Source organism: Novosphingobium organovorum (assembly GCF_022832435.1).
In the GTDB taxonomy this organism is placed as follows: Bacteria; Pseudomonadota; Alphaproteobacteria; order Sphingomonadales; family Sphingomonadaceae; genus Novosphingobium; species Novosphingobium organovorum.
On sequence record NZ_JALHLF010000020.1, the window covers coordinates 1 to 50773 of the forward strand.

The 50773-nt window shown below is 67.3% G+C and carries 41 protein-coding genes and 2 pseudogenes; 22 read left to right on the top strand and 21 right to left on the bottom strand.

The genetic code is table 11. The features are described from left to right. Positions 1-15: 15 nt before the first annotated feature. The gene (locus MTR62_RS07590) at positions 16-3447 is read right to left on the bottom strand and encodes a S41 family peptidase (protein ID WP_244018601.1); all 3432 of its coding nucleotides are present in this window, start codon (positions 3445-3447) and stop codon (positions 16-18) included. Between the two features lie 226 nt (positions 3448-3673). Here MTR62_RS07590 and MTR62_RS07595 point away from each other — a divergent pair, with 226 nt between their 5' ends. The 4 genes from MTR62_RS07595 (at position 3674) to MTR62_RS07610 (ending at position 10771) form a co-directional block, all read left to right on the top strand. Further along, positions 3674-4177, top strand: a complete 504-nt coding sequence (locus tag MTR62_RS07595; protein ID WP_244018603.1) for an RNA polymerase sigma factor — start codon at positions 3674-3676, stop codon at positions 4175-4177. Positions 4178-4182: 5 nt separating this feature from the next. Further along, on the top strand, positions 4183-5265 hold the full coding sequence (locus MTR62_RS07600) for a FecR family protein (RefSeq protein WP_244018604.1): 1083 nt from the start codon (positions 4183-4185) through the stop codon (positions 5263-5265). 121 nt (positions 5266-5386) lie between these two features. After that, a complete protein-coding gene (locus tag MTR62_RS07605) occupies positions 5387-8518 on the top strand; it encodes a TonB-dependent receptor (RefSeq protein WP_244018606.1) in 3132 nt (1043 codons plus the stop codon). A 234-nt stretch (positions 8519-8752) separates the two neighbouring features. Continuing rightward, entirely contained in the window at positions 8753-10771 is a 2019-nt protein-coding gene (locus MTR62_RS07610) for a S9 family peptidase (RefSeq protein WP_244018608.1), read from the top strand. Positions 10772-10801: 30 nt separating this feature from the next. On the opposite strand, the gene MTR62_RS07615 is transcribed toward MTR62_RS07610, so the two are convergent. The 10 genes and pseudogenes from MTR62_RS07615 to MTR62_RS07655 all read right to left on the bottom strand — a co-directional run bounded on the left by MTR62_RS07615 (position 10802) and on the right by MTR62_RS07655 (position 19468). After that, the gene (locus MTR62_RS07615) at positions 10802-12217 is read right to left on the bottom strand and encodes a L,D-transpeptidase family protein (RefSeq protein ID WP_244018611.1); all 1416 of its coding nucleotides are present in this window, start codon (positions 12215-12217) and stop codon (positions 10802-10804) included. 118 nt (positions 12218-12335) lie between these two features. Continuing rightward, positions 12336-13049, bottom strand: coding sequence for a murein L,D-transpeptidase catalytic domain family protein (locus MTR62_RS07620; protein WP_244018612.1), 714 nt, complete (start codon positions 13047-13049; stop codon positions 12336-12338). 155 nt (positions 13050-13204) lie between these two features. Next, positions 13205-13654, bottom strand: coding sequence for a hypothetical protein (locus tag MTR62_RS07625; RefSeq protein WP_244018614.1), 450 nt, complete (start codon positions 13652-13654; stop codon positions 13205-13207). After that, a complete protein-coding gene (locus MTR62_RS07630) occupies positions 13651-14088 on the bottom strand; it encodes an energy transducer TonB family protein (RefSeq protein ID WP_244018616.1) in 438 nt (145 codons plus the stop codon). Before MTR62_RS07630 ends, MTR62_RS07625 begins: the two co-directional genes overlap by 4 nt. Before the next feature lie 217 nt (positions 14089-14305). After that, positions 14306-14578 (bottom strand): annotated as a pseudogene (locus MTR62_RS21595) (FecR/PupR family sigma factor regulator); the annotation flags it as partial. Positions 14579-14588: 10 nt separating this feature from the next. Then, the gene (locus tag MTR62_RS07635) at positions 14589-15092 is read right to left on the bottom strand and encodes a sigma-70 family RNA polymerase sigma factor (protein WP_244018619.1); all 504 of its coding nucleotides are present in this window, start codon (positions 15090-15092) and stop codon (positions 14589-14591) included. A gap of 14 nt (positions 15093-15106) precedes the next feature. Next, the gene (locus MTR62_RS07640) at positions 15107-15379 is read right to left on the bottom strand and encodes a DUF3325 domain-containing protein (RefSeq protein WP_244018621.1); all 273 of its coding nucleotides are present in this window, start codon (positions 15377-15379) and stop codon (positions 15107-15109) included. After that, positions 15376-16953 carry a PepSY-associated TM helix domain-containing protein gene (locus MTR62_RS07645; protein WP_244018623.1) on the bottom strand — a complete coding sequence of 526 codons (1578 nt, stop codon included), beginning with the start codon at positions 16951-16953 and terminating at the stop codon, positions 15376-15378. The genes MTR62_RS07640 and MTR62_RS07645 overlap by 4 nt, the downstream gene beginning before the upstream one ends. Further along, positions 16950-17282, bottom strand: a complete 333-nt coding sequence (locus tag MTR62_RS07650; RefSeq protein ID WP_244018625.1) for a hypothetical protein — start codon at positions 17280-17282, stop codon at positions 16950-16952. The genes MTR62_RS07645 and MTR62_RS07650 overlap by 4 nt, the downstream gene beginning before the upstream one ends. Before the next feature lie 5 nt (positions 17283-17287). Then, complete coding sequence (locus tag MTR62_RS07655) at positions 17288-19468, bottom strand: TonB-dependent siderophore receptor (RefSeq protein ID WP_244018627.1); 2181 nt, start codon at positions 19466-19468, stop codon at positions 17288-17290. A 399-nt stretch (positions 19469-19867) separates the two neighbouring features. On the opposite strand from MTR62_RS07655, the gene MTR62_RS21450 reads away from it, so the two are divergent. From MTR62_RS21450 to MTR62_RS21455, 6 genes are all read left to right on the top strand, one after another. Beyond that, positions 19868-21493: an ATP-binding protein gene (locus MTR62_RS21450; RefSeq protein ID WP_244018629.1), complete on the top strand. Its 1626-nt coding sequence runs from the start codon at positions 19868-19870 to the stop codon at positions 21491-21493. Next, positions 21490-22092, top strand: a complete 603-nt coding sequence (locus MTR62_RS07665) for a response regulator transcription factor (protein ID WP_244018631.1) — start codon at positions 21490-21492, stop codon at positions 22090-22092. The genes MTR62_RS21450 and MTR62_RS07665 overlap by 4 nt, the downstream gene beginning before the upstream one ends. Positions 22093-22370: 278 nt before the next feature. Next, positions 22371-23042 carry a PilZ domain-containing protein gene (locus tag MTR62_RS07670; RefSeq protein ID WP_244018633.1) on the top strand — a complete coding sequence of 224 codons (672 nt, stop codon included), beginning with the start codon at positions 22371-22373 and terminating at the stop codon, positions 23040-23042. Positions 23043-23217: 175 nt separating this feature from the next. Further along, positions 23218-24675 (top strand): Wadjet anti-phage system protein JetA family protein, encoded by a 1458-nt coding sequence (locus MTR62_RS07675; protein WP_244018635.1) that lies wholly within the window; start codon positions 23218-23220, stop codon positions 24673-24675. Then, the gene (locus MTR62_RS07680; RefSeq protein WP_244018637.1) at positions 24672-25379 is read left to right on the top strand and encodes a DUF4194 domain-containing protein; all 708 of its coding nucleotides are present in this window, start codon (positions 24672-24674) and stop codon (positions 25377-25379) included. The genes MTR62_RS07675 and MTR62_RS07680 overlap by 4 nt, the downstream gene beginning before the upstream one ends. Next, entirely contained in the window at positions 25376-28783 is a 3408-nt protein-coding gene (locus MTR62_RS21455) for an SbcC/MukB-like Walker B domain-containing protein (RefSeq protein ID WP_244018639.1), read from the top strand. The genes MTR62_RS07680 and MTR62_RS21455 overlap by 4 nt, the downstream gene beginning before the upstream one ends. Positions 28784-28797: 14 nt before the next feature. On the opposite strand, the gene MTR62_RS07690 is transcribed toward MTR62_RS21455, so the two are convergent. The 3 genes and pseudogenes from MTR62_RS07690 to MTR62_RS21325 all read right to left on the bottom strand — a co-directional run bounded on the left by MTR62_RS07690 (position 28798) and on the right by MTR62_RS21325 (position 29254). Next, positions 28798-28971 (bottom strand): hypothetical protein, encoded by a 174-nt coding sequence (locus tag MTR62_RS07690; RefSeq protein WP_407672639.1) that lies wholly within the window; start codon positions 28969-28971, stop codon positions 28798-28800. Between the two features lie 6 nt (positions 28972-28977). After that, positions 28978-29061 (bottom strand): annotated as a pseudogene (locus tag MTR62_RS21600) (hypothetical protein); the annotation flags it as partial. Between the two features lie 67 nt (positions 29062-29128). Then, the gene (locus MTR62_RS21325) at positions 29129-29254 is read right to left on the bottom strand and encodes a hypothetical protein (RefSeq protein WP_268739717.1); all 126 of its coding nucleotides are present in this window, start codon (positions 29252-29254) and stop codon (positions 29129-29131) included. A 584-nt stretch (positions 29255-29838) separates the two neighbouring features. Here MTR62_RS21325 and MTR62_RS07695 point away from each other — a divergent pair. Together MTR62_RS07695 and MTR62_RS07700 are read left to right on the top strand one after the other, a co-directional pair. Then, positions 29839-30741 carry a sensor histidine kinase gene (locus MTR62_RS07695; protein WP_244018642.1) on the top strand — a complete coding sequence of 301 codons (903 nt, stop codon included), beginning with the start codon at positions 29839-29841 and terminating at the stop codon, positions 30739-30741. A gap of 117 nt (positions 30742-30858) precedes the next feature. Next, positions 30859-31461: a hypothetical protein gene (locus tag MTR62_RS07700; RefSeq protein ID WP_244018644.1), complete on the top strand. Its 603-nt coding sequence runs from the start codon at positions 30859-30861 to the stop codon at positions 31459-31461. Here MTR62_RS07700 and MTR62_RS07705 read toward each other — a convergent pair. Genes MTR62_RS07705 through MTR62_RS07715 form a run of 3 tightly spaced genes read right to left on the bottom strand, consistent with a single transcriptional unit; the run spans position 31440 to position 35716 of the window. Beyond that, entirely contained in the window at positions 31440-33689 is a 2250-nt protein-coding gene (locus tag MTR62_RS07705; RefSeq protein WP_244018646.1) for a CHASE2 and HATPase_c domain-containing protein, read from the bottom strand. The two genes, MTR62_RS07700 and MTR62_RS07705, sit on opposite strands and share 22 nt — an antisense overlap. Before the next feature lie 3 nt (positions 33690-33692). Beyond that, the gene (locus tag MTR62_RS07710) at positions 33693-35018 is read right to left on the bottom strand and encodes a FecR domain-containing protein (RefSeq protein ID WP_244018648.1); all 1326 of its coding nucleotides are present in this window, start codon (positions 35016-35018) and stop codon (positions 33693-33695) included. Then, positions 35015-35716: a response regulator transcription factor gene (locus tag MTR62_RS07715; protein WP_244018650.1), complete on the bottom strand. Its 702-nt coding sequence runs from the start codon at positions 35714-35716 to the stop codon at positions 35015-35017. Before MTR62_RS07715 ends, MTR62_RS07710 begins: the two co-directional genes overlap by 4 nt. A gap of 932 nt (positions 35717-36648) precedes the next feature. On the opposite strand from MTR62_RS07715, the gene MTR62_RS07720 reads away from it, so the two are divergent. Then, positions 36649-36915 carry a hypothetical protein gene (locus tag MTR62_RS07720; protein WP_244018652.1) on the top strand — a complete coding sequence of 89 codons (267 nt, stop codon included), beginning with the start codon at positions 36649-36651 and terminating at the stop codon, positions 36913-36915. Between the two features lie 29 nt (positions 36916-36944). On the opposite strand, the gene MTR62_RS07725 is transcribed toward MTR62_RS07720, so the two are convergent. Then, a complete protein-coding gene (locus MTR62_RS07725; RefSeq protein ID WP_407672640.1) occupies positions 36945-37874 on the bottom strand; it encodes a LysR family transcriptional regulator in 930 nt (309 codons plus the stop codon). Between the two features lie 62 nt (positions 37875-37936). Between MTR62_RS07725 and MTR62_RS07730 the strand changes: the two genes are divergently transcribed. From MTR62_RS07730 to MTR62_RS07745, 4 genes are all read left to right on the top strand, one after another. After that, positions 37937-39001, top strand: coding sequence for an aldo/keto reductase (locus tag MTR62_RS07730; protein ID WP_244018656.1), 1065 nt, complete (start codon positions 37937-37939; stop codon positions 38999-39001). Further along, on the top strand, positions 38998-40167 hold the full coding sequence (locus MTR62_RS07735; RefSeq protein WP_244018658.1) for an MFS transporter: 1170 nt from the start codon (positions 38998-39000) through the stop codon (positions 40165-40167). Before MTR62_RS07730 ends, MTR62_RS07735 begins: the two co-directional genes overlap by 4 nt. Before the next feature lie 157 nt (positions 40168-40324). Continuing rightward, positions 40325-41098, top strand: coding sequence for an enoyl-CoA hydratase/isomerase family protein (locus tag MTR62_RS07740; RefSeq protein WP_244018660.1), 774 nt, complete (start codon positions 40325-40327; stop codon positions 41096-41098). Positions 41099-41328: 230 nt separating this feature from the next. Further along, entirely contained in the window at positions 41329-42489 is a 1161-nt protein-coding gene (locus MTR62_RS07745) for an isovaleryl-CoA dehydrogenase (RefSeq protein WP_244018662.1), read from the top strand. A gap of 369 nt (positions 42490-42858) precedes the next feature. On the opposite strand, the gene MTR62_RS07750 is transcribed toward MTR62_RS07745, so the two are convergent. Beyond that, the gene (locus tag MTR62_RS07750) at positions 42859-43737 is read right to left on the bottom strand and encodes a LysR family transcriptional regulator (protein WP_244018664.1); all 879 of its coding nucleotides are present in this window, start codon (positions 43735-43737) and stop codon (positions 42859-42861) included. A gap of 111 nt (positions 43738-43848) precedes the next feature. Between MTR62_RS07750 and MTR62_RS07755 the strand changes: the two genes are divergently transcribed. From MTR62_RS07755 to MTR62_RS07770, 4 genes are all read left to right on the top strand, one after another. Then, on the top strand, positions 43849-44961 hold the full coding sequence (locus tag MTR62_RS07755; RefSeq protein WP_244018666.1) for an S-(hydroxymethyl)glutathione dehydrogenase/class III alcohol dehydrogenase: 1113 nt from the start codon (positions 43849-43851) through the stop codon (positions 44959-44961). A 14-nt stretch (positions 44962-44975) separates the two neighbouring features. Then, complete coding sequence (locus MTR62_RS07760; RefSeq protein ID WP_244018668.1) at positions 44976-45356, top strand: VOC family protein; 381 nt, start codon at positions 44976-44978, stop codon at positions 45354-45356. Between the two features lie 10 nt (positions 45357-45366). Beyond that, the gene (fghA, locus tag MTR62_RS07765) at positions 45367-46203 is read left to right on the top strand and encodes an S-formylglutathione hydrolase (RefSeq protein ID WP_244018670.1); all 837 of its coding nucleotides are present in this window, start codon (positions 45367-45369) and stop codon (positions 46201-46203) included. A gap of 1086 nt (positions 46204-47289) precedes the next feature. Then, the gene (locus MTR62_RS07770; RefSeq protein WP_244018672.1) at positions 47290-47460 is read left to right on the top strand and encodes a hypothetical protein; all 171 of its coding nucleotides are present in this window, start codon (positions 47290-47292) and stop codon (positions 47458-47460) included. Positions 47461-48073: 613 nt separating this feature from the next. Here the strand turns inward: MTR62_RS07770 and MTR62_RS07775 are convergent. Next, positions 48074-48949 (bottom strand): alpha/beta fold hydrolase, encoded by an 876-nt coding sequence (locus MTR62_RS07775; RefSeq protein ID WP_244018674.1) that lies wholly within the window; start codon positions 48947-48949, stop codon positions 48074-48076. A 213-nt stretch (positions 48950-49162) separates the two neighbouring features. Here MTR62_RS07775 and trxB point away from each other — a divergent pair, with 213 nt between their 5' ends. Beyond that, on the top strand, positions 49163-50134 hold the full coding sequence (gene trxB, locus MTR62_RS07780) for a thioredoxin-disulfide reductase (protein WP_244018676.1): 972 nt from the start codon (positions 49163-49165) through the stop codon (positions 50132-50134). A gap of 21 nt (positions 50135-50155) precedes the next feature. On the opposite strand, the gene MTR62_RS07785 is transcribed toward trxB, so the two are convergent. After that, the coding region (locus MTR62_RS07785; protein WP_244018678.1) for an alpha/beta fold hydrolase at positions 50156-50773 on the bottom strand (618 nt) is incomplete at its 5' end.

Below are 50773 nucleotides of genomic sequence, written 5' to 3' on the forward strand. Positions count from 1 at the left end.
CGGCTGCCGGGGCGCTCAGGCGCCCTGGCGCGCGGGGAGCGGGTGAACGTCCGAGGCCGGGGTGCCCAGCGGGTGGAGCGGCTGCGGCTCGAGCGGGGCGGCGGGCTCCTGCGCGATCTGCTTGTCGAGCAGGTCGATCGCGGTCTGCAACTGCGCGTCGTGCCCTTCGAACGCGGCGTGGGGCGGATTTTCGACCGCGATGTCGGGCGCGATGCCGCGCCCTTCGACGATCCAGGTCCCGTCGATCGCGTACTGGGCGTTTTCCGCCACGCGCGCCTGCCCACTGTCGGTCAGCCGGTTACGGTCCGACAGCCAGACGCCCGCGCCCGCCGTGCGCTCGCCCACCAGCGGGGCGAGGCCGAGCGACTTGATCCCGGCGGCGAACGTCTCGCCATCGGAATAAGTGCGCTCGTCGATCAGCACCGCGACGTGGCCGCGATAGGCGTTCTGCATGTTGGTGGTGGGTACGCCCGATCCGTCCGGGCGGCTCCAGAAGGCCCAGGCGCGGCGCATCAGCGTGGCGATCACGAGGCTGTCGATATTGCCCCCGTTGTTGTTGCGCACGTCGATGATGAGGCCGTCCTTGTCGAGCTGGGCAAAGTAGTCGCGCGCGAACGTGGCGATGTCGTCGGGGCCCATCGCCTTGAGGTGGATGTAGCCGATGCGCCCCTTGGAGAGCGTCTGCGTCGCGAGCCGCTTGCCTTCCACGAAGTCGTGGTAGCTTGCGGTCTGTTCGCCTTCGAGGGTCATCGGCTCGACCACGGTGGAGACCGGCTTGGTCCCGCGCAGGAGATCGAGCCGCACTTCCTGCCCGGCCTTGGAGGCGAGCGCGAGGCGCAGCTCGCCCAGCGTTGCCACCGGCCGCCCATCGACCCGTTGGATCACGTCGCCCGCGCGCGCGTCCACGCCGGGGCGGCGCAGCGGCGGGAGCCAGGCGACCAGATCGGCCTCGGCCTTGAAGATGCTGTCGATGCGCAAGCCTCCCGCGACCGGGGAATAGCGCGCGCCGAGGAAGGCCATGGCGCTGTTCTCGCTGTCCTTGGGCACGTCGCCCGGACGGATCTGGCTGTGCAGGATGCCCAGCTGCGAGGACATCTGCCCCAGGATCGCGTTGAGTTCGGCGCGGTGGCCGATCCGCGCGAGGAACGGTTCGAGCCTGGCGCGCACCGCGTTCCAGTCCACCCCGCGCATCGTCGGGTCGTAGGCGAAGTCGCGGTGCATGCGCCAGGCGTCGATGAACATCTGGCGCCACTCGGCGCGCGGGTCGATCGTCAGGTGCCAGTCGTCGAGGCGGACCTTGTCCTGCGCCAGTTCGTCGTCATCGTCGGGCATCTTGGCCTTGGCCGGGACCAGCGTGAGGGTGGGCTTGTCCTCGCTCCCGGCGACGACCAGCGCGGTCTTGCCGTCGGCCGACAGCGCAAAGCCCTGGGCCTTGGCGGCGAACGTTTCGACCTTGGCTTTGGCGCGGTCGGGGGCGATGGCGATCGAGACGATGTCGTCGCCCTTGCGGGCGTAGAGGAAGTCCTTGGAGGCGACCAGGGTGTCGCTCAGCCCCGGATCGACGGGAACCTTGTAGAGCCGCCCTTGCAGGCCTTCGAACACGATCGGTGCGGGCTTGGGCGTGGCGTCTTTCCTGTCGCCATTCTTGTCCTTGCCCTTTGTGCCATCCTTACCGCTGTCCGCCGGATCGGTCTTGTCGGCCGGATCGCTCTCCTCGCCGTCCTTGGCCTCGCGGGTCAGCTCGTTGTCCTCGCGGAAGCGGAACCGGGCCGAAGGGTCGAGCTGGAGCGCGTAGAGCTCGCCCCGGTCGGGAAAGGCAACGCCCATGTTGCGATCGCCCCAGGGGTTGCCGGGGGAGGGGGCGAAGTTGCGGTCCGACAGGAAGTAGAGCCAGGCCCCGTCGGGCGCGAAGGCGGGGGCATAGTCGTTGTACTTGCCCGAGGTGGCCTGCACCCGCGCCCCCGTCGAAAGGTTCTGGACGAAGATGTCGGAGGTGTTGGCGTTGTTGGCCCGGCCGGTCTGGGCATAGGCGATGTAGTCCCCAGCGGGCGAGAACACGATGTTCTGGAAGGCGGCGTCATCGCCGTTGTCGGCCCTGGCGAGGAGCGTGACGCGGCCCGTCGCAAGGTCGAGCTTCTGCAGTCGGAACTGCTTGTCCCACAGCACGATGGTCTTTTCGTCGGGCGCGACCGCGAAGGACCAGATATAGGCGTCGTAGCCGTGGGTGAGGGGCTGTGGCGTGCCCGAACCATCGGCGTTCATGGCCACGATCTCGCCGCGATCGCCTTGATCGAGGATCATGTAGACCTTGTCGCCCTTGGCCCCGGCCACCGCCTGGCGCGCGCGCGCATCGAGCGGGACGGCGAATTCGACACGGCGCATCTGCGCAGGGAAGGCGAGCGCAACCCGTCCGCGCGCGGTCACCGCAACGCTCTTGCCCGAGGGCGAGAGGCGCGCGGCTTCCATTTCGCGCAAGGGGTTGGCGATCGTGCGCGGCCGGGTCTGCTGGCGGTCGGTCACGATCGATATGGCGAGCTTGTGCACGGTGGCCTGACGGATCGAGAAGGCATAGATGTCCGCCCCGTTCTGGAGGTAGACGGTGTCGCCGTCGAGGCTCGCCTGGAGGACCGGGAAGGCCATTTCGGGGGAGACCTGGCGCACGTCGCTGCCATCTTCGGCGACCGACCAGACCGCATCCGCGCCGCTCTTGTCCGAGATGAAGTAGATCCGCCCACCCGAGGCCATCGGAAAGCGGATCGGGGCACCGAAATCGGCCAGCATCTGCACCGCCTCGTCGGCCGAGCCCATGCGCCAGCGCCACAGTTGGGCCATCCCGCCACCGCGATAGAGCACCGCGTTGTCGCGCGCGCGCGCGGTCAGGCCGCGTCGGCTGAAGAACAGCGTCTGCCCGTCCGCGCCGAAGGTCGCATCGTTCGCGCGCCAAAGCGGGATCGCCGTCGCCGCGCCGCTGCCGGTTTCCCCCGTCGGGCCTGCTGCGGGATCGACGGTGTAGAGGATTTCGCCCTGGTCCGCTCCGGTCAGGCTGGAGGAAAAGATGACCTTGCCGTCCGGGGTCCAGCCCACGGTGCGCACCGCCGCGCCCTCGAACGTGAGCCGGCGCGGCGCGCCGCCCGCCACGGGCATGACGTAGATGTCGCGGTCGCTGTCATAGCTCGCGGTGAAGGCGACCATGGTGCCGTCGGGTGAGACCTTGGGGTCGGTTTCCTCGGCCGGGTCGCTGGTGAGGCGGATGGCCGTGCCGCCGTCGCGCCCGGTTCGCCACAAGTCCCCCTCGCTGGCGATGACCAGCACGTCGCCGTGCGCGCTGGGGTACTGGTAATAGCCCTCGTCGGCGAGCGCGGGCGTGGCGAGGAACGCGATCAGGCTGGTCGCGATCGAGGTGCCCACGGCCAGTCTGGCCGCGATCGTGTGTGCGGGTTTCATCATGGATTGTGCCCCAGGCCTTGTGTCAGGTCCCCTGCATGACCAAGACCGGCCGCCGCTGCAAGCCTCCAGGTCGCGGGCGGGCTGGCGCAATGTCCTTGACGGATCGCGGGGCACGCCGCCAGGGGCGCGACCAGCAGGAGCGCGAGGGGCTGAAATTAATTTTGTTTTTTGCCCTGTCCCTTTTGCCCGCTGGTGCGTCTCACATTGCGCGGATCAGGAGAATGCCGTGCAGGTTGAACACAAAGTCGAGACGCAAGGCTTCGATCGCCGCTGGCGACCGGCGCTGCTGGCCTTCTTCGCGCGGCGTATCGGCGATCGCGCCGAGGCCGAGGATCTGACGCAGGAAGTGTTCGAGCGGCTGTGGCGCAGCGACGTCGAGGTCGAGCGACCCGAGGCCTACGTCTTCCAGATCGCGACCAACCTGTTGAGCGATCGCCAGCGCCGCCTTCGGGTGCGCGACCGGCATCGCCAGTACGTCGAGGCCGAGGAGCGGCGGGACATCGAGTTTCTCGATCCCTACACCGTCGTCTCCGACCGGCAGCGGGTGGAGCGGCTGGTGCAGTGCCTCGAGGCGCTGCCCGATCGCACCCGGACGATCTTCATCCTCTTTAAATTCGAACAGTTGAGCCAGGACACGATTGCCGAGCGCTATGGAATTTCGAAAAGTGCGGTCAAGAAGCAGATCGCCAGGGCTCTGGCCTTGCTCGCTGCCGGCATGGGGGAAGGGTGATGGCCGTGGCTGATTCTGGCGCCGACACTCCGGACATGGCCCGCCGCGTGCAGGCGGCCGAATGGTTGCAGCGGCTCGACGAGGGGGCGTTCACCGCGCACGAGCAGGATGCGTTCGACGCCTGGCTGGCGCTGCCCGCCAACGCCGACGCGCTGGTCGCGATGCAAGGGCTGCTCCAGGCGCTCGGTGCGATCGGCGAGGAGCGCGACGTCATCACCATGCGCAAGGAGGCGCTGTGCGATTTCGAGGAACCCGGCCGCCAGCGGCGGCGCGGGGTCCGCGGGGTCTGGCGGGGGCGCGCTGTTCCGCTGGCGATCGCGGCATCGCTGGTGCTGGCCGTGCTGGGGGCGATGACGATGGTCTCGTGGAGCGCCCCATGGGGGCCCTTGTGGGGGGATACCCGCTACGCGACGCAAGTGGGCGAACGGCGCGCCTTTGCGCTCGACGACGGCTCGCAGATCACGCTGGATGGAAATTCGGCCGTTCAGGTTGCGTTCGACCGGCACGCCCGCTCGATCGTGCTCGAGCGCGGGCGGGCGCGCTTCACCGTGGCCAAGGATGCCGCGCGGCCGTTTACGGTGACCGCGGGCAACCGCACGGTGCTGGCCATCGGCACCTCTTTCTCGGTCGAGATGCTGGGCTCGCAGGTCCATGTGCGCCTGTTCGAGGGCAAGGTTTCGGTGCTGACCGGTCGGCAGCCGGACAAGGCGGCGCTGCTCCTTGCCAGGCCCGGCCACTTCCCGCTCGCAGGCGTGCCGGACATGGTGCCGGGCGAGGAACTGGTCGCTCCCGCCGGACAGCCGGTAGCACCGACCATCACCCACTTTCGCGTCGCGACCGGGGATACCTGGGAGAGCGGCGAGCTGGTGTTCGAGGATACCCCGCTCGCCCAAGCGGTCGAGCGGGTCAACCGCTACGCCAGTCAGCCGGTGCGGCTGGGGAGCGGTGACGTGGCGGGGATCCGGGTCAATGGCGTGTTCCAGGCAGGCGACACACGCGCCTTTACCGATGGTCTCACCGCGCTCTATCCGCTCCTCGTCGAACACACCGACCAGGGGTTGCGCATCGTGCGGCGTCCCGCGCCCTGATCGCGGCGTCATGCGATTGTCAAAAAAAATCGCACCGCGTGCTGTCTCTCGGCGCTCCTGGTCCGTCTAACTCCATAGCAAGTGGGCAACTTGCGTGAGGTTAAACAGGGGCATAACGCAAATGAGGAAATTCAGGGGATCGCCGTATCTGGCATCGGGCAGCGCCATGCTGGCCGCGGCAATGGCGTGCGCCGCGCCGGCCTATGCGCAGGAGCAGACCTTCCATCTCGACATTCCGGCGCAGGGCATGGCCGGAGCGCTTCGCTCGGTGGCCTCGGCTTCGCACCAGCAGGTGATCTTCGACGGGGCCTCGGTCGCCGGGCTCAAGGCACCCGCGCTCAAGGGGCGCTACACCGCGCAGGCCGCGCTGTCGCGGCTGGTGAGTGGCAGCGGGCTCAAGGTCGAGCGTGGGTCCTCGGGCATCTACATCGTCAAGGCCAGCCTGAGTGCGGACCCAAATGAAACGCGCCGGCCCGCTTCCCTAGCGGCGTCGGCGCCGGCGCCTGCCCCTGCCCCTGCCCCCGAACCCGACATCATCGTCACCGGAACGCGCCTCAAGCGCACCGAGTTCGATTCCCCGATCCCGGTCGTCGCGCTGCAGAAGGATGATATTTCCGAAACCGGCTACCGTGACCTTGGCGAAGCGCTGGTCGACATGCCCGGTGTCGACCAGGGCATCAGCCTGTCGAACGGCCAGACCTCGACCCAGACCAACGGCCTTTCCACGGTCAGCCTGCGCGGGCTGGGCACCAACCGCACGCTGACGCTGATCGATGGCCACCGCACGGTCTCCAACGTGGGCAACGCCAACGCCGTCAGCATGAGCACGATCCCGACCTTCTTCGTCGATCGCATCGACGTGAGCACGGGCGGGGCCTCGGCGGTCTATGGCTCGGACGCGATCGCGGGGGTCATCAACATCATCACCGAAAACGGCTTCGAGGGGGTCAAGGCGCGCGCGGTGGGTTCGGCCACCAACGATGGCGGCGGCGATGGCACCGAATATTCGATCGCGGTGGGCAACCATTTCCTCGACGACCGGCTCTACGTCATGGCGACGGTCACCTACGAAAAGCAGAACCGCCTTGCCGCGAGCGATCGGGACTGGGCCACGGGTTCGTACAGCTACGATGCCGACACCAACGAACTGAGCTCGCCTTCGCTCAGCAGCTACACGCCGGGCGGCCGCTTCCTGAGCACGCGCGGGGCCTACTACTACACCGAAGAGGGGCTCCAGTCGGGCTTCACGACCGAGGACAACGGCTACGAGACGCGCACCACCGGCACGCTCATCACGCCGCGTGAAAGCATCAGTGCCGGGCTCAAGCTGGGCTACGATTTCAGCAACGATCTCAGGCTCAACGCGAGCGTTCTCTATTCGAATATCTCGACCCATTCGGTGCGGGCGCCCTACTACATCTCGAACACCTCGACGTATGGCGTGAACGACGAGTACACGCTGGGGCGCATCTCGCGCGACAGCCCGCTGGTGCCCGACGAGATCGCCGCTGCATCGAGCAGTTCGGGCGTCGATTTCCGCCGCCGCCTGACCGAGCTGGGCAATCTGGAAATCAACAACAAGCGCGAGACCTGGCGCTCGTGGGTGGGGCTCGAGGGCAAGGCCTTCGGGGACTGGGACTGGGACCTGACCTACGGTTTCGGCCGGTTCGAGCAGAACCAGACCCGCGCCAATGGCGTCAATTACGAACATGTCGCCAATGCGCTCGACGTCGTCGCGCTCGACGACGGGACGCTGGCCTGCGCCAGCGAGGCTGCGCGGGCGGACGGCTGCGTGCCGCTCAACATCTTCGGCCTCAACTCGATCAGCGAGGAAGCGGCCGACTATATCCGCGGCAGCCTGTGGTATCAGGCGATCAACAGCCAGCACACCTTGAGCGGCAATCTTTCGGGCACGCTGTTCGACATGCCCGCCGGGCCTTTCCAGCTCGCCACCGGGTTCGAGCTGCGCCGCGATCACACCGAGACCCACACCGACGAGCTGACCGCGAGCGGCTACAGCAACCTGGCCTATATCCCCGAGTATTCGGGCACGGTCAAAGTCGCCGAGGCCTATGCCGAAGCGAACATGCCGTTGCTGCGCGACACACCGTTCTTCTATCGCCTGAGTGTCGACGGGGCGCTGCGCGTGGCGCGCTACAACCTTGCGGGCGTGGGCACCACGATGAGCTATCGTCTCGGCGCCCAGTGGGAGCCGGTGCGCGGGCTCAACTTGCGCACGACCTTCAGCCGCGCGCAGCGTGCGCCGGACACCACCGAGCTCTACTCGCCCGCGCGCGACGACTATGACGACGTGATCGACATTTGCAGCGGGGTGACCGCCTCGACCACGGGCACGGTGGCCGACAACTGCCGCTCCAACGCCGGGATCGCGGCGGCCATCGCGGCCAACGGCGTGTTCACGCAGGAAGAAACCAACATCAACGCGCCCAACGCGGGCAACGCGGATCTCAAGGAAGAAACGGCCTATACCTGGACTGCGGGCGTGGTGCTGGCCCCGGCCTTCCTGCCCGGCTTCCAGGCCAGCGTCGACTATTACGACATCCGGGTGAAGGATGCGATTTCGGCGCTGTCCAACACCAACCAGCAGCTGGAATGCTATTCCGATCCCGACGGGACCGACAACCGCTTCTGCGAGGCGATCACCCGCGACGAGGAAGGCCAGCTGACCCGCATCATCAATCAGCAGGAAAACCTCGACGAACTGCGCGCGCGCGGTATCGACGTGGCGCTGGCTTACCGTTTCGCGCCGGCGATCATTCCCGGCTCGCTGACACTGCGGCTCAACTACAACCGTCGTCTCGAGCTGGGCACGACCTACCAGGGCATCGCCAGCCAGTCCTCGGACAACTGGCTGGGCGAGGTGGGGACCTCGAAGAACACCGCCAAGGGCTCGATCCAGTGGAGTTCGAAGCGCGCGATGATCGGGTGGACCACGGTCTACATCGGCAAGGCGCTCGACAGCAACGATGCCGCGGCGGCCTTCGCGGCGGCGGGCATTACCGATCCGCTGTTCCTGCACGTGCCCGCCTACTGGCGCCACGACCTCAACTTCCGCCTGACGCCGCCGCTGGCGAACCCGAACCTGCGCATCTTCGGCACCGTGCGCAACGTGTTCAACAAATACGGCCCGTTCCTGCCGAGCGGAACCGAGAGCGGCAACAGCTACAACTACAGCTCGGTCTACGGCGTGACCGGCCGTGTGTTCACGCTGGGCGTGCAGTTCGAGTTCTGACCGTGATCGGGGGCGGGCGGATGGACTCTCGCTCGCCCCCGGCGCCGCATCACGATACCCCCCGCCGGCACCCGTTGACCCGCACGGTGCCGGCCTTACTGCGCCGGGTCATGCTCCGCCCGTTCTCACGCGGCGGGGCATGACCCGGCCTTTTGCAAACCCCCTTTCGGGAGATCCGTCTTGTCCTTGTTCCGCCTTCGTCTTTCCCTGCGCGTGGCATCGCGCGCGGCTTCCGTGCTGGCCCTGGGAGCGCTGACCAGTGTCGGGGCCACTATCGCCGCGGCCGAGGAGGGGCCAAGGGTGATGACGGCGGTCGATCTTCTCAACCTGGCGCGGGCCAGCAGTCCAATGCCTTCGCCGGACGGTTCGGCCATCCTCTACCGCGTAAGCCACGCCGACTGGGACAAGAACAAGGCGGTGAGCGAGCTGTGGCGCCTCGATGCGGCGGGCGGTGCCCCGCGCCGGATGCTGGCCGATGCCGGTTCGCACGCCAGCTGGTCGCCCGATGGTCGCGCGATCGCCTTCGTCGACACGCGCGAGGGAGACAAGACTGCGCAGATCTATCTCCTCGCCGCTGACGGGGGCGAGGCGCGGCGTCTTTCCGCGCTCGACACCGCGCCTTCGGACCTCGTCTGGTCGGACGATGGCAAGGCGCTGTTCTTCCTCGCCAATGTGCCCCAGAGCAAGGAACGCACGGCGCGCCTGAAGGCCAAGGACGACATGGTGCCGTTCGAAGAGCCGCTCGACCACAAGGCGCTTTGGCGGCTCGACCTTGCCGATGGCGCTGCCCCCGCCAAGGCGCAGCGCGTGGTCGAGGGCGGTTTCGACGTGCGTGCCTTCGATCGGGTGGGCGGCGCGCACGGGGGACGGATCGTCTACCGCCGTGCGGCCTCAGGCCTGCTCGACGACCAGTCGGCTTCCGAGCTCTACCTCCATGTGGACGGTGCGCCCGACCGGCGCCTCACCGACAACGACTACAACGAGACGGAGCTCAGGCTCGCCCCCGATGGCCGCTCGGCGCTGTTCATCGCGACCGCGAAGGGGGGGCGTTACGGCACTTTCAATCCCAATCTTTTCGTCCTCGATCTGGCCTCGGGGGCGGTGCGCGAAATGGCTGCGGGACCGGACTGGGCGGTCAAGGAGGCAATCTGGTCCGCCGATGGCCGCACGATCTACTTTACCGCGCAAGACGGCGTGCGCACCACGCTCCAGGCGGTGGACCTTGCCCATGACCGGGTGACGAGGCTTGTCGGCGGCGACGCGGTGATCGGTGGCATTGCGCTCTCACGCGACGGCCATACGCTGGGCTTTGCGCAGCGCACCTCTGCGCGCCCCGAGGAAATCGTCACGTTCGACCCGGCGCGGCCGCGGCCGATCCAGCGCACCCATCTGCACGACGATCTGGCCAGCCGCTTCCGCCTGCCGCGTCAGGAGGCGATCCACTGGACCACACGCGATGGGCAGAAGCTGGAAGGGCTGCTGACCTATCCGCTCGATTACCAGCCGGGCAAACGCTACCCGCTGATCGTGCAGAGCCACGGGGGGCCGCGCTCGGCCGATCAGTTCAACCTCTTTGCCTATTCGCGCTTCCTGCCGCTGCTCACCGCGCGCGGGGCCATGGTGCTGAGCGTCAATTATCGCGGCGGCACGGGTTATGGCGACACTTTCCTTCAGGGCATGAACGCGGGCTATTTCCGCCTGGCCGACAAGGATGTGCTGTCGGGCGTGGACGAACTCGTCGCGCGCGGGCTGGCCGATCCCGATCGTCTGGGCATGATGGGCTGGAGCGCAGGCGGGCACATGACCGCGCGGCTCGAAACCGTGACCGACCGTTTCAAGGCTGCCGTGGTCGGCGCAGGCGCGGTCGACTGGCCTTCGATGTACCTCACCTCGGACACGCGCTGGCAGCGCAAGGAGTGGTTCGTCACCCCGCCTTACGGGACTACCGCGCGGCGCGATCTCTATCAGGACTATTCGCCGCTTGCCGCGGTCGACAAGGTGACAACCCCCACGCTGATCCTGGCCGGCGCCGAGGATGAGCGCGTGCCTTCCAGCCAGTCGGTCATGTACTACCGCGCGCTCAAGGCGCTGGGTGTGGAAAGCCGGCTCTATCTCGCCCCGCGTGAACCGCACAATTTCCGCGAACTGCGCCACCGCCTGTTCCAGATCAACGCGCAGGTCGAATGGTTCTCGCGGCTCGTGCTCGGGTTGGACTTCACGCCCGAAGAGGCTCCCGAACCCGCTGACAGCTGAGCGCTTCGGGGGCCAGAGGACGCGCGGACCTTACGGGCCGATGTCACCCGAGCCGCCCTTGAGGACATGGCCCGTGCGCGTGCCGAAGCCGAGCTTGCGCGCGACCCGCTCGTCCCAGTCGTAAGGGTCGGCGTGGATCACCGGCTCGCCGTGATCGTCAAGGTAGACGGTCTGGTAGAGCAGGCGCACCGGGATGGCGTGGGGAAGCGACACGAAGCTTTCCTTGCCGCTCTGGCGCGCCTTGTCCCAATCTTCGCGAACGCCTTCGTCGCTGGCGATCCGCGCGGCAAATCCGGTCGCGTCGTCCACCCGCACGCAGCCGTGGCTGCGCTGGCGCTGGACTTCGCCGAACAGCGCCTTGGCGGGGGTGTCGTGCAGGTAGATGGCGTGCTCGTTCTGCATGTCGAACTTGACGAGGCCGAGAGAATTGTCTGGGCCGGATTGCTGCACGATCCAGCCGTCCTTCATCGCCATGTCGTGCGCCTTGAGATAGCCTGCGCCCTTGCCGGCGAACTCGCTCTCCTGGATCGAGCGCGGCACGGTCCAGGTCGGGTTGGCGACGAGGCGGAAGATCGGGGAACCAAGCTGCGGGGTTTCCTTGCCCGGTTCGCCCACCACCGCCTTGCGGCTGTCGACCAGCTTGCCGTCCCGCCAGTAGGCGAGCCGGGCGATCGCGGTGTTGACGTCGATGCGGGTCTTGGGCGGATCGCGCTCGAGCCAGCGCAGCCGCTCCATCGCGACGGCGAGCGCACGGGCGCGATCCTGGTCGGAAAGATTGAGAATGCCCAGCGCGTCGGCGCCGATCACGCCATCGGGCTTGATGCCGTAATCGGCCTGCATTCGCTTGACCGCGGCGACCATGGCATCGCTGTAGCGATCGCCTTGTGGCGGCGGGGCGGAGAGATAGTCCGAGGCGATCAGCTGGCGCGCGATCGCGGGGATGCGTGGGTCGCTGGCGCCGGGCCGCAGCGCCTCGGGCGCGGCGGGAATGGCGGGTGAGGGTCTTGCGTCGGGTGCGCGCAGCGCCAGATAGGCGTGCGAAAGCGCGGTGTAGGCCGGCCCTTGCGGGGCAAGGCCGTTCAGCCAGTCAGCCAGCTTTCCCTCGGCCAGCGCCCTGGCGAGCCCGGCCTTGAGGTCGGGGTCGGGGCGGGGAATGGTGTAGAGGTCGTAGAGCTTGGTCGGGTCGCTCGCACCGCGCGCGAGGGCGGCGGCATAGCGCAGCGCCGTGCGGGTCAGCGCGGCGCGCCCCTCTGCGCTGTCGGGATCGGCGCTGGCATCGAAATCGAGGTGGTCGAGGCCATGCGCGGCGCGCCCGGCGATGGCGCCGCGCAGCGCCTTGGCGCCGCGCGTGTCCCAGTTGTCCGCCGGATTTCCCGATGGGTCCGCGGCGTTTTGAGGCTCGGTGGCGCCACAGGCCGCAAGCGGGGGCACCAGGGTCAGGGCCACAAGGGCGGCTATCGTCTTTCGCACGGCGTTCTCCCGATCGTGATGATCGTGAAACGGTGCAGGCGGGGCATTGTTTCACGCCGTCCGGCGCGCTGGCGGTGCGAGGCGCTCGCTTTCGTCAGGCCTGGTCGGCGTAGATCAGGCGGCCTTCGCCCAGAAAGGACAGGACCTCGGGCAGCTTTGCCTCGCCTACCGCAAAGCAGCCCTGGCTGCGTCCCAGCATCCCGTGCGTGCGCAGCATGTCGGCGTTGGCGTACCACGCTCCGTGCAGCACGATGGCGCGTTCGAAGGCGTTGTCGTTGGTGGGGTCGAGCCCGCGCAGGCGCTGCGAACGTCCGTGCTTGCCGACGTAGGGATCGGCCGTGACGAACGCCCCCCGGCTCGAGGCGTTGGAGCCGGGCACATTGGAAAAGCGCTGGAGAAAGCCGGTATGCGCCGGATCGGAACCCGAGCCGTGCGCCACCAGCAAGCCGCGCGCCGTCCCGGCCTCTAGGTCGATCAGGTGCAGGCGCGGCTCTGCCGAGGATGCGTCGAAATCGACCAGCGCGATACGGTCGCGGCGGGTGATCCTGGCGGCGTGGGTGTCGAGCGCGGCTCTGGCCTTGGTCAGTAGCGCTGCGGGGACCGAGGGGTAGGCCAGCTCGGGCGGCGGGGCCGGGGTCGACGCGCGGGGTGCGATCGGGGGCGCAACGGGGGCTGGGGGGACGGCCCGTGTTCCAGGCTCTGCCAGCAAGCCCTTGAACGATTGGCCAAAGTAAAGCGCGCCAAGCGCGGCCATGCCGCCCGATGCGAGCATCGAACGGCGGTTGATCTGCAACGTTTCATCCGCCATGCGGTTCCCGTTAGCAGGCGAAATATGAATAGAACTCTAATGAAGTGATTGAAAACAAAAACTAAAAAAGTTCAAAACTGCACACTTCGCGCGACCGATGGGCACGTTTTTACGGTTTTTTCGCCGCTTGGGCGTTCGCTTGCCTGTCGTGTCCTCTACATCGGACGATGCGAAAGCGCGACGGCGTTGGTCATCGCCAGCGCGGGCAGGCGGATACCCATGCTGCACAGCGCTTGGGCGGCCGGACAAATCGCAGCGGTAAGCCGCGCCGCTTGCTCCGCGTTGGCGGTCGACGGGCGGCCGGGCACCGGCGCGATCGGTGGCAGGAGCTTGCGCTGCGCTCGGGCCAGCCAGGCAAGGACCCGCACCTCGTCGGCGCTCAGCCATTGGGCCTCGGGCTCGCGGATTTCGAGCGCGGCCTCGCCAAGGCGCGAGGCTAATGCGTGGAGCGCGTGCAGCGCGCGGAGATCGCCGCCGAGCGCGGTGATCTCCGCGTGGGCCTCGGCCTGCGCCGCGCCTGTTCCGGCAAGGCCGCGCAGGATGCGCAGCACCCTCTGTTCGCGCAGCGCGCGGCGACGCAGCATGAAGGCGGTGATGCCGGTCATCGCAGCCGAAACGCCACGGGAAGCGTCAATTCGACCCGTTCGGGCATGTCGGGCGGGATGGCGGGAAGCGGCTGTGCGCGTTCGAGCGTGTCGATCGCGGCGCGATCAAGCTCGAACGAGCCTGATCCGCGCGCGATCCGCATGGCAAGGACCCGGCCAGTCCGGTCCATCGTGACGTGGAGCGTGACGGTGCCTTCGCGGCGCGCAGCCCGGCGGTCCCGGCCCGCCTCGACCTCGAACGGACGGGCGCGATCACGATGGACGTCGAACCAGGCCTCGCCGCGCAGCAGGTGCACACGCCGCTTGGCTGGCCCGATGGCGCTGTCGGGGGCGAGATGCACGCGGCTGCCATCCTCCAGCCGCACGATGCGGGTGGTGGCGGTGGTGGTTAGGGCATCGGCGCTGCACGCGCAGCAGTGCCTGCGGGGCGGCAAGCCCGGTGAGCGCAACGCAGGCGGCAAGCGCGGAGACCGCCATCCACCGGCGGGGCGCGGTGGTGGGGCGTAGCCGACGCGCGCTCGACCGCCGCAGCGCCTTCGTGCGCGGCCGGCGTGCCGGGTGGGGCGTGCCTGTAACGCGTTTAACGTGGGGCTGGGCCACCGTGCAGGCGGGCGCCAGGTGGTCAAGCAGGGCCGCGACACGCCGCGTTTCCTCCCAGGCCTGCTGGCAGGTCGGGCCTTGCGCCAGCCAGCGCGCGAAGGCCGCCTGCACGGCCTCATCCTGCGGCGCGTCGTCAAGCCGGACCAGCCAGGCCGAAGCCTCTCGTCCGGCCTCGCCGCGCAATGGGGTGGTTTCGCTGGCCGCGTTCATCTGCCGTTCCTGTGCCCTTTTACCCTGTGCTCTGGGCGTGCCGCGCGCTCCGGGGATTGTTGCCCTGACCCTAGAGACGCCGCGAGGCGGGAGATTTCCGGAAAAAAAGAGCATTCGCGGCGGCTCAGGGGCGCCTGAGTGCGCTCTTGCAGGCTTCGAGCGCCTCGATCACCAGTTCGGAGGCGCGGCTTTTCGAGATACCCAGGTGCACGGCGATCTCGACGAGTTTGCGGCCTTCGAAGCGGTGCATCTCGAAGGCGCGGCGGGTGCGCTCTGGCAACGCCTCGAGCGCCCGGCGCGCGGTGGCCAGTTCGTCGCTGGCCTCGGCCTGCATTGCCGGGGAGGGCTGGGGGCTGGCGACACGCTGGACATCGGCATCGGCCGGAGCGAACAGGCGGCTTTCCCGGCCATGGCGGCGCTGCCGGTCGCGCGCGAGGTTGTGGACGATGCGAAAGAGATAGCGCACCGGTTCCTCCAGCGCCTCGCTGCGCGTCTTGGGGCGAAAGCGCAGCCAGGCTTCCTGGACCAGATCCTCCGCATCCGTGAGGCTGCCGGTCAACCGCTCGGCGTAGCGCAGCAGCGCGCCGTGCGCGGAAAGGAAGACCTTTATGGCATCGGCTTCGGACACGCTTCAAGCCGCCCTCAGCGCGCGGCGCGCCAGTGCAGGACGGCCACGACCATCGCGGCGCCGAGCGAGAGGTGGCCGGTCCAGGCGATCGTCCCGAGCCCTGTGCCCAGCGTTGCGCCGTCGCCCCCGAGCGCGAGGGCCAGCAGCGCGACCCCGGCAGCGCGCCCCCGGCGGACTTCCCGCGGGGTGAGGGGACGGGCGAAGACGGTGTGCTGGTGGCGTTTCTGCGTGGCGCCCAGCGCCAGGAAGCCGAGCGCGCACAGGGCAATGGAAAGCAGATGGATCATTGGCCGCGCACCGCCTTTCGCGGTCTGGACGGACGCGCCGGAGCACGTCCCGTCTTGCCGCTCTCGCCGCGCGCCTGCAGGGTGAACGCGCCGATCGCAAGGCACAGTCCGGTCGCGCAGAGGGTCAGGTCGAAGCCGGCAAAGAGCCAGTCGCCGCGCGCCAGGCTGGCGGGCAGCCCGCGCGCGGTGGTCAGCGCGTTGACGAAGGGCAGCGCGAGATAGAGCAGCCCGGTTGCGCCAAGCGTCTCCACCCAGGCCTTGCCGGGCGAACGCACGAGGCTCCAGACGAGCACCCCCGCCCAGGCGAGGAAGAAGGCGTGAATTTCGCCCTCGGCGCGCTCGGCGAGATTGATCGGGAGCAGACGGTTGGCGAGGAAATAGGCTCCGATCGCGGCGGGAACGCCGACGATCGCGCCGATGTTGAGCCGTTCGACCAGCCAGAAGCCGAAGTGCGGACGGGCCGGATCGGGCAGGCGCTGGCGGCGCTTGACCGTCCACAGCACGAGCCCGGTGCCCACCATCGCGGTGCCGGTCAGCCCGAACAGGAAATAGATCCAGCGCAGGGCCGTGTCGGCGAAGCGCCCCGCGTGCAGGCCCACCATCACGCTCTGCGTGGCGAGGCCCGCACCCTTCGCCTTGCTCTCGCCAAGCGGGGCGGCATCGGCCAGCCCATAGACTACCGTTTCGCCCGAAGTGCCGATCGCGGCGTGCGCCGCGCGGCGCAGCGTGATCGTGGCGGAGGCGTCGCCGGGATTGGCGATCGAGACGACCCCCACCGGCTTGCCGCCCCAGCGTGCCGAGGCCCGCTCTATCAGCGGGGCGATGGGCGGGAGAGGCATGGCCTTGCCGCTGCGCCCGGCGGGCGCGGAGGGGCCGTTGACGGCGTCGTAGAAATCGGCCCCGCGCGCGTAGTTGGCGGCAATGCCGAAGGGCATGTAGAGCGTGGCGAGCGTGACCAGCCCGGTAAAGGTGATCATGGCGTGGAAAGGCAGGGCGAGCACCGCGCTCACGTTGTGCGCGTCGAGCCAGCTGCGCTGCCCCTTGCCCAGACGCAGGAGAAAGAAATCGGCGAAGATCTTCTTGTGGGTGATGACCCCCGAGATGATCGCGACGAGCATCGCCATGGCCGCGATCCCGACCAGATAGCGCGCCCAGATCACCGGCACGCCGTAGAGATCGAAATGGAACCGGTAGAGGAAGCTGCCGCCGCGCGTTTCGCGCAAGGCGGCGGGCTTGCCCTCGGCATCGAGCCGCGCCTGCGTGTCCTTGCGGTCCTGGGCGGGCGCATCGATGCCGGGCTGCCAGTAGACTTGCGTCGTCAGGCCGCGCGGGCCGGGCAGCGCGATGTACCAGCTGCGCGCGTCGGGAGCGACCTTGTGGAGATAGGCGATGGCGCCCTTGGCCGCGCGGGCCGGATCGCTTCGCCGGTCGATCTCGGGCTGCATCCAGTGGGTGATCTCGTCCTGGAAGTAGGAGACGGTGCCGGTTGCGAACATGGCGAAGAGCAGCCAGCCCAGCAGCAACCCCATCCAGGTGTGCAGCCAGGCCATGCTCTGGCGCAGATTCGGGTTCATAAGGGCCCTCCCGCGCCGGGCAGGCCAAGCCCGAGCAGCAGCGCGAGCGCGCCGCCGCACAGCACCAGCATCAGGCAGAGCCGTGCGGGCCGTTGCGCCGCGAAGATCACGATAACCAGCGCGGCGAAGAGCGCGAAGGAGAGGATGGTGGCCAGCGCGCTGGCCTCGGCGGGGTGCAGGCCCAGCGCCAGCACGCGGGCCAGCCATGCGGTGGCCAGCGCGCTCAGCGCGTAGTTGCCCAGCGTCGCGGCAAGGATGCGCAGGGGCACGTGGAAACGAAGCCACAGCGCGCTTCCGCCGGGCCTCGCGCGCGGGCGGGAATGGGCCATGGGGGTCAGAACCCGTAACGCAGGGTCACGGTCACGCTGCGCGGCTCACCATAGGCGTACTGGCTGTAAAAGCCGATCTGCGAATAGTAGGTCTTGTCGAACAGGTTGGCGACGTTGACTTGCGCCGAAAGGCCGTTGTCCAGGCGGTAGCGGGCCATGAGATTGACCAGCGCATAGGCCGGGTTGCCCAGCCGCTCGGTCTCGCTCGTCACCGGATTGGTGGCGTCGGTGTAGGTGAAGCCTTGCCAGCTGACGCCGCCGCCCACGGCGAGGCCGTCGAGCCCGTCCTGGAAGGTGTACGTGGTGAACAGGCGCGCGAGGCGCTGCGGGCTCAGGGTGTTGATCCGCGACCCATCGGCATCGCGCGCCTTGAAGCCGGTGTAGCTCGCGCTCACCTCCCAGCCGGGCAGGATGCGGCCGTTGGCTTCGATCTCGAAGCCCTTGCTGTGCGCGCCCTGGGCGGCGGTATAGGCCTGGTTGGTGGTGCCGGGCACGATATTGTCGGGGTCGACCTGACCCAGATTGTCCTGCTCGATGCGGAACACCGCGAGCGAGGTCGTCAGCGCGCCTGCGAAGAAGCGGCTCTTGAGCCCGGCTTCGTAGTTGACCCCGGTCACAGGCGGCAGGAAATCGCCGTTCAGGTCCTGGTAGTTCTGCGGGTTGAAGATCTTGGTATAGCTTGCATAGAGCGTGTGTCCGGGCACGATGTCGTAGAGAACGCCGGCGTAGGGCAGCAGGCGGTCATGATCGCCGTAGTCCTGGGTGCTGCCATAGTAGCTGCCTTTGCGGGTCCACGAGGAAAGGCGCGCGCCCAGCACGACATGGATCGGGTCCGCAAGCGAAAGGCGGGTGGCGGCGTAGTAGCCCCACTGCTTGGTCGTGCGGTCGACGACCTGCGAGCGCGCGCCCCACTCGGGCTCCGCGAACGAGCCATCCCATTCGAAGAAATCGCCCACGCTCGCGACCGTGCCCTTGGCGAAGCTGTAGTAGTCGAAGTCCTGCCTTGCGTAGCTGGCGCCAAGGGTCAGTTCGTGCTCGCGGCCAAGGAGGGCGAACGTGCCGTTGAGCCGCAGACCGGCGTCGATCTGGTCGGCCTTGCTCTGGTAGCGCGAAGCCAGCGGCGAGAGGCCTTCCCCGGTATCGCGATCGACCGTTCCCGACAAGTAGAGCAGGCGCAGCTTGCCCTTGTTCTGGGTGTGGTTGACATAGCCCCGGATGGTCCAGTTCGCGCCGAGCTGCTGCGTGAGATTGAGAAACTGGGTGGTGTTGGTCGATTGCCAGGACGCCCACTTTGCCGCCGTGGTCTTCGAACGACGCCAGTTCGTGCGCGTGCCATCCGAATACCAGACGGGCAGCCCGCCCCATTGGCTGCCGCTCGGATCGTTCTTCTGGAACGAGGCGCCGATCGAGATCAGGGTGGTGGGAGACAGGTCCGCATCGACGACCCCGTAGAGCACGCCGGTCTTGTTGTGCAGGTAATCGACGAAGCTGTCGCCTTGCGCGTAGCGTGCCACCACGCGGGCGCGAACCGCGCCATTGGACGTGACCGGCGTGGACAGATCGCCCGTCAGCGACCAGCGGTTCCAGCTGCCATAGGAGCCCGAGACCGAACCGGTCAGCTCCCTGCTGGTCGCGTGCTTGCGGATGAGATTGATCGAGGCCGAGGGATTGCCCGCGCCGGTCATCAGCCCGGTCGCGCCGCGCACGATCTCGACATGGTCGTAGATGGCGAGGTCGAGCAGCGATTCGCCGGCGCTGAAGCCAATGTCCCACTGCACCGGAATACCATCGACCTGGTAATCGCTGATGGTGAAGCCGCGCGCGGAAAAGCCGTTGCGCGAACTGTCGTAGGCCTGCGCGGAAATACCGGCCGCGTTGTTGACCACGTCGGTCAGCGTGTGGAGGCCCTGGTCCTCGATGCGCTGGGTGGTGATGACCGTGACCGACTGGGGGGTCTGCGCGATGGTGAGCCCGAGGCCAGTGCCCGATGCGAGCGCATCGTCGCTGGTGTAGGACCCGGTGACGATGATCTCCTGCGTGCGGTTGCGCGTGGTGGAATTCGTGTCGGCGTCGTGCGCCTCGTCGGCGATGGCGGTGGTCGCGCTGAGCGCGCAGGCCAGCGCGCAGAGCGACAGGCTTGTGCGGCGCGCTGACCGGCGGCCGTGCGGTTGGGTCGAGATCTTCATTGGTGCCCCCAAGAAAGCCGATATGGCCCTATATGCTAATGCGAATACATGCAAATGCGAGTCATTTGCAATATGCAGGGCAATTAGATTTCCGCCACACGGGCGTCAAGCCACGACATGTTTTGTAATGATTGCAAAATTTTGGAAGGGGGGGCTGCAAGATCCGCGCTTTGGAAGAGATCGGGCGCGCAGGCGATCGCCGCGCGAGGCTGAACCGGGGCAAGGGCGCGGATCGCGGGGGAAACTGTCGGAAAGGGGGGGGCGGGAGAATGGGGCCATCCGTGTATTTTCCGGATACCCATCTGTCCGTTCGAAGGTATAACCCGTTGGATGCGGGCGAAATATTTGGGTGCTTTGGGAATTGGGGGCGGTGTTTCCCGAAACGATGGCGGCGCTGCGGTGAACGGCGGCGGGGTGCGGGATCGGCTGGCGCGGATGGCGGGCCTTGCCGGGTGGCTGGCGGCCTATGCGGCCGGTTTTGCCGCGCTCCACTGGATGGCCAGGCCCTGGGGCGGCAGCGGGTACTTCTCCTTGTGGTATCCCGCCGCCGGACTGCGCTTTGCGATGCTGTGGCACAAGGGCGTGCGCGTGGCTCCGGCGCTGATCGTGACCGAACTGGCCACGGACTGGCTGACCGGAGCGGTTCCGGTGACAGGGCCCGATGTGCTTCACGATGCGCTGGGCGTGATGCGGCCCGGAGTGGCGATGGCCGCGGCGATCGGCGGGGTCGAAGCCTTGTGTCGACGCGGTGAGCGCAAGCTGCTTCTCCCGCCCATGCCGCTGGGCCTGGCGGCGCTGGCCGCGCCCTTGCTCAGCGGTCTGCTGCTCGTGCCGCTCGAGGCGGCCTTGCCGCGCACGACGACGGCTTCGGGCGTGGCTGCAGGCATGGTGATTTCGCATCTGTTGTCGCTCACCGGGATGGTCGTGGGCGATCTGCTGGGCATTCTCGTTCTGGCGCCGCCCCTGCTCTGGCTGGCGCAGGCGTTGGAGGGGCGGGCGCTGCCCGCGCCGGTCTTTCCCGCGCTGCGCTCGGTCCTGCTCGACGCGCTGGTCATGGCGGCTTGCCTGGCGGTGACGCTGGTCTTGTGGAACGGCGGGCTGGGCGTGCAGGCAACGCCCGCGATGCTGGGCGGAGCGTGGGTGGGGCTGCGCCACGGGCGCGGGTTCGCCTGGCTGGCGATCCTCGCCGATCTCCTGCTGTTCCTGCCCTATTCGGCGGTCGAGCTCGATGGCGGGCCGCGGCTCGAGCTGCATCTGGGGCTGGCCGGGGTGGTGATCGTGACCTGGCTTGCCGGGTGTTTCGCCGACGCGCAGGCGGCCGCACGCGCGGCGCTGGAAAAGCGTAACCGCCTGCTGTTTCAGGCGGAACGGCTCAAGACCCTGCGCGCGATGTCGGTGGCGGTCATTCACGAAATCAGCCAGCCGCTTTCGACCCTGGCGATCGAGGCCGCGCACCTCAGCCGCGAGGCCGAGGCGCAGGGGCTGGGCATCGCCGCGAGCGCGGCGCTGATCGACCGCAAGGCGCAGGCCCTGTCCGAGCTGGTGCGCCGTCTGCGCCGTTTCGGCGGGCGCGACGCGGACGAGCCCTCGGTGCTGCCGGTGGCCATGCTGGTCGCCATGGCGGGTCAGATGATCGCTCAGGAAGCCGCGGCGCGGGGCGCGACGATTACGCAGTCTTCGGTTGGCGCGGATCTCATGGTGCACGGCCAGGAAATCGAACTGGCGCAGGCTCTGCTCAATCTGCTGCGCAACGCCTTGAATGCGGCCGGGACGGGCCGCGTGGCGATCACGGTGGAGCGGCGGCGCGCGCAAGTCGTCATCGCGGTGTTGAACCCGGTCGCGCCCGCACAGCGGTCCGGGGCGGCAGCCCCCGGCGACCGAACGGCTGGCGATCCAGGCATGGGCGTTGGCCTGATGATCGTGCGCAGCATTGTCGAAGCGCATGGGGGCGCACTCGAATTCGAACGCGGGGCGGACCGGGTACGGGCGGCGATCGTCCTGCCGCTGGTGGAGGGCGGGGCATGAGCGGCGTGCCGGTCCCGGCCCCCGGCGTGGCGGTGCTCGACGATGACGGTGATCTGGCCGGCGCCGTGGCGCGCCTGCTTGCGCGGCGGGGCGTTCCGGCCGAGGCCTTCACCAGCCCCCAGGCGCTGCTGGCACGCGTTGGCGCGGGGGCGCTGCACTGCATCGTCAGCGATGTGCAGATGGGGGCGATGGACGGTTTTGCCTTCGCCCAAGCGCTGCGCGCGTGCGATCCGTGCGTCGCGCTGGTGTTCATGACCGCCTGGCCGACCACCGCCCATGCGGTTGACGCGGTGCGTCGTTATGGCGGGCTCGACTATCTCGAGAAGCCGCTAGACGAGCAACGCCTGTTCGAGGCGGTGTGCGAGGGGCAGGCCTGGTCGCGCCGCGAACGGCGCCGGGCCGAGGCGCTGGGTGTCTTCTCGCGCCGCGAGCGCGAGGTGTTCGACTTGCTCGTGCAGGGTTTCAGCAACAAGGAAGTGGCCGATCGTCTGGCGATCTCCGCGCGCACGGTGGAGGACCACCGCGCGGCGATCATGGCCAAGAGTGGCGCGCGGGGGCTGGCGCAGCTGGTGGCTCTGTCGCGTGGCGATTTCGTTTGAAGTTACAATGCATTGCAACGTCTTTCTAAGGTAAAATACCGGGTATTTCCCGGATCGACCCTGCGGCGCGTGGCGGGCAGGGTGGCGTTCTGCGGTCGCGCAGGTCCGGGCGAGGATCGGCGCGACGGTGCGATCGACAGACGCTGTACCCGTGGGCGGTTGTTCCTGATGGCCGCCCCGTTCTGACCGGCGGGCCTTTGGCGGGCCCGTCGGTCACCGGCTCCCCGGAGAGGCGCCGGAAGGCACGGGCCGCAGCAGGACAACAAAGGACCGGTGCGATGACGACTTGCGACAGCGCGGTGCGCGCGGATGCCCATCCTGCGGGCAAGGAGGAGGCGGGGCGGATCGTGTGCCGGATCGCCAAGCTGCGCGGAACGGCAGGCGAGGCGCCCTGTATTCTCTCGCGCCTATCGCCGCACGCGGTGCATTTGCGCACGCTGCACGATCACCGCTTCGAACCGCGCATGGAGTTGGAGACGGTCAATGGCCAGCGCCACGCTATCACCCGGATCGCACACGATGGGCGCCAGGCCCGCTTCGCCTTCGTGTGCCCGCTCGATGTCGCCGGCTTTCTCGCCGACCGCGCGCCTTTCGCGCGCCGGGGTATCCGGCTCGATCTGGGCTGCCCGGTCCGGCTCGTCACGGCGGGCTGTGCGGTGCCGGCGGTCCTGCTCGACCTCTCGCGCGAGGGGGCGGGAGTGCGTTCGCCGATCTGGCTCACGCCCGGCCAACGCGTGCGGCTGGTGGGTGAGGGGCTGTGCGATCGGGTCGGGCCGGACCTTAGCGGAACGGTGCGCCGGGTCGAAGGCGCGCGCAGCGGTATCGTGCTCGACCGGGCGATGACGCTCGAGGCCCTGGCCTTGCGCGTGCGTCTCTTACAGGCCTGTGATCGCAGCGAGGCGCGCGGCTTTGCCGCCGTGAACGCGCCGCCGGGCAGCGCCCTTCACTGACGGGCTATCATCGCGCCCGTTCCTGCTGGAGGAACGTCTGGCCGCACGCGTGCTACGCAGGTGTTAACAAGCCGGACCCGCGTGGTTGCGGGCCGGATGCCCCCTTTCTATGAGCCGCTCCCTTTTTATCGTCCGTGCGCCGATTCTGCGCAGCGGGTGCAACCATGGGACCGCGATGCATAGCCACAGCGAGGGAAATCGGCAGCCGGGCAAGCGCGATGCCCTGTTCGGGCACTTGCCGCCCAGTCTCTTCGCCGTGCTCGCCTCGCCCGCGCGGCGCGATTACGCGCGCCTCATCCTGTGGATCTACCGCGCCTTCTTTGGCGAGAACTACGCCAACCCGGTGCGCAAGGACGATCTCGTCGCTTTCATTGCGACCCAGATCGACCGACTTGACGACATCGTCGACGATTTCGCCGCCGAGGCCGCCAACGCCGATGCCAGCCAGAACCCGCTCAACGTCTACGTCAAGCTGCGCCAGGCGGGCTGGCTGGTCGAGCATACGCGCGGCTATGTCGAGATGGTCGATCTCGACGCTTCGGTCTCGATGCTGCTCGAAACGCTCAGCGCCATCGAAGAGGGGGAGGCGGTCCATTTCGGGGGCACCATCGCCGCGCTCGAAAGCGTGATCGAGCGGCTGGGTGAGAACCCGTTCGACAAGGCCTCCTCGCTCGCCGATGCGGCGCTGCGCGCGCGGCGCTTCCAGCAGCACCTCTCGGCGATCATCGGCAACTTGCGCGTCCACGAACAACGCATCGTCTCCGACCCGCAGCCCACCCGCATCCTGGCGCGCTTCTTCGATTTCGTCGAGGACGTGCTGATCGCCGACTACCGCGTCATCAAGACCACGAACAATCCGTTCCGCCACCGCAACCGGATCATCCAGATGATCTCGGACTACGAGCACGACCCCGCGACCGTTTCGGCCTTCGCGCAAGGCTACGTGGCGCAGGGACTGGCTTCGAACCCCGAGATCGCGATTTCGCGCGTGCGTCACCACCTGACGCAGGTGAAGCGCATCTTCGATGCCGCCGAGGAACGGCTCGACGATATCGACGCCTTCCGCAGCCGGCTCGAGCAGCGCATCGCGCGCACGGTCAGCTACATGAACGAGGTCGACGCCTCGAGCCTGGTGCGCATCACCCACCTGTTGCGCGACGTTGCCGCGCTGCCCGCCGCGTGGGACGATGCGCTCGAGGTCGCCTCCGAACTGGCCGATCCGGTGCGCCACTGGGGGCCGGACAACCTGGCCAGTCCGGCCGCGCGCCGCGTCGTCGCGCCGCCCAGTCCGGTGCGCACGGTGCGCGTCGATCCCGCACTTGTTGCCTACGACCATTCGCAAAAGCGCTACCTGCTCCAGCTCGCGGTGACCCCGCAGAAGATCGCCGCCTATATCGAGAGCAATCTGGGCGAGCGCGACCGGCTCGACGCGGGCGCGTTTCGCATCACCAGCCCGGAGGAGGCGCTTTTGCTGCAGGGCGCGCGCCAGCTCGACATGGTCGGCAACAAGGACCTCGCCCGGCGCTATCGCGTCGTCCACGAACCGGGCCGCATCGTCGAGACCGACTGGTCCGCCTTCACCGCCTTTCGCATCGAACGTCTTTCCCCCTCAGTCCCGAGCACCCAAGCATGACCGGCCCCACTCTCTACGATCTCGAGGAACTGCTCGAGCGCCCCGCCAACCGCGATCTCACCAAGGAGATGATGGTGCGCGCGGCCGATCGCCTGCTGTTCCAGCAGTGCCTGTTCCGCGACGATCACAACGCGGGCGCGATCTATGATCTGGTGGTGCGCCACCGGGTCTACTTCGCCGGGCTGTTCGATGCGCTGGGCCGCGATCTGGTCATCCGCCCCGATGAGATGATGATCGAGCTGCGCCCGCAGGAGAGCCTGGCGCGCACCGTGCTCTCGCTTGACGAGACGATCCTTCTGCTCGCGCTGCGCGCCAGTTTCGAGCAGGGCGTTCTGGCGATGAGCCAGGAGGAATTCGGCCATGTCGCGACGACCTCGATGGAAATGCTCGAACGCTATGACCAGTGGGTTGCGCGGACCCGTCCGCCATGGCCGCGTGTGCGCCGCATCCTCGAAAGTTTCCGCCGCCGCAGGTTCATCGACCTGGGCGAGGACATTCCGCTTGAGAACGGGGTGGCGATCACCATCCGCCCCTCGATCCGCAGCGTGACCGGCGAGGCCTGGCAGACCCGTGTCGAGGAATGGATCGCCGCCTCGCGCGAAAAGGCCGAGAGCGAGCGGAGCGCCGCAGCCGAGGAACAGGCCGCCCCTCCCGAACAGGGCGCCACCGACGACCCGCGCGAGACCCAGGAGGCCGCATCGTGATTACGCTCAGCCGTATCAATCTCATCAACTGGTATACCTTCGAGCGTCTCTCGTTCGATCTGCGCGGCAGTACGTCGCTGATCGGCCCCAACGGCGCGGGCAAGTCCTCGATCCTCGATGCGATCCAGGTCGTGCTGACCGGCAACAACAAGAACTACTTCCAGCTCAACGCCAGCGCCAACGTCACCGCCGGGCAGACCCGCAAGGTGGGCGAGAACCGCTCGGTGTTCGACTATTGCCTGGGCCGCGTCGCGGGCGAGACGCTGCGCAGCAATTGCCTGAGCTACGTCAGCCTGGTGTTCGAGCGCGAGCACGACGGCATGTGCTGGACGGTGGGCATCGGCATGAGCGCGGTCGAGGGCGAGCAGGGCGAGGACGTGCTTGGCGCCTTCATCGCGCCGGGCCAGTCGCTCACCGACCGTGACTTCATCGAGGAGACCGACGGCGGCTCCTATGTGCTGCCCTATGGCGAGCTGGTGGCGCGCCTGCGCAAGCACGAGGGGTTCGAGAATTTCGGTCATCGCCCGACCCATTTCACCCGCCGCGTGCTGACCGTGCTGGGCGGCAGGGGCCACCACGCCGACCCGGAAAAGTTCCTCAAGACGCTGCGCAACGGTCTGCGCATCCGCGAGATGAAATCGGCGAGCGAATTCGTGCGCGAGTTCCTGCTCGATCCCGCCGGGCTCGACGTCGAGGGCTTGCGCAAGTCGGTCGCCACCTGGCGCGGGCTGCTCAAGAAGATCGATGACCTCGAAGTGCAAAAGCGCCAGGTCGGCGAGGCCATCGCGGCCTATCGCGAACTGGACGACAAGCTGGGCGAGGAAACCCGCATGCGCTGGGTTGCGGGCAAGGCCGAGCGTGAGCGGCTGGCCGAGCATGTGCGCGCGGTGCGTATGCAGCATGACAGCAAACTCGCCGAGCAGGACCTGGCCGAGCGCCGCCTGGTGCGCACGCGCGAGACCGTGGCGCGGCTGCGCGAGGAGATCCAGGAGATCTCCCGCGCGCTCAAGAACGACACGCGCGAGCAGGCGATCCGCGAGTTTCGCGAGCTCAACCTGCCGATCGCCGAGCGGGCCTTTGCCGAGGCGGACAAGGACTATCAGGGCCATTTCGCCGCGATCGCGGCGGTGGCCGGGCTGGCCGAGCGGCTTGATGCGGCCGGGCCGGGCAAGGAAGCGCGGCTGGCGCTCGAAGGGCTCAAGGCCCGCGTGGGGGATGGCACGGCGCTGTCCACCCGCGACATCGATCAGGTCGTTGCCGATCTGGTTCCCGTGCTTGAACGCTATGTTGCGGGGGCGCAGGACGCTCGCGAGGGGCAGTTTGCCGAGATGGCCGCGCTGCGCGCGAGCCTTCGCGAAAACCGCGAACGGCTGGCCGGGCTCGAACGCGGCGGCGCGCTGATCGAGGGGCCGACCGCGCGCCTCATCGCCTATCTCGACGACAATGGCATCGCCGCGCGCCCGATCTGCGAACTGGTCGACGTGACCGACCCGCGCTGGGTCGAGGCCGCCGAAACGCTGCTTGGCGCAGCGCGCGACGCGCTGGTGGTCGATCCGGCCGATGCGCAGCAGGCCATTGCCCTGCTGCGCCAGCAGCGCCGCGATTTTCCCGGCACGCAGATCGTCAACACCACCAAGACGCGCGAGCACGCTTCTGCGGCGTCGCCGGGCAGTCTGGCTGCGGTCCTGGCGACCGACGATCCCCACGCGCGCGCCTTCGTCAACCGCCGCCTCGGCTCGGTGCGCCGGGTCGAGACCGAGCAGGAATTGCTGCAGCACGACCGTGCGGTCACCCCCGATTGCCTGTTCTCCTCGGGCGGGTCGATCGAGAACCGCCGCCCGGCGCAGGTCCATCGCCTCGGCAAGGAAGCGAGCCACAAGAACCGTCAGGTGATCGAGGCGACGCTGGTCCAGCAGGAGGAGGCGCTGGTGAGCGCTGAAGCCCGCGCCGGCGCGCTCAAGGGCGTGCTGGGCGATGTCCAGCGGTTCCTCGAGGCGGGCGTGGGTGCAAGCCTCGCCGAACTGGAGCGCGCGCGTCAGGGCGCGGCCGAAAGCGTCGAGCAGATCCGTGACAATATCCGCACGCTCGAAGGCGAACGCCCGGTCGAGATCCGTGAGCGTCTCGTGGCGCTCAAGGCCGATCTGGCGGGCTACGAGGAAGAACTCGAAGCCGACGAGAAGGCGCAGCGCGTCGCCGGGCATCTGGTCGGCGGCATGGACGAAAAGCTGGCCATCGCGCGCACCGAACTGGAGCGCGCCGAAGCCGAGTTCGATGCGCGTGACAAGCTGGGCGCACGCCTGCGCGAGGAAGCCATGCGCGACTATGCGCTGATGCTGGACGAGCACGCCCGGGTCCTGCCCGCGCTGCGCAACGCCGCGCAGGATCAGGCCGCCAAGGCCCGTACGCGCGCCAACCAGCTGCTAGGGCAAGCGCCGCAGAAGGCCTATGCCTACGCCCACGATGCCGGCATCACCGCGCAGTTCGACAAGGACGCGGCCCCCGCCGATCAGCTCGCCTGGCTCGAGACGCAGATGGGGTCGATCGTCACCAACACGCTGGGCGACTACCGCGATCAGGCCGAGCAGGCGCGCGGTTCGATCGAGACCTCGCTCAAGACCGACATGCTGGTCAAGCTGCACGACCGGATCGAGGGCGCCAAGCGCCAGATCCGCAACCTCAATCGCAGCCTCCAGCTGCGCCCGTTCCACGGCGAGCTGTACCGCTTCGAGGTCAAGCCCGACCGCTTCTTCGCCGAGATCGTCGAGATCGCGCGACTGGTTCAGCTCAACAGCATCGATGTGAGCACGCTGTTCGACGAGAACGCGAACGGCATCGCGCCCAGCCTGATGAAGGGGGTCGAGCGGCTCAAGCGGATGATCGACGAGGGCGAGAACGTCGAGCAGATCAGCGACTACCGCAACTACCTGCAGTTCGAACTGCTCACCACCACGCTTGATGGCGAACGGGTGACGTCGGACTACGCCAAGCGGCAGGGTAGCGGGTCGGGCGGCGAGAAACAGGTGCCGTTCTATATCGCGATGGCCTGCGCCATGGCCAACGTGTGCCACGGCACGGAAGACGATCGCGAGCGCATGGGGCTGGGCATCATCCTGTTCGACGAGGCGTTCAACGCGCTCGACGGGGGCAACGTCAACAGCTGTCTGGGACTGCTGCGCGAGTTCAACCTGCAGGTCTTCGCCTGTGCCCCGATCGAGAAGCTGGGCGTGTTCATGGAACAGATGGACACGGTGCTTTCGGTGCGCCGCATCGGCACCACAACGATGCTCTACGCCGACTATCTCAAGGACGAGGGGCGCCGCAAGTTTCGCGAGGCGAACCCGGCCAACGAACCGTTCGACCTGTTCCGCCAGCGCTTCGAGGAGGACGATGCCGCCGCTCCCTAGAGTATCCGTGATGGTCAAGCCAGAGATTGTGCCCAGCATCTGTCCGCTTTGAGCAGCGCGTTTGCGGTGACGATGAGCTTTCGCATGACGGCAGTAATCGCGCTTTTGCCGGGCTTTCCTGCGGCGACGAGTTGTTGGTACTTGGTTTTGAGGTCAGGGTTGTATCGGGCGGCGACGAGGGCCGGCATATAGAGAGCCTCCCTCACGTTGGCGCGGCCGCCCCGGAGGAAGCTTTTGCCTTTCCATTGGCCCGACTGTCGCGCGAGGGGCCCGTTCAGGGTTCAGCTTCAGGCAGGGCCAGTTGGTCAGCGCTGCCTCCGGTGCGCGATGATAGGTGCCCGTTGCTTAATAGGCGATCCGTTCGATCGGCCATCGTCGCAGCCAGGCGATCAGCGCCTTGTGCCCCTTGGCGGTATTGGCAAACTGGCGCTCGACGCCAGTGGGGCAGGCATGGCTGGGGTGGGTCTGCAAATGTCAGAATCGAACCACTTGCGGGAGGGCAACCCCAATATGCCCCCCCGCACATGGGAGGGGCAGTGAGACTTGGAGAGCGTAGCGAACCTAGGCGCAGCGGGGTGGGCGGCTAGTGGACCGCCCGCTCACCACCCAATTCTTTCGTTCCGATCATCGCCAGATTTGTCGACGCAGCCTGGCGGCCCGATCTCCGGCGCGCATCAGTCAAACCCTGCACGTCTAGCGTTCGCCATTTCGAAAAATTACCTATATATCAAAAGTAAATCATTGGTTTTACATTAATTTACCGTTTGGTCCCGCGCCAGTGCGGGAGCGCTCATGCTAATACCGGCTCGGGTAGCACAAAGCGTTGAAGGTGAAAATTGGAGCCATTGGACTATATCGAGCGGAGCCGGGGAGCCTTCGGGACCCGTGGTCCGGCCCGATCGGGAGAGGCGCCCTGGCCGCAGCGGGCTGCCGGTTCGTTGCGGATGGGGTGCCACTGGTTGCGGGGGCATCAGCCCCTGTGGTTGACGCAGGTGCAAGTGGGAATAGGGCTGGGGGCAATCGCGTTTGTGTCGGGGCGGGCGGTGTCGGGCGCGATGCCCGCGCTCAATCCGGGCGATCTGTTCGTGCCGTTCCTGTTGCTGGCCAGTCTGCTTGGGCGCTGGCCGGGCGGTCTGGCGTTCTTGGCGGTGTTCGCTGCGGCGCAGTGGATCGGGGGGATCTGGCCGCAAGGCTTTGGCGCCTCCCAGGGGTTCGTCGGACCGCCTCGGGCGCGCGATGCGGTGTTTGCGCTGCGGGACGTGGTGCCGGGCGTTCTTGTCCTCGTCATCGCCGAAGCGGGGCAGCGGGTGATGCAGGCGCGGCTCGACGCGGCGCGCGAGGACGTGGCCTGGCAGCAGACGCTGGTGCGCGAGGTCGAGCATCGGGCCAAGAACGATTTCGCGCTCGCGGCGAGCCTGCTCGAGATCGACCGAAGGCGGGCTGCGACCAATCCTGCGTCCAATCCCGCAGATGTGATCGAGGACGCGCTCGACCGGTTGCAGATATTTGCCGGGCTCTACAGCCCTCACGCCCGGTTGCGGCACCTCTCCTCGGGCCTGGCGATGCGGCCTTACCTCGTCGAAATCTGCGATCGGCTGGCGCGGGCCGGGCTGTCGGACCGGGTCGACGTCGTCACCGATTTCGCCGACGTCCGGCTCGAACCGGGCGTTGCCTTGGGGGTGGGGCTCTATCTCAACGAGGCGCTGCTCAATTGCGCCAAATACGCCTTCGGGACGCAAGGGCGCGCGGGCACGATCCTGATCGCGCTGGTGGCGACACCCAATGCCTGGGCGCTGTCGATCAAGGACGATGGGCCGGGTTTCAGCGCCGACCCGCGCGCGGGGGAGGGCGAGGGCCTGCTTGCGGCCTTTGCCCGGCAGGCGGGGGCGCGCCACGCCGTCGATGTATCCCCTCTGGGACGCCACCTGCGCATCGCGGGGCGACGGCCTCGCCCCTGAAGAAAGAGACGGGGCGACGGCCGCATGCCTGTCGCTAAGGAGAATTGCTTGTACCTCACGGGCCCTGTGATCTATACTGAAACATTGCTTGTGCCGGTGGAAAGTCGACCCGATTTCATGAAGTTGTCTTCGCTTTTTGTTGCGTGTGCTGCGGTTGTCGGCTGCGCGGGATGTGCTGGCGAGCCGCTGCGCTTCGGGCAGGCGTCCAGCACGGCCTGGCCCGCTCCCGATCAGCGCACGTTCGCCATGGTGGGTACGGGCGCGCCGCAGGATGCGGTGCGCAACGTGCTCGTGCGCTATGGCTTTCAGGAAAGCGCCGATGCGCGTCTGCGGGTCGAAGTGGGCTACGCGGTGCGCCGCAAGGCGCTGTCGGTCCGTGGGCCGCAGGGGCAGCCCTCGGGCGCGCCGGAGACGATCATCGACGACGCCTCCAGCGCGCCCGCGAGCCTGCCCGCCAGCCCGCCACAGACGGTGACGCTGTCACCCGCGGCCCGGCGCACGGTGAGCTTTTGCACCAAGCAGGCCCATGTCCTCACGCTCGCCTTCGTCGACCGGGCGAGCGGGGCGATCCTGTCACGCGGCGGGGCGACGCTCGGCCGCTGCAAGGCCGATGAGGCGCAGGTGCTGTCGAAACTGGCGACCTCGGCGGTGCTTTCCGCGCGCGATGGTCAGACGCGCGATGGTCACATGTACGATGGTCACACGATGGCGGGCAGCTGAATTGCAAAGCGGGTGCCCGTCGGCAGGCGGGGCTCGCAGGTTATCGCGCCGCCGTGGCGGGTGACGACCGTCGCCACGAAGGCAAGGCCCAGACCCGCCGAAACCGAGCCCTTGGCCCCTTGCGAGCGGTAGCCGAAACGCGCGAAGAGGTTGCGTCGGCGTTCCTCGGGAATGCCTGGACCTTCATCCTCGATCGAGCAGGTGACGCTGTCCGGCCCGGTGCACTCGACCCGGCAGGCGATGGTCGCCTCTGCGGGGCTGAAGCGGATCGCGTTGTCGAGCAGGTTGACCAGAGCGCGGGCCAGCGCGCCATGTTCGCCGGCGATGTAGAGCCCCTCTTCGGGCGCTGCGATCGTTACGTGCACGCCCTGGCGCGAGGAGCGGGGCCAGACTTCGTCGACCGCTTCGGTAAGCACCGCGACCAGATCGATCTCCTCGGGCGCGAACGGGGCGCTGGAGAGGCGGGCGAGCTGGACGAAATCGTCCGCCAGGTCGAGCGTCTTGCGCGCGAGACCGGCGATCCGGGCGGCCAGTGCCGGATCGCCGATCGTCTCGCGCTGGCGCTCGAGCAGGGTGATGATCGAGCTTTGCGGCGAGCGCATGTCGTGGCTGAGGAATTCGAGCGCTTCCTGCCGGTCGCGCTGGGCTCTGCGGATGGCGGTGATGTCGACCAGATGGGTGATCGTCCCGCGCTCGACCCCGGTGTGATCGCGCAAGGGAAAGGCGCGTAGCGAATAGACCGTATCGTCGGGCAGGCGCAGCTCGCGCAGGCCATCAGTGTCGACCACTTCGCCGCCCGACAGCGCGACGAGGTCGGTGGCGGCAAGCCGGGCTGTCGGGGGCAGCGTGGTGTCTGGTGACTGCGCGGCATCGCCGCTCGCGCGCGCCAGCATCGTGCGCGCGGCGGCGTTGGTAAGGCTCGTCGTGCCCGCGCTGTCGGTGACGAGGATTGCATCATCGACGCTCTCGATCGTGTCCGAGACAAGCTGGCGCAAGTCGCGCATGTTGGCGATGGCCTGGCGCAGCCGGGTCGCCTGCCCGCCGACCCGGTCGTGCAGGGGCCAGGCCGGATCGGCGAGCGGGAGCGGGCTGTCCTCGCGCGCGAAGGCGTCGAGCTCTTCGGCGATCTGCGCGTCGATTGCCTGGAGCCGGCGCCAGCCCCACAGCGGGTAGGCGACGAGGAGGCCGGTCAGCGCCGCGCTCGGCGCCAGCCAGACATGCGCGAAGACCAGCAGCGCGGCGGGCACAGCCAGCACCAGCGCGACCATCGCCAGCGAGACGGTCAGCGCCTTTGCCGGACGCAGCCACCAGAAGCCGAGCATCAGCCCCAGCACCGGCAGAAGCGAAAGCAGGATGTGCAGCGCGGGTCCGGGTGTCGCGATCAGGCGCTGGTTGAGCAGCGCGTTGAGGACATTGGCCTGAAGTTCGATCCCGCTGATGATCCCCCCGGCGCGCGAGGGAACCGTGAACCGGTCCCCCAGCCCGCTTGCCGTGACGCCGACCAGCACGATCTGCCCGTCGAGGAATTCGGGCGGAACCTCGCCCGTCAGCACGCTGGCAAAGGAGAGCGTGCGAAAGTGTCCGCTGGTTGGCGGGAAGGGGATCGTGGCCAGAAACGTGCCTTGCGCGGCGTGGCGGGTGTAGAGCGGCGAGGGGTGGCCCTCAGCAATGCGGTAGGTCTCTTCCATCAGGTGGGGCCAGAGGTGGCCGTCGACCCGCAGGGAAAGCGGGACCGAACGGGCCGTGCCGTCGCTGTCGGGAAAGAGCGCGACCTGGCCCAGGCTGCGCGCGGCGGAGGCGACGAGGGGGATAGGCCGTGTCACGTCGATCGTGCGGCCGTTGCGGCCCGGCGCCTCGAACAGCATGGGCAGGGCGACGTTGCCCGCATCACGCAGGGCCCTTGCAAGCGCCTGGTCCTCGTCGGGACGGGCGGTTTCCGTGAACAGGATGTCGTAGGCGACGGCGGCGGCGTGCGCGTGGGCAAGGCTTTCCAGGACACGGGCATGGACCGCGCGCGGCCAGGGCCAGCGGCCGAGCCGGGCCACGCTTTCATCGTCGATCGTGACGAGCACGATGCGATCCGAGGGTGGCGGTGCGGCCAGGCCCAGCAGGCTGTCGTAGAGGACGTTGTCGAGCCGTTCGGTGCCTTTCTCGTGGATCAGCGCGGCCACGCCCGCGCAGGTCAGCAGCGTGACCAGCACCCACTCCAGCAGCAGCCGCGCGCGCACGGGCTACCGGCTCTGGTCGGCGATGGTCAGCTTTTCGGGGCTGGTCCAGTTCTCGAACGTGCCATCGGCGTCGGTCTGGGTGAGGCCGACGCGCCACAGATAGACCCCGGCGGGCAGATCGCGGATGGTCGCCTCGCTCGTCTCCAGGCCGACTTCGTCGACTACCGGCGTGCTTTCGAGCGTGTCGCGGTAGATCTGGAGGCGGTAGTGGCGGGCGCCTTCGCCATTGCCGAACCAGCGGAACAGGTAGCCATCGTCGGTCGCCTCGGCCTCGGCGTGGACCGAGGCGAGGTGGCGTACGAACGAATAGCTCTGGCGCATCCCGGCCAGTTCGCCCGGCCCGATCGCCGAAACGCGGATGTACTTGCGCCCGTTCTCGATCGTGTCGAAGACGAAGTGGGGGGAGGCCTGGTCCTGTTCGAGGAAGGTGTCGACGAAGCCGGCATCGTTGGCGAGCTGGACGCGGTAGGCGCTTGCGCCGGGCAGCGGGGCGATGTCGAAGGAGACCTGATCGTCGATCTGCGCACGGCCCGGATCGGTGAGGTCAGGCGCGCCGAGCAGCGCCAGCCGGACTGGCGCTGCGCCAGCCTGCGAGACCGCGCCGAAGCCTTCGGGGACGCGGTTCGTCGCGCTGCCATCGGGGGCCGAGACGGCGACGGTTCCTTCGAACACTGCGGTGCCGCCCTGCGTCGCGTCGGGCGAAAGCGAGACGGCGTATTCGGTGCCGCGCACGGCGGTCAGCGAGAGCAGGGTGCGGATGATGAAGCCGCTGTCGGGATTGGCGAGCGGGGTGTCCTTGGTGTCGAGCGTACCGCGACCAAGGCCAAAGCGATAGTCGATGGTGCGGCCCAGCGTGTAGGTGCGCAGGCGCAGGATCGTCACGTCGCTGTTGGAGGGCAGCGCAACGCGCGAGCCGTTGGTGAGGACGAGCGTGGTGTAACTGTTCGCCGCAGTGGTGACCTGCGCGCCCTCGCGCAGCACGGTGCCGTTGGTCGAGGGCAGGGTGGCCCCGGCGGCGCGAAAGACCACGCTGCCACGCACGCTGGCGACTTGTGCACTCGCCGGGGTCCAGCGCAGCCAGGGGCGCGGGATGGTGAAGACGCGCCGCGCGGGCAGGCGGCGCGGGTTGGCAACGTGCCAGAGGCGTTGCAGGTCGCGCCAGTCGTGTCCGGGCGCGAGGTAGAGCCGGGCCAGCTGCGAGAGCGTGTCGCCGGGCTTTACGGTGTAATGGATCGGCGCATCCGGCGCGGCGGGCGCGATCGTCTTTGCCGCACCGCCTGACGTCGCCGGGGTCGTCGCCGCGGCGGCGGTGAGCGCGAGCGCGATCACGCGGGGTCTCCTTCGAGGAATTGTTCCATGCGATACCCGTATCCCGCAATGGCCGCGATGCGATAGCCGTTTTCGGGGCGCAGGCCCAATTTCGTGCGCAGCCGCGAGACATGCATGTCGAGCGTGCGGGTCGGCAGATGGGGATCGGCGTGCCACACCGCCTCGAGGATGTAGCTGCGCGAGAGGGGGCGGTGCATGTTCTCGAACAGCAGGACAGCCAGCGCGAATTCCTTGCTGTTGAGAGTGACCGCCTGGCCTGCGATCGACACGTCCTCGTTGAGCCGGTCGAAGCGGTAGTCACCGAAATCGACGAAGCGGGCCTTGGACGGCCCCTGTTGGGTGCGGCGCAGGACCGCCTCGATGCGCGCGGCGATGACCGGCGCGGTTTCGGGCTTGACGATGTAGTCGTCCGCGCCTTCGCGCAGCGCCTGGGTTATGGCGTCCTTGTCCGACTGGTTGGTGAGCATGATGATCGCGGTCTGGTCGGACGGGTCGGAGCGGATCTGACCCAGGATAGCAAGCCCGGTAACGTCGGGCAGATCCCAGTCGAGCAGCAGCAGATCGTACGTGTCGCGGCGCCGGGCGGCAAGAAGCTTGGCTCCGGTTGGAAAAATGTCGCAGCTATGACCGAACTCGCGCATCGCTTCCTGAATATAGGATGCCAGGTCCGGGTCATCGTCGACAACGGCTAACTTCATGCAAACCCCTGACTTGGGCCCGGAGGTAATCTGCCTGTCCATTACCGGACAAGGCCGGGCCATGTTTTGCGCCTAGCATGATTTAGCCGAGATTTGAGCTGCGTTACAACGTTTTACAAGCGGTTGCGCGAGACCGTGATAGAGGGCTCGGCAGGGACGGCGGGATCGTTTTATCGCTGCCGAGGCCGAGTGATTCCGCCGTCCGTCCCGCGTTGTGCCGTTTGCCGGTGGCTTGCCGGTCGGCGGTCTTTGCGGTCGGGCCTTGCGATAAGGCGCCTGCCCGCGCGCAGGGCAGGCAGGATTACCAACTCGAAGAGCCCGGTGCTCGACGGGAGGGGACACACCCAACAGGATCGCTGACGCGGTCGTCCCCTGGATAACACGATGACCCAGGTCGGTCTGGAGTGCGGAACGTTCAGACTGACCAAACTGCCCCTCGTTCGGGGATCCGTCCCGATACGGACGAGGAGCGGGTGACCGGTGTCGGGCGGCTTTCAGCTCCACCATTTGGGAGACGCCGCGCCGGTCACCCCTTTTTTAGGGGCAGGACCATGGGTGTGCCTTATTCGGGCGTGGCGTGAGTCGATTTTTCGACTTGCGCGGTTGTCGAACGGCGATCGCTCCTCCATGGGGCGCCCGACAGGCGGTGCGGGGGGACTTGCACCGTTTCGTTCAGGAGGCTTCGTTTCGAAGCGATCCTGGTCAGGCTCTTCGTCCTGTCTGCCGGAAGGCCGGGTCATTCCGTACTCCGGCCCGGCCCGTGGTCGGAACCGACCGGGCGGGTGAGACGAAACGGGGTTTTGTCCCCGTCTTGGAAAAGAGTTCAATCGACTGAGAATTTCCCTTCATATACAGAAGCATGAGGGGCCGGGCGACGCGAATTGGGATTCGCTCGCCCGATGGGGAAAGTGGAAGGTAATTGGTTCGTTACTATGGCTGACAATTCCGAAATCGAAATCGACATTGAGCGAGCCATTCTCAATATCAACGGGCATTTCTGGAACCTGCTGGTCGAAATGCTGGCCAAGAGCGGCAACCTGAACGTGCATGAATTCGTGGACCGCGTCTCCGAGTTCGTGCGCAAGGATACCGAGATTTCCTCGATCGAGCGCAGCATCCTCGACATGTGGCGCAAGGATCTGGCGATGACCGCCGAACGGATTACCGGACGTCCATCCTACCCGTCCAACGATCGCTGAAACCGGCGGGCAGGCTTGCCACGGCACGTTCAGCCCAGCCGCTGCGCCAGAAAATCGATGAACACGCGCAGTCGGGCGGGCAGGTTGCTGCCGCCCACGAAGATCGCGTGGATCTGCTCGACGTCGCCCGGATTGTAGGCCTCGAGCAGGGGGACGAGGCGTCCTTCGGCGATGGCCCCGGCCACGCTGAACAGCCCGACGCGGGTTATGCCCACCCCCTGCATCGCGAGTTCGGCCAGCGTCTCGCCGTTGTTGGCCTCGACCGGGCCGGTCACGCTGAGCGCGAAGTCGTGGCCTTCGCGGCGGAACGGCCAGACCGGTTCGGCGCGCCGGAAGCTGAAATTCAGGCAATCGTGTTCGTGCAGGTCCTCCGGGGCCAGCGGTGTGCCGCGCCGCGCAAGATAGGCCGGCGAGGCGACCACCACGCGGCGCGTCTCGCCCAGTTTGCGCACGGTCAGCGTGCTGTCGGCCAGCGGGCCGAAGCGGATTGCGACATCGGCCTGTCCGCCGGCGATGTCGACCAGTCCGTCGCTCAGCGAAATATCGACGAGAACCTGCGGGTAGAGCCGGACGAATTCGCCGAGCAGGGGGACCACGCATAACCGGCCATGCGACAGGGCAGCCGAGACGCGCAGCCGTCCGCGCGGCACACCGTGATCGGCAACATGCAGTTCGGCGTCGTCGAGATCGCTCAGGATGCGCCGCGCGGCCTGGAGATAGGCCTGTCCTTCGGCGGTCAGCGTGATCGAGCGGGTCGAGCGCAGCAGCAACCGCACACCAAGGCGCGCCTCGAGGCGGTCGATCGCCCGGCTGATCGCCGATGGTGTCAGCCCGAACGCGCGCGCGGCGGCCGAGAAACTGCCCAGGTCAACGACCGCGCTGAACAGCTCCATCGATCGCGCCCGATCGGGGCCAGCTTCCAGTTTTGCGTTCAATGCAAATATCCTTGGTTCGCGCATGGACTAATCAGGCGCCCTTGGCTTGTCCATCTTTGCCTTCTGTTCGCAGGAAAGGTTCAATCATGGAATATCGCCAGCTGGGTTCGTCGGGGCTTCGGGTCCCGGTACTGAGCTTTGGAGCCGCCACGTTTGGCGGCAAGGGCCCCTTGTTCAGCGCCTGGGGCCAGACCGGGGGCGAGGAAGCGCGTCGGCTCGTCGACATCTGCCTCGAGGCCGGGGCCAATCTGTTCGACACCGCCGACGTTTACTCCGACGGGGCCTCTGAAGAAGTGCTCGGCGCGGCTATCGCGGGGCGCCGCAACGCGGTTCTGATATCGACCAAGACCGGCTTGCCGCTCGGTGATGGGCCGGGCGACTGGGGGGCGAGCCGTAGCCGTCTGATCGGCGCGGTCGAAGCCGCGCTCAGCCGCCTGGGGACCGACCATATCGACATCCTCCAGCTCCACGCCTTCGACGCCTCGACCCCGGCCGAGGAGCTGATGGGCACGCTCGACCTGCTCGTGCGCAGCGGCAAGATCCGCTACGCGGGTGTCTCCAATTATCCCGGCTGGCAGGTCATGAAGGCGCAGGCCATCGCCGATCGGTACGGCTACCCGCGCCTCGTTGCGCACCAGGTCCACTATGCGCTCACCGGCCGGGCCTACGAATGGGACCTGATGCCGCTCGCGGCCGATCAGGGGCTGGGCGCGCTGGTGTGGAGCCCGCTTGGCTGGGGGCGCCTGACCGGCAGGATCGGCCGCGACCGGCCGCTGCCCGAAGGTAGCCGCCTGCACGAAACCGCCGCCTTCGCCCCGCCGGTGAGCGAGGAGCAGCTTTACCGGGTCACCGATGCGCTCGAGGATATCGCCGCACAGGTGGGGCGCAGCGTGCCGCAGGTCGCGATCAACTGGCTGATCGGCCGTCCCACCGTTGCCTCGGTGATCCTGGGCGCGCGCAATGAAAGCCAGCTGCGCGACAATCTGGGCGCCGTGGGCTGGCGGCTGAGCGGCGAGCAGGTCGCCCGGCTCGATGCCGCCAGCGACGTCTTGCCACCCTATCCGCACACCCCCTATCGCCAGCAGGAGGGCTTTGCCCGGCTCGACCCGCCGATGATCGCGCCTGTGCCGGGCGCCGGAGAACGGGCATGAGCCGCTTCAATCCGGGCATCGCGGCGCTTGCGGTCGGTGCGTTCGGCATCGGCATGACCGAATTCGCGCCGATGGGACTGCTGCCGATCATCGCGGGAGACCTGGGGGTGAGCGTCCCGGTGGCCGGGGTGCTGATCAGCGCCTACGCGATGGGCGTGGTGGTCGGCGCGCCGCTGATGGCGCTGACCACCGGGCGGATGGACCGGCGCACCTTGCTGATCGGCCTTGCGGGGATCTTTACCGCGGGCAACCTCATCGCGGCGGTGTCGGGCAGCTATGCGGTGCTTATGATCGCGCGGGTGATCACCGCGTTCAACCACGGGGCCTTCTTCGGCGTCGGCTCGGTGGTGGCCACCAGCCTCGTCGCGCCCGAGCGCAAGGCCGGGGCGGTGGCCTCGATGTTCATGGGCCTGACCATCGCCAATCTCGTGGGCGTGCCGCTGGTGACGTTCATGGGCGAGCAGCTGGGCTGGCGGGCGGCGTTCTGGGTGATCGCCGGGCTGGGGCTGGTGACGATGGCATCGTTGCGGCTCGCGCTACCCGCACTGCCGCCAGCGGCGGGTGGCAACGCGCTCGCCGAACTCAAGGTGCTGACGCGCGGGCAGGTGCTTGGCGCGCTGGCGCTGACGGTCGTCGGGTCGAGCGCGATGTTCACCGTGTTTTCCTATATCGCGCCGATCCTCAAGGTTGAGACCGGGGCCTCGATCGGCTTCGTCACGGCGATGCTGGTGACGTATGGTCTCGGGCTGACGGTGGGCAACTGGCTGGGCGGGCGCTACGCGCAGCGTTCGGTCCAGCGCACCCTGATCCTGGCGTTGGCCGGGATGGCGCTGGTGCTGTGCCTGTTCGCGCTGGTCATGCCCTATCGCGTGCCCACCGCGCTCGTCGTCTTCCTCTTTGGCGTGGCGAGCTTTGCTCTGGTTCCGCCGCTTCAGGTGCAGGTGATGGACGCCGCGCACGATGCGCCCAACCTGGCCACTTCGGTCAATATCGGCGCGTTCAACCTGGGCAACGCGCTGGGCGCGGCGCTTGGCGGGGCGGTGATCGCCAGTGGCCTTGGCTATCCGGCGGTGGCGCTGGCCGGAGCGGGAACCTCGCTCGCGGGACTGGCGGGGCTGCTGGTTCTGCTGCGCGCGCCGCGAAGGGGGCTTGGCGCGCAAAACTGAGCACGGGCTGCGCGCGCGTGCCGTCATGGCGCGCGCGGGCCTCGTCCGATCGCGGCCTTGTGCGATTTTTGCGGGCAGGGTGCTTGAACAAGGCCATGCTTTTCGGGAATAACATGCCTCGCGTGCGCCACGGCGCGGTGCAGGAGACAAGAGCGGCATGACCATCGAAGTGACCCTTGAGAGCGACGGCCATGTCGCCAAAATCGTCTTGTCCAAGCCGCCGCACAACTTCGCCTGTCCGGCCCTGCTGCGCGAGATCGCCGGGGCGCTCTACAAGGTCGACAACGATCCGCAGCTGCGCTGTTCGCTGCTGGTGGCCAAGGGGCGCTCGTTTTGCGCGGGCGCCGATCTGGCAGGGGACGAAACCATGGCCGGGACCAGCGGCATGGCCGCGATCGGCCAGCTTTACAGCCAGGCCGAACGGCTGTTTCGCCGCCGCAAGCCGATGGTCGCGGCCATCCAGGGGGCGGCGATCGGGGCCGGACTTGGCCTGGCCATGGCCGCCGACTTTCGCGTTGCCGATCCCACCGCGCGCCTCTCTGCCAATTTCACGCGGCTCGGTTTCCACCCCGGTTTCGCGCTGACCTACACGCTCCCGCGCGTGCTGGGCGCGCAGCGCGCCTCGTGGATGATGCTCTCGTCCGAACGCGTGAAGAGTGACACGGCGCTGAACTGGGGCCTGGTCGACCGTGTTGTCGAGGAAGGCACCGTTGCCGAAGAGGGGCTGGCCATGGCGCACGAGATTGCAGGCAACGCGCCGCTGGCGCTGCTTGCGGTGCGTCGCTCGCTGATGGATGGTGTCGCCGATGCCGCGGTCGCGGCGATGCGGCGCGAACACGCCGAACAGGTCGCGCTGCGAGCGACGGCCGACTATGCCGAGGGCGTGGCCTCGGTGTTCGAGCGGCGTCCGGCGCATTTTATCGGCGCCTGATCGAACGGCCCGGTTCGGAAAAAGCCCGTTTGGAAATTCGCTCGAGGCGAATGTCTGGGCATTTCCTTTCTCGCTAAACCTTTTCTTTCCATGCATTATTATGTCGCAATTGCGATATTAAGATGGCTTTCTTCAGACGTCTTGTTGCTTGACCCGGCGCGCCGGGTGGAGGATGCAGGAGGCATGGAACGCGCAGGCCCGCAAAGGGTCGCCGGGAAAGAGGATGTCCGATGAAAGCCACCCCCGAATTCGACTTCGCGCTGGGCGACAGCGCGCAGATGATCCGCGAGACTGTCGCCCGTTTTGCCGATGAGCGCATTGCCCCGCTCGCCGCGCGGATCGACCGGGAGGACTGGTTCGCGCGCGAACTGTGGCCGCAGATGGGCGCGCTGGGCCTGCATGGCATAACGGTGGAGGAGACCTGGGGCGGTAGTGGCCTGGGCTATCTCGAACACGTCATCGCGCTCGAGGAGGTGAGCCGCGCCTCCGCCTCGGTTGGCCTGTCCTACGGCGCGCATTCGAACTTGTGCGTCAACCAGATCCGCCGCTGGGGCAACGATGCGCAGAAGACGAAATACCTGCCCCCGCTGATCGCGGGCGATCATGTCGGCAGCCTCGCCATGTCCGAGGTGGCGGCGGGCTCGGACGTGGTGAGCATGAAGTTGCGCGCGCGCGCGGAGCCGGGGGGGTGGCGCCTCTCCGGTACCAAATTCTGGATTACCAACGGCACATACGCCGATACTCTCGTGGTCTACGCCAGCACCGATCCCGAGGCGGGATCGAAGGGGATCACCGCTTTTCTGATCGAGAAAGGCATGCCCGGTTTCACGATCGGCCAGAAGATCGACAAGATGGGCATGCGCGGCTCGCCCACCTGCGAACTGGTCTTTACAGATTGCTTCGTGCCCGACGCGAACGTGATGGGGCCGGTCGGTGGCGGCGTGAACGTGCTGATGAGCGGGCTCGACTACGAACGGGTTGTGCTGGCCGGGCTTCAGATCGGGATTATGCAGGCCTGCCTCGACACGGTCATCCCCTATGTCCGCGAGCGCCGGCAGTTCGGCGCGCCGATCGGCACCTTCCAGTTGATGCAGGCCAAGGTCGCGGACATGTACGTCGCGTTGCAATCGGCGCGCGCCTACGTTTATGCGGTGGCGCGCGCCTGCGACGCCGGGCAGACGACCCGTTTCGATGCGGCCGGTGCGATCCTCTACGCCAGCGAAAGTGCCTTTCGCGTGGCGGGCGAAGCGGTTCAGGCGCTGGGCGGAGCGGGTTATACCACCGACTGGCCGGTCGAGCGCTACTTGCGCGACGCCAAGCTGCTCGACATCGGGGCCGGAACCAACGAGATCCGCCGCATGCTGATCGGGCGCGAGCTGATCGGGGTGTGACACAGGGAAAACGGCGAGCGAACACGGGAATGTGAACCCGTGTTCGTCAACCGTCTTCGCGCTTCACTGCGCTAAGTCGGCGAAATGGGGTGGAGAGCGGCTGCGCGGGAGCGTGAAAGAAAAGGGAAGATTTCCCGGGGGATGATCCCCCGGACCCTCGAAATGTCGATGTTTGGGCATGACCCATCCGTCCGGCACGATTGGCGCCGCAGGCTCTAGAATGTCTCCCGACGAACCCGAGCGCAACGTTTAGGTGAAGCGCACCGCCTCCAGTTTTCGGGGTGCAGGGGGCAATGGCCCCCTGCTTCAATCCCTTCCTTCTTCGTCTGCCATGGGGCGAAACCGGAAGCTTAAATTTCGTGGCGCCGGCTAGGTCCCGTTGAGCCGAGCCTGCAATTCGGCGCGCAGCTTTTCGACCAGCGTGCTGACCTTGGGGGCGAGGTGTTTGGGGCGGGGATAGACCGCCCAAATCGGTTCGTCCTCGGGCCCTTCCGCGCTCAGCACTTCGACGAGCGCCCCGGTGGTGAGGTGCGGAGCGGCGTAGAAGCGCGGCAACTGGCACAGTCCCATGCCTTCGAGCGCCGCCTCCAGGACCATGATCCCGCTGTTGGCCTTCCAGCGCCCTTCGGGCCGGAAGGTGGCCCCGCGCGCGAATTGCCACAGCGTGTTGGAGCCGAGCAGACAGGCGTGCGCCTTGAGGTCGGACAGGCGCTGCGGCGTGCCGTGCGCGGCGAGGTAGGCGGGCGCGGCGACGGTCACCATCGCGCGCGAGGCGACCCGCGTTGCGACCAGGCGCGAATCCTCCAGATGTCCGGTGCGGATGGCAAGGTCATAGCCGTCGCGAATGAGGTCGACCACGTCGTTGTCGAGATCGCAGCTGACCGAAATGTCCGGGAATTCGAGCGCATAGGCGCGCAGGATCGGGCCGATGAAGCGTTCGCCCAGCGTGTAGGAGCAGGTAATGCGCAAGTGTCCGCGCGGGGCCGCGCTCGCGCTCATCGCGGCAATGGCGTCGTCGCGCTCGGTGATGAGGCGCGCGGCGGTGTCGAGAAAGTGGCGGCCCGCTTCGGTCAGGCTGAGCGAGCGGGTGGTGCGGTGAAACAGCAGGTTGCCCAGTCGCGCCTCGAGCCGCCCGACCGAGCGGCTCATGTGCGTGACCGACGCGCCGAAAGTGCGCGCCGCGCCGGTGAAGCTGCCCGCGCGCGCGACGCTTACGAATTCCTCGATTCCATCCCAGGTTCCGCTCATGATTATCCCTGTAGAGTTATAATGCTTTGCGTAACAACCCCATTCACGCCAATCCGGCAACGCGTTAGAAGGCCCGCCAACGCATCACGGTACGCTACAGGAGACCCGTTCATGAAAACCCGCGCCGCCGTCGCCTTTGAAGCCAAGAAGCCGCTGGAGATCGTGGAAGTCGACCTCGAGGGCCCCAAGGCGGGCGAGGTCCTGGTCGAGATCATGGCGACCGGCATCTGCCACACCGACGCCTACACGCTCGACGGGCTCGATTCCGAAGGTCTGTTCCCCTCGATCCTGGGCCACGAAGGCGCAGGGATCGTGCGCGAGGTCGGGCCGGGCGTGACCTCGGTCGCGGTCGATGACCATGTCATCCCGCTCTACACGCCGGAATGCCGCCAGTGCAAAACCTGCACCTCGGGCAAGTCGAACCTGTGCACCTCGATCCGCTCGACCCAGGGGCAGGGGCTCATGCCCGACGGCACCAGCCGCTTTTCCTACAAGGGGCAGACGATCTTCCACTACATGGGTTGCTCGACCTTCTCGAACTTCACCGTGCTGCCCGAGATCGCGCTCGCCAAGATCCGCAAGGACGCGCCGTTCCAGTCCTCGTGCTACATTGGCTGCGGCGTGACCACCGGCGTTGGCGCGGTGGTCAACACCGCCAAGGTCCAGGTGGGTGACAATGTCGCGATCTTCGGCCTGGGCGGTATCGGCCTCAACGTGATCCAGGGGGCGAAGCTCGCCGGGGCCAACAAGATCATCGGTGTCGACATCAACCCCGATCGCGAGGAATGGGGCCGCAAGTTCGGCATGACCGACTTCCTCAACACCAAGGGGATGAAGCGCGAGGACGTGATCGCCAAGATCCTCCAGATGACCGACGGCGGCGCGGACTACACCTTCGACTGCACCGGCAACACCGAAGTGATGCGCACCGCGCTCGAATGCTGCCACCGCGGCTGGGGTGAGAGCATCATCATCGGCGTGGCCGAGGCGGGCAAGGAAATCGCTACCCGCCCGTTTCAGCTGGTGACCGGCCGCGTGTGGAAGGGCACCGCGTTCGGCGGCGCCAAGGGCCGGACCGACGTGCCCAAGATCGTCGATTGGTACATGGACGGAAAAATCCAGATCGATCCGATGATTACCCACGTCATGGGGCTTGAAGACATCAACAAGGCGTTCGATCTCATGCACGCGGGCGAATCGATCCGTTCGGTCGTGGTTTACTGAGGAGTTCCGTTACGATGTTCAGCCATATCTTCGTGGGCACCAACGATCCGGCCGCCGCCAAGGTGTTCTACGACGCCGTGTTCGGGGCCTATGGGCTCAAGGAAGGCTTCGCGATCAAGGACGGCGCGGCGTTCGTCTACTCGGACGGCACCGCCAACTTCATCGTCGGCACTCCGTCGAACGGCGAGCCCGCAACCTTTGCCAATGGCGGCACGATCGGCCTCAAGGCGGCGAGCCCCGAGGTGGTCGATGCGGCGTACAAGGCGGGCATCGCGGCGGGTGGCTCGTGCGATGGTGAGCCCGGTCCGCGTGCGGCGTTCCCCGGCAGCTATGGCGCGTACTTGCGCGATCCGGACAACAACAAGCTGTGCCTGTGGCACGTGGCCGCGGCCTGAGGAACGCGTGATGAGCCTCGAGACGGTATCGACCAACCGCAGCCATGGCGGCACGCAGGGCGTCTACGCCCATGCCTCGGCCGAGACGGGCACGACGATGACCTTTGCGGTCTTCGTGCCCGATCACGAGCCTGGCGCCCGGTTGCCGGTTCTGTGGTACCTCTCGGGGCTCACCTGCACCCACGCCAACGTCACCGAAAAGGGCGAATTTCGCGCGGCTTGCGCCGAGCATGGGATCATCTTCGTGGCGCCGGACACCAGCCCGCGCGGCGAGCCGGTGCCTGATGATGAAGGCTACGATTTCGGCAAGGGCGCTGGCTTCTACGTCGATGCGACGAAGGAGCCCTGGAAGGCCAACTTCCGCATGCGCGCCTACATCGAACGCGAACTGCCCGCGCTGGTGGCCGAGGCCTTTCCCGCCGACATGACCCGTCAGGGCATCACCGGCCATTCGATGGGGGGGCACGGCGCGCTCACCATCGGCTTGCGCAATCCCCAGCGGTTTCGCTCGGTCAGCGCGTTTGCGCCGATCGTCTCGCCGCTCGCTTGCCCCTGGGGCGAAAAGGCGCTGGGGGGCTATCTCGGGGCGGATCGGGCGGCCTGGCGTGAATACGATGCCTGTGCGCTGATCGCCGACGGTGCCCGTGTGCCCGCCCTTCTGGTCGATCAGGGCAGCGCCGATGGTTTCCTTGAAGATCAGCTCAAGACCGGGCTGCTGGTCGAGGCATGCGAGGCCGCGGGCCAGAGCGCCACGATCCGCATGCAGGAGGGGTACGACCACTCGTACTACTTCATTTCGACATTCCTTGGTGAGCATATCGCCTGGCACGCGCGCCACTTCGCGTAATACCAACCTGCAGTAATCCTGACCTATGAGGGCGGTTCCTGGTGGTTCTCGACCAGAAGCGTCCGACGAGGCGATGCGGTTCATCGTCACGAGGACGCGACGCCGTTCGAGGGCCACCAGGAACCGCCNTGGTTCTCGACCAGAAGCGTCCGACGAGGCGATGCGGTTCATCGTCACGAGGACGCGACGCCGTTCGAGGGCCACCAGGAACCGCCGGAAGGATCACTGCAGGTTGGTATAAGTGCGCCACGTGCGGCGCGGGAGGAAATGTCTCGTCGCCGGGCGATCCGGCGGGTGACAGCCCTCGTGTCTGACGCCCTGGGCCTGACACTGGCGCCTGATACTGAGGGCCTGATGCCATGGAGCTGATGCTTAAGGGGGCGTTGCTCTTGGCATGAGGCGTCGTTGCGCGCCTGCGCCGGCTGCCCCCCAGTCCCCGAGAGCGGTGCCATGGGGCCGGTGCGCCCTTTCGCCGCCGTTTCCGATCCATCCGGTGAGCGATGCATCGACGGTCGAGGCGCGCGGTGTTGACGGGTCGCGGGCCGGTAGCCCACTGACATGGCATTCCTGCGGCAGGGCGAAAGGCGTGCGCGACGGTTCGAGTGATCCGGCGAATCACGGAGGCGTTTTCGCGCGTCCGCAGCCTTTGGAATGGCCAGGGTGGGTGTACCCGACCGCCGCGATTGGCGCGAAGTGGCTGGTTTTGTTGCTCTGCGGCAGGAATCGCGCGTCAAATGCTGCCATGCCGCGTCGATCGTGAAACCGGTCTGCCTCAAGGGGCCGCGAGGGTTGCTTTTGCAGTCTAAATGCACCTTTTTGCACTGCAAAACGGCCCGATGCGCAATCCGGGAATATTACACTTTCGGGACCGTTAATTCCCATGATTCGATCTATAATTACGAAAAAATCTAATGTTGTGGCATTAAATGAAATTCACACCTTTGATATGGAAAATTTGGCGCAATCTTGTTATAGATCAACGCATCGAAAGGCCGTTCGGTGACATCAAGAGGTGCACCCAACGCAATGGAGTGAATTGAGCGGTGACGCGCAAGACGTCCACCGCTCCCTATTTGGGGATGTCAAATGCAGGTCGCAGATACCAAGGGCATGATGATCGAAACGGGGCTTCATGAGGTCTATGCCATGCAGCGTCTGGAAAATTCCACTACCGAACACGACGCACGCGGTCTGATCGCGGCCGTCGGGCTCAGCGTCGCGTGCTGGGTCGTGCTCGGCTACTTCCTGCTGGTCTGAACGACCACTTCCAAGAGCCATCCCGGTGGTCTGGACCGCCGGGATGGTTTCGTGCGCCAGCCGCTGGCTTGGGGCCGCTGCTCTGGTAAATGACGCTCGTTTGTTCCGGCTCGCGGGAACGCGAGACGGTCTACCCGCGTTGAACGGACATGCAGCGCACGTCTATCCGTACTGTCGATGAGCGACCTTTGGCGTGCCGGGGCTTGGTTCACGAGCGTCGGTCGCGTGCGAACGCCGCAGTGATCCCGGCGGTGATCTTCGGGTTGTGCCTGGCGCTCGGCGCCTTTGCCTTGCCGTTTGGCCGCACGGCCTCGGCCGATGATACGGCCGCTCGGGCGGTTTCCAGCCCGGTTCCATCACCGGACGATGCCGCCCATGCGTTAAAAGCACGAAACGGGCTAGGTCGATCGGATGGCGTTTGAACGAAATCCGTTATAAGCTTTTGTATTTGCACATTTTGTGAGCCATCAGGTGGTTCCACCTGCCTGAAAAATGTTCTCGCGGTTGGATTGCGGCATTTGATACCTCTGCGGATGGGGGCTTCCATCTTAAACGCAATCCACCAGCCTCGCCCCGATTGAAGCCGCGCGCGGGCGGCCCGGCCATCGGCGCTTCAGGCGAGAAAGCCCTTCACGTCGGCGAGGAACCGCTCGAGCTGATCGTGATGTACCCAATGTCCTGCATTTTCATATAGTTTCAGCTTGGCCTTGGCAAAATGGGTGAGGCGTCCGTCGGTCAGTGGATCGCTTGCAAAGCTCTTCTCTCCCCAGATCATCAGCACATCGCAGGTGATCGCGCGCCACAGCGCGATCAGCTCGGGCGTGGTCACGTCGTTTGCGGGGGCGACGTTGAGGTAGGTGTCGAATTTCCAGCTCCAGGAACCGTCCTCGTTGCGGCTGGCGCCGTGGGTCGTGAGGTGGCGGGCCTGTTCGTCGCTGAGGAAGGGGTTGGCCGCTTTCATCCGTTCGAACGCGGCGCGGCGGGTGGTGTACTTGCGCGGCGTGCGCGCGGCGGCCTTGCGCTTGTCGGTGATCCAGCCATGCATGCGCTGGGCGAGGTCTTGCCCCTCCCGGCCGTGCGGGTCGGCCGGGCTGCGGCCGAGCCCCTCGATGTTGACCAGCTTTTCCACGCGCTCGGGGAACAGTCCGGCGTAACGCGTGGCGATGGCACCGCCCAGCGAATGGCCGATGATAGACACCTTGGGATAGCCAAGCGTATGGATCAACTGGGCAAAGTCGAACAGATAGGCGTCCATCCCGTAATGGCCTTCGGGCGACCAGTCGCTGTCGCCGTGGCCGCGCAGGTCAGGACAGATCACGTGCCAGTCGCCGCGCAGTTCGTCGGCCACCCAATCCCAGCTACGGCAATGGTCGCGCCCGCCGTGCTGAAGGATCAGCGGCGGCGCCTCGGGGTTGCCCCAGTCGACGTAGTTGAGCCGCAGGCGCTGCGATACGAAGCGGTTGGAAGTGGGGCCGAGCTGCTTGTCCATGCTCTTACCGATTATCCGCGCCAGCGCCGCCGTCAACCGGCATAGGCCAAAGGCACGATACGCTGTTGCGCGTCCAACCTTGCGGCGGATACGTGGGATTTGCCGGGGACAATGAATTCCATCGCACCAACCCGCTTGGCAAACCGGGGCCAAACACCCTATCTCGCGCGCTCAGCTTCGCAAATGCGCCTTTTCAATTCCCGGAGACAGTCGATGCCCACCACCCACAAGACCCGCATGCTCATTATCGGATCGGGCCCGGCGGGTCTTTCGGCGGCGATCTATGGCGCGCGCGCCGGGCTCGAGCCGATCGTCGTGCAGGGCCTTCAGCCCGGCGGCCAGCTCACCATCACCACCGACGTCGAAAACTATCCCGGCTTTCGTGAGGTGATCCAGGGGCCTTGGCTGATGCAGGAAATGCAGGCCCAGGCCGAGCACGTGGGCACGCGCATGATGTGGGACACGATCACCGAGGTCGATCTTTCGGGCGACACCTTCATCGCCAAGGGCGATGGCGGCGACATCTACGAAGGCGATACGCTGGTGATCTGCACCGGAGCGCAGGCCAAGTGGCTGGGCGTTCCGGGCGAACAGGCGCTGTCGGGCAAGGGCGTTTCGGCCTGCGCGACCTGCGACGGGTTCTTCTATCGCGGCAAGAAGGTGGTGGTCATCGGCGGCGGCAACACCGCGGTCGAGGAAGCGCTCTACCTCACCAACCATTCGGACGACGTGACGCTGATCCACCGCCGTGATTCGCTGCGCGCGGAAAAGATCCTGCAGGATCGCATGGCCGCCAACCCCAAGCTTTCGGTGGTGTGGAACAAGAAGGTCGATGAATTCCTGGCGGGCGACAACGGCGAACTGCGCGCGCTCGCGCTGACCGACACGGTCACCGGCGAGAGCAGCGAGTTCGAGACCGAGGGCGCCTTCGTCGCCATTGGCCACGCACCCGCGACCGAGCTGTTCAAGGGCAAGCTGGCAATGGACGAAACCGGCTATCTGCTGGTCACGCCGGGCACGCCCAAGACTGACATTCCCGGCGTGTTCGCGGCGGGCGATGTCTGCGACCACACCTACCGCCAGGCGATCACCGCAGCGGGCATGGGCTGCCAGGCCGCGCTCGACGCGGAGCGCTATCTTGCCGCCAAGGCCTTTGCAGGGGTGACCGAAACCGTGCAGGGTTAAGGCCGAGCGACCGCGCGGCGCTCAGGACAGGTCCGTGAGCGCCGCGGTTACCTGATCGAACAGCCACTGTCGGGCCTCGGGCTCGACATAGCTGTGCGTCGCGTCCGGGCAGAGCCGGATGCGCGGATCGTTGCGATCCCAGCGCGCGAGAAAGGTCTGCCCGGTGCGGTCGCGCCCGGCGATCAGCAGGCGCACCGGGCCACAGAAGCCCGCCAACCCATCCTTCAGCGCGCCGGTCAGGGCGTTCCCGGCCTCCGCCCGACGCAGCGTTGACAGCAGGCTTGCCAAGAGCGGGCGCAAGGCCACCCGTCCGCTCAGCAGCCGTCTGAGCGCGGCCGGATCGGCAAGGCGCCGGGCGTAGTGCGCGCGGGTCGCGGCGGAGGGGACCGTTTCGCTCTCGTCATCCTCGATCGTCCAGGGGTTGGACAGGACAAGGGCATCGAGCCCGTACCCGTGCGTCAACATCAGCGCGGCGGCCCCATCGCAATTACCCAGCCCGACCACGCGGGTCACCTGCGGGCAGGCGGCGCGCAGCGCGGCGAGTGCGGCCGCGATGTCGGGCGCGCTGGCGCGAAAGCTACGGTTCTCCCCGTCGCTGTCCCCCACGCCGCGCCGGTCGAAGCGCAGCACCGGCCAACC

Bases quoted from the DNA above. Each gene is read 5' to 3' on its own strand.
- MTR62_RS07590 (WP_244018601.1), bottom strand. From the start codon at position 3,447: ATGATGAAACCCGCACACACGATCGCGGCCAGACTGGCCGTGGGCACC.
- MTR62_RS07605 (WP_244018606.1), top strand. From the start codon at position 5,387: ATGAGGAAATTCAGGGGATCGCCGTATCTGGCATCGGGCAGCGCCATG.
- MTR62_RS07620 (WP_244018612.1), bottom strand. From the start codon at position 13,049: ATGGCGGATGAAACGTTGCAGATCAACCGCCGTTCGATGCTCGCATCG.
- MTR62_RS07625 (WP_244018614.1), bottom strand. From the start codon at position 13,654: ATGACCGGCATCACCGCCTTCATGCTGCGTCGCCGCGCGCTGCGCGAA.
- MTR62_RS07640 (WP_244018621.1), bottom strand. From the start codon at position 15,379: ATGATCCATCTGCTTTCCATTGCCCTGTGCGCGCTCGGCTTCCTGGCG.
- MTR62_RS07645 (WP_244018623.1), bottom strand. From the start codon at position 16,953: ATGAACCCGAATCTGCGCCAGAGCATGGCCTGGCTGCACACCTGGATG.
- MTR62_RS07650 (WP_244018625.1), bottom strand. From the start codon at position 17,282: ATGGCCCATTCCCGCCCGCGCGCGAGGCCCGGCGGAAGCGCGCTGTGG.
- MTR62_RS07655 (WP_244018627.1), bottom strand. From the start codon at position 19,468: ATGAAGATCTCGACCCAACCGCACGGCCGCCGGTCAGCGCGCCGCACA.
- MTR62_RS07665 (WP_244018631.1), top strand. From the start codon at position 21,490: ATGAGCGGCGTGCCGGTCCCGGCCCCCGGCGTGGCGGTGCTCGACGAT.
- MTR62_RS07670 (WP_244018633.1), top strand. From the start codon at position 22,371: ATGACGACTTGCGACAGCGCGGTGCGCGCGGATGCCCATCCTGCGGGC.
- MTR62_RS07675 (WP_244018635.1), top strand. From the start codon at position 23,218: ATGCATAGCCACAGCGAGGGAAATCGGCAGCCGGGCAAGCGCGATGCC.
- MTR62_RS07680 (WP_244018637.1), top strand. From the start codon at position 24,672: ATGACCGGCCCCACTCTCTACGATCTCGAGGAACTGCTCGAGCGCCCC.
- MTR62_RS07690 (WP_407672639.1), bottom strand. From the start codon at position 28,971: ATGCCGGCCCTCGTCGCCGCCCGATACAACCCTGACCTCAAAACCAAG.
- MTR62_RS07695 (WP_244018642.1), top strand. From the start codon at position 29,839: ATGCCCGCGCTCAATCCGGGCGATCTGTTCGTGCCGTTCCTGTTGCTG.
- MTR62_RS07700 (WP_244018644.1), top strand. From the start codon at position 30,859: ATGAAGTTGTCTTCGCTTTTTGTTGCGTGTGCTGCGGTTGTCGGCTGC.
- MTR62_RS07715 (WP_244018650.1), bottom strand. From the start codon at position 35,716: ATGAAGTTAGCCGTTGTCGACGATGACCCGGACCTGGCATCCTATATT.
- MTR62_RS07720 (WP_244018652.1), top strand. From the start codon at position 36,649: ATGGCTGACAATTCCGAAATCGAAATCGACATTGAGCGAGCCATTCTC.
- MTR62_RS07725 (WP_407672640.1), bottom strand. From the start codon at position 37,874: ATGCGCGAACCAAGGATATTTGCATTGAACGCAAAACTGGAAGCTGGC.
- MTR62_RS07730 (WP_244018656.1), top strand. From the start codon at position 37,937: ATGGAATATCGCCAGCTGGGTTCGTCGGGGCTTCGGGTCCCGGTACTG.
- MTR62_RS07735 (WP_244018658.1), top strand. From the start codon at position 38,998: ATGAGCCGCTTCAATCCGGGCATCGCGGCGCTTGCGGTCGGTGCGTTC.
- MTR62_RS07740 (WP_244018660.1), top strand. From the start codon at position 40,325: ATGACCATCGAAGTGACCCTTGAGAGCGACGGCCATGTCGCCAAAATC.
- MTR62_RS07745 (WP_244018662.1), top strand. From the start codon at position 41,329: ATGAAAGCCACCCCCGAATTCGACTTCGCGCTGGGCGACAGCGCGCAG.
- MTR62_RS07750 (WP_244018664.1), bottom strand. From the start codon at position 43,737: ATGAGCGGAACCTGGGATGGAATCGAGGAATTCGTAAGCGTCGCGCGC.
- MTR62_RS07755 (WP_244018666.1), top strand. From the start codon at position 43,849: ATGAAAACCCGCGCCGCCGTCGCCTTTGAAGCCAAGAAGCCGCTGGAG.
- MTR62_RS07760 (WP_244018668.1), top strand. From the start codon at position 44,976: ATGTTCAGCCATATCTTCGTGGGCACCAACGATCCGGCCGCCGCCAAG.
- fghA (WP_244018670.1), top strand. From the start codon at position 45,367: ATGAGCCTCGAGACGGTATCGACCAACCGCAGCCATGGCGGCACGCAG.
- MTR62_RS07770 (WP_244018672.1), top strand. From the start codon at position 47,290: ATGCAGGTCGCAGATACCAAGGGCATGATGATCGAAACGGGGCTTCAT.
- MTR62_RS07775 (WP_244018674.1), bottom strand. From the start codon at position 48,949: ATGGACAAGCAGCTCGGCCCCACTTCCAACCGCTTCGTATCGCAGCGC.
- trxB (WP_244018676.1), top strand. From the start codon at position 49,163: ATGCCCACCACCCACAAGACCCGCATGCTCATTATCGGATCGGGCCCG.